The organism is Anaerocolumna sp. MB42-C2 (genome assembly GCF_030913705.1).
Taxonomy (GTDB): domain Bacteria; phylum Bacillota; class Clostridia; order Lachnospirales; family Lachnospiraceae; genus Anaerocolumna.
The window spans coordinates 1,787,815-1,845,485 of sequence record NZ_CP133190.1; the positions used below are offsets into that span (position 1 = coordinate 1,787,815).

Here is a 57,671-nt window from a genome sequence, read left to right on the forward strand (position 1 = left end):
AAGCTCAAATCAAACTCTTCCTCTTCTCCGTTTCCGGAAGTATTATCTCCCATATCCTGATTCGCTGCATTATTATTCCCCTCAGCCGCTGCTCTTTTCCGGCTGAAAGAATTTTCCGTTACTTTAAGATAACCTTCTTCTACTAATATTTTAAAGGAAGAAAAGAAACATTCGCTTTTCATTTTAGTGACCAGATTGATTTTCTGGTATACGGCCGGAGGATAAAAAATACTTAAGAATCTTCTGACAATCGTCTCATATACCTTAGAGCTGGTGGCAGAGAGTGAATTTAAGGCATTTAATCCCTGACCGGTGGGTATAATAGCATAATGGTCCGTTATCTGTTTATCATTGACATATCTGGTTTTTGCTATATTTTTATAAGTACCTTTACTTAAAATCTCGGATGCAAAATCCTTGCCATGAATGTAACCGCGCAGTCCCCCGATATTTTTATGTATTTCTTTACTGACTGCCGTAGATAAAACTCTGGCATCCGTTCTGGGGTACGTCACAAGTTTTTTTTCATATAATTCCTGAGTTATCTTAAGTGTTTCATCGGGACTGATTTTAAATAACTTGGAACATTCATTCTGAAGTTCCGCCAGGTTAAATAATAATGGCGGATTTTTATTTTCTTTTTTCTTTTCCATACTGACAATTTCCGCAGTGATCTGTTCCTCAGCAGAAATGGTATCAACATAACTATTTTTACCGTTTTCCTGTCGTTCGGTTAACCGCGGCTCCCGGTTCAGTAATCCTTCCACTAAGCTTTCTGCATCTTTTCTTTCTTTAAAACCATTTTCTTTATATAATAAAGGGGAAGCAAAATATTTAGAACCCTCTACCGCCCGGAATTCACCGTCGAAAGTTCTCCCCGAAGCTTCCAGCGTATTGAGTACACGATAAAACGGGGTCTTCACAAATTCTCTGATCTCCCGTTCTCTTCTTACCACCATACCCAATACACAGGTCATAACCCGGCCTACGGAAATTGCCGAACGTTTTCCGTTTCCCAAGTAGTTTGTTATATTCTGACCGTACTTTAAAGTAAGAATTCTTGAGAAATTAATCCCCATAAGATAATCTTCTTTCGCCCGCAGATAAGCCGCATCCGATAAATTATCATACTCTGTCAGAAGTTTTGCTTCTTTTATTCCTCTTAATATCTCTTCTTCTGTCTGGGAATCAATCCATACCCTGCGTTTTTCTTTTATTACCGGAACCTTTGCCATCTGGTCTACAAGACGGTAGATATATTCCCCTTCCCTTCCGGAGTCGGTGCAGACATAAATCCTGTCTACATCAGATCGGTTCAACAGGTTTTTTACGATGTTAAACTGCTTGCTTACTGCCGGTATTATCTCATATCGAAATTCCTGTGGCAGAAATGGCAGCGTCTCTACGGTCCACCTTTTCAGAGCCGGATCGTAGCTTTCCGGATAACTCATGGTAACCAGATGTCCCACACACCAGGTCACGATGGACTGATCCGATTCCATATAGCCATCCTGCTTCTTAAAGGCATCTTTTAAGGCTTTTGCAAACTCCTGAGCCACACTGGGTTTTTCCGAAATGTATAAACTTTTAGACATGTATCTATCCAACTTTCTTAAATGAAACTGATATTAATTTATTCAGACAGTTTCAATATGTATTTATTTTCATTTTTGATCACAGAACTTCAGTAAAATAAAGCTAATGTCTTACTTAACTGTTATTAGTATCTATATAATATACTTTTTGTTAGTAACAGTATTAATAATAACATAAGAAGTGTATCAGTGTCAAAAGTTCTTAATGTATGGATACCAGTTATCAGGTTCATTCTGTTAATATATTTAAAATAATAGCGGGAAATTAATTATCTTTATTTTTATCAAATCAAGAGCTATAAATTTAATACCTATCAAAAGCAGTTATATTCTTCATGATACTTCAGCTTTGGACACAGAAATTACGCTCTCGAAAAAACCGCAGCAATCAAACTAAACTTGATTGCTGCGGTTATGTTGATTTTCAAGAAAATTGAACACTTCATTTTCGAGAACTTTACACTATCTTACAACATATACTATTATCTATATATTCAGATTCTTAACTGTTATTTGCGAATATAATTGCATAATCAATCGCATTAACAAGGCTTAATTCACTTGCTGTTCCGGTTCCTGCCTGATCAAATGCAGTTCCATGATCTACGGAAACTCTGATAATAGGAAGGCCAAGAGTGATATTAACTCCTGCAACCGCATCCCACTTCTGTTCCTGCTGATTATATACAAATCCCAACACCTTAAGCGGTATATGTCCCTGATCATGATACATAGCTACAACGATATCATACCATCCACCTCGTGCTTTAGAAAAAACCGTATCCGGCGGAACAGGTCCATCTGCATTAATTCCTTCCGTCCTTGCTGCCTCGATGGCAGGTATTATCTCAACTATCTCTTCTCTTCCGAATAGCCCATTCTCCCCACTGTGCGGATTAAGACCGGCGACACCTATCTTAGGCGTGGCTATTCCAAGATCCTTACAAGCCTGATTCGCTATACGGATTACATCAAGCACTCTTTGTTTTTTGACTCTGTCGCACGCTTCGCGTAATGATACATGCGTTGATACATGCACAACTCGAACATTTTCATGTGCCAACATCATGGTATAATTCTTAGTTCCCGTGTAGTCGGCATATATTTCCGTATGTCCGGAATAATGATGTCCCGCAAGGTTAACAGCTTCTTTGTTAAATGCATTAGTGACAGTTGCATCAACCTCTTTATCCACAGCAAGCTCAATTACTTTCCTGACATATTGAAAGGCTGCCTCACCTGCCATGGCAGAGACTTCTCCTCGATTAAGCTTATCTATATCTACAAGCTTCATATCAAGCACATCAATAGTCCCATACTTATATTCAGCCTCAGATACATGTTCTATAATATGAATCTTCATCTCTTCGTGATCAACGATAGAAAGAGCCGCCTCCATAACAGAGGCATCTCCTACTATAAGCGGATTACACTTATCATATAATGCTTTATCGGCAAATGCTTTAATTGTTATCTCAGGGCCTATACTTGCAGGATCGCCCATAGTGATTGCTATTATCTTTTTACTCATGCTCTGACTCTCTTCTTATCTTCTACTTTATGCAGATATGATGTTAATATTGGACATAGGATTGCTGTAACTATAATAGCTGCGGTAATCTGTACTGTAGCTGCTTCTGCCACCACCAATAATGTTGCATCTGCTGCTGCAACTGCCGCAGGTGTAGCTGCTGCGTTACCGGCAGTTGTACCTATAGCTGCACCTACTTCAGGATGCTCCATCTTAAGTAATTTGTAGATAAGATAACCGCCAATACCTGTAAATAAAGTACAGAAAACACCAAGTAAAATTCCAGGTACTCCGGCTTTTATAAGGTTCATAAGGTTAAGTCCTGCTCCAAGCGGGAAAGCAAAGAAAGGAATCATGATGTTAGCACCCGGCGCACAGAACTTTCTTATATCTTCGTCTAAATTACCTAATATACATCCAATAACGATTGGAATAACGCATCCGATTAAAACTGTAATCGGGATTTTTGCAACACCTGCTGCACCAAGTGCAACCATGGTAAAGAATGGACCATCATTGATTGACAGAATTGATACAGCACCAACATCTGTGGCATCACCGTACTCACCTGCAAGTGCTGCATAGAGTCCGCCATTAGAGTTAGCGATGGCACCAACGATAGCTATAGGAGCAAGTCCCAATATACCATTAGGTCCTGCAAGCTTACCTATAATAAGACCTATTATAATACCAAGTCCAACTTTTGTCACGGTAAGAACACAACCTTTATACAACGGAACTCCCGCTTTCTTAAAATCTATGGTTGTTGCGTTACAGAACAAGAACACGGCCAAGATAGGCATAGCACCAGTCTTAAAAAGGTATGTTGTAAATGTTCCGTCGAACCAATCCCATACACCGGTACTTGTTAAACCGAAGATACTATTGCCCAAAAATGTGTTAATAACTGCTCCGAGTAAAAGCGGAACCACCATAAGTCCACCCGGAATCTTTTTTATTGAATTTAAAATTTGCATTTTTATTCCTCCCTTTTGTTCCTCATTTTGTCTTGATGAGTCTTAATATATTATCTACAGTATAGGAAAGATTCTCTTTACTGTAATTTTTACTGATTGAAAAGTCCTGAGGCAATCTGTTAATAGGGAATACAGCAGTAACCCCCATTTCATAAGCTTCATCTATCTCTGCATCGTCGGCACCACCTACGATTGCTATCACGTTCTTATTCTGCTTCTTCGCTCTGCCCGCTATACCTATTACGACTTTTCCACGTAAGCTCTGAGAATCTAACTTACCCTCTCCTGTCAAGATATAATCTGCGTCAGAGATGATATCATCAAGCCTAACAGTATCAAGCACGGTCTGGATACCCATCTGTAATCTTGAATCAAAGAAAGCTATCATACCTGCCCCCATGGCACCGGCCGCTCCCGTTCCCGGTATCTCGCTTATATCTTTGCCTGTAGTATCAGCAATAACCTTACTTAAGTTCTTAATTCCCTGATCCAGTTCTTCTATCATCTGAGGATCTGCACCTTTTTGCGGTCCAAAGATATAGGAAGCACCCGTCTTACCGAACATAGGATTATCTATATCACACATGGTAACTATCTCGACCTTCTTTAATGCTTCATCCTTCCCCGCAAGGTCAATCTTAGCAATATCAATCAGGGTTCCGCCGGTCGGGACGAAAGCTTTACCATCTTTATCATAGAACTTTACTCCAACTGCTGCCGCTGCACCGCATCCTCCATCATTAGTGGAAGAGCCGCCAAGTCCGACTATGATCTTCTTGACTCCGCTTTTAGCAGCTGCCAGTATAAGCTCTCCGGCTCCATAAGTTGTGGTAAGCTTAGGATTCTTTCTGTCTTCCACAAGCGGCAGACCTGAGCATGATGCCATCTCTACAACTGCCGTCTGCCCACCGTCAATCAATCCATAATACGACTTCATATCTTCAAAATATGGATTCTTAACTGTCTCGTATACTTTTTCTCCACCTATCGCCGTGATAAATGCATCTACGCTTCCTTCTCCACCATCAGCAACAGGTATACACATAACATCACTCTGTGGGAAATGAATATCAATTTTTTCCTTCATGATATCGCATATCTGTACTGAGCTAAGAGTACCCTTAAATGAGTCAGGAATAAGTATAAATTTTTTCATAACAACCTCCTTATTCTATTACAATCACTGAAACTCCATCAGGTATAACAGTTACTTTATAATCATCTTTCTTTACTATTGCCTTTGCTTTCTCCATAGCTTCTTCAACAGAATGAGCAGGTACCATATGAAGGTCTTCAACCATATCATCCGGCGCATCAGATACGAATATCACAGTTGCCTTTAATAACAGTCTTGCAAAGATCTGTGACTGTCACTGATCCGGTATAGTCTCTTCAGGTTTTCTGCCAAGGAAAGTCTGCATCATAACATTAAGATCTTTCTCATCTCTGAATGTCTCATAGAATACCTTACCACCATGTCCATCCACTGATTTAGAAAGCATAATGATAGCTCCGCCATTTTTAACGGTTGCTTCAGCCGCCGTCATCCCCTTAACTGACTGGTAGATATTCTGGTCAAGAGGATATCCCCCATTTGTTGATATAACTATATCTGCAGGAACTGCATCTACCTTACACATACTGTTTAAAAATTCACGTCCAACTCTATGTGCAAGATCACAATCACCTGCCACACACTTTATTACATCATGATTAGAATCAATAACGACATTTACTATGAAATCAAGTCTTGCCGCTCTTGCTGCATAGAGCATATCGTTATGAATAGGGTTGCCTTCGATAACTCCTGTTCTTGCATACTTGCTTGCTATAAATCCTGAATTGTGATTGTACATAACCGTCTCACGGCTTGCTATACCCGGGAGCACACTTTTACGTCCACCTGAGAAACCGGCAAAGAAGTGCGGCTCGATAAAGCCCTCGCCTACCAGCAGATCAGCTTCAACCGCAAGTCTGTTGATTAATAAGTTACCGCCTGAGGGCAGCTTACCAAGCGGGATCATATTAGGCGTATCATCACAATCATGTACTATGATTTTTTCATTATTAAATATCTCTGAACCAAACTTTCCCTCAAGTTCTTCTTTGGTTGTTGTTCTGTGAAGACCTGTAGAGATAAGTATGGTAATATCTGCCTTAGGATTTCCTTTTCTGATTTCCTTTAAAAGCAAAGGCATAATAACCTTACTTGGAACAGGTCTTGTGTGATCGGAAGAGATAACAACAATCTTATTCTTTCCTGCAGCCATATCACAAAGCCTGGGCGAACCAATTGGATTTTCCAAGGCTTCCTGTACTAATTCTTCCTGGCTCTTTGAAGCTTTATAACTATGCATATCTGATAATAGCACTCCTGCAAGATGCTCATCTTCTATCTGAACCACTACCTTTTCCTTTCCATATGGTAATTCAAATGTTTTCATACTTCTTTCCTCCTAGTTTTTTTCTTTTATCTTACGCATAGCAAAAGCAATGGTATCTTCCTTGCCAAATGCTCCTGCTTTAGTAACTACTTTAATGCCATCCATATATCCGCCAACCACTTTGATAAGTGGAACGCCCACTAATATCTCAGATAAAATCTTTGAACCTTCAGCCTCCATACAGGTAAGTAATCCAAGCGCTGTATCACCACCGGTAACAAAGATTCCCGAGATCTTGGCCTGACTTATGATTTCTTTCGTCATCTCCCCAAGCAGTTTTCTTATGTAATCACCAACCTGGGATATATTCATACCTATCTTTTCCCCGGCTTCAACAGATTTATATAGTTCCTCTCTATCATAAGAAGTATTTGCAAGAAGTATGGTATCCTGTCCCTTATGCAGGCTCTTAATAACCTCCTGCACATATTGACTGGTACCGGCTTCTTTTAGAAGCACATCATGCACCTGGATCTGTATCAATTTATAACCTGCGTTCTCACAATACTTAATCTGTTGATTCGTTGTTGAACTTACGCTTGCTACCACTCCAAGCACAGGCAGCGTCTTGACTTCCGTCTCCACAATTCTGTCTGCTATCCCTGCTGAACCAATCCATAAAATCTTCTTACCTGTTGCATTAGCTGCTTCAATAATCCGCTCAAGATCAACATTCGTAACTGCATCAAATGTGAACAGCCGTGCTCCATCCATATTAAAACTTCCATTCCGTAATTCATCCAAACTAACATGAATCACATACTCCTCATAAACCTTTTTTAGTATCCTTTCAAGGTTATCCTCCTTTACGGGACTCTTCGGATCCTTGGCAAGCTCCGTATTACATATATTAATTCCTTTTAATTTCTGAACTCCACTCTCTGTTGTTCTGTCAAGATCCGGCAATGCCGGTGCAAATATAATTAACTCAGGTTTATATTCTTCATCAACTGCTTTAACTTCCGCTGCGATATTACCCCTAATAGTAGAATCAACCTTTTTGATTACATATCTGTATTTTGCAAAATCTATATTACTTACCGATTGTTTAACAATACTATATGCCGTATCCGGATCCGTATTACGAGTCTCTGTATCAATAACTATCGATGAATTTGGATTCATCATGGACTTAACATTAGAAAAATAGACATTGGTAGATAATCCTCTTCTACGTAATTGAACACCTGTATCATTAGCTCCGGTAAAATCATCTGCGATGATTAGATATCTGTCTTTCATGTATCCCCCTTTGCTTCTGCTCATATTTGAAACAGTTAAAGTTGTTTTATTGTTTGCGTATTATATATTACACAATTATCGCTTTACTAATCAAGGATTTTAAAGTATTATATGTTTATAATTTGAACTATTTATATTTGTTTGTTTCATATTTGAAACATTTTTAATTGGAGGAATTAAAATGAATAGAAAAGCCAGAATTCTTGGGGTTGCTCCTTATGAGGGGCTTAGATTACTGATGAATCAGATTGCTGAAAGAAGAGATGATATAGAGATGACAGCCATCTATGGAAATCTCGAGCATGGTGCCGAACTTATTAAAAATATAGATAAAGAATATGACATCATAATCTCACGAGCCAGGACCGCGGACCTGATACTTGATAATACTTATATTCCTGTAATAGATATTGGTATTTCATACTACGATGTATTAAGGTGCATAAAACAAGCCGAGAATAGTGGTAATAAATTTGCCATTATTGGTTTCCATGCCTTAACAAGTATGGCAAAACCTATATGTGAACTGATGCAATATGATATAGAGATATTTCCGGTAAGTACGCAGGATAATGTGGAAACGATACTACAAGAAATCAAGGCCCAGGGGTATACAACTATCATATGTGATACCCAGCCATATGCTAAAGCTAAGCTGCTTGGTATAACCCCGATACTCCTTACTTCAGGAGAAGAGAGTGTAAATAGTGCTGTCGATAAAGCCATACGGCAATTTGAAATTCAGCAAAAGCAGTTAAACATCATAGATATGTTAAAGAACATGTCTGTTCTTGATAACTCTCTGTGTATTGCTTTGAGCAATGACAAGACTTTGCTATATTCATCAAAAGCGCCTCAGGAGATAGCATACATAATAGAAGCCTTAAAAAAAGAAATTAATGAGAGCGAGCAATCTCAACCCGATAATTACTTTATCAATATTGCAAATACCGTATACTCCATCACCAAAAGAAATTATTTTGGCATAGCTCAACCCTATACTCTTTTCAGGCTAAGTCCATCCTCTATTCCACTTTCTTATTCTAAAAACGGAGTGACCATATTAGACAAAAAGAAAGCGGAAGCCAGCTTTATAAATAGTTTTTATAGTTATACGAAGCTATCCAAACAATTATTAAATGATATTGACAATATCAACGAAACTAACGATACAGTTATGATAACAGGTGAAATTGGTACCGGAAAGGACCGGATCGCACAGATGATATATGCAAGAAGTAAATACTGCAGTAATCCACTTTATGTAGTAAACTGTTCTCTTATCAATGATAGAAACTGGACATTCCTTACTACTAATTATAATTCTCCCTTTACCGACAACAAGAATACTATATATATAAGCAGCATTAATGCTCTTGATATCACCAGACAGAAACAACTATTGTCCATCATCACGGACACTAATTTACATATAAGAAATCGTATCATACTTTCTTGTTCCAGAAAAAGTGGAGAACCCATACCTCATATGGCCATGAGATTTGTTAACATGATTAGCTGTAATGTAATAAACATACCCTCCATGAGAGAATCTCCTGATGACATAGCATCTTCAGCAAATCTTTATCTGGACTCGCTGAACCAGCAATTAGTCAAACAGGTAGTTGGATTTGACAAAAGTGCTATGGATCTTTTACAGCAATATTCATGGCCTTATAACAGAACACAATTTAAGAGAGTACTTAAAGAGATAATCACACTCACCCCAACTCCTTACGTCTCGGCAGATATTGTATATAAGATATTAAAGCAGGAAAATAATTTTAATGATCATCAAAACACCAACTCCGGTAACTGGTCATCTTCTCCGGCAAAACATGGGTCTAATGTTGTATTGGATCTAAGCAAGACATGGAATGAGATTAATAAAGATGTGGCGTTACTTGTCGTAGAAAGATGTAATGGCAATCAGACTGCTGCCGCAAAGCAGTTAGGAATCAGCAGAACAACTTTATGGAGACTACTCTCAAAATAATTACGTATGATTAATAACTGTCATTGCGTATTTTTAAGAATCCTGCCTTACTCCAAATTGAAGTCATTCTGCTGTTGGAAATTGCAGAAGCAGTACAGATTGCATATGTTTATCTATACCATAGCACCGATCGCTTCAAACTGGCTGTTATACAATTCTGCGTAAAATCCGTCTGCCCGTAATAATTCATCATGTCTCCCCTGCTCTACAATGTGTCCGTCCTTCATAACCAGTATCAAATCTGCTTCCATGATGGTCGATAACCTGTGTGCAACGATAAAACTGGTTCTTCCCTCCATCATGTTCCAAAACGCTTTTTGAATTCTGATTTCGGTTCTCGTATCAATGGAAGAGGTTGCTTCGTCTAAAATTAGCATTGGCGGTAAACATAACATTACTCTTGCAATACATAGCAGCTGCTTTTGTCCTTGAGACAAATTACCGCCTTCTTCACTAATGACCGTTTCATAACCTTCCGGCATTCTTTTAATAAAGCTGTGTGCGTGTGCCGCTTTTGCAGCCTCCACAATTTCCTTATCAGAGGCCTCCGGTTTTCCGAATGCAATATTCTCCCGGATTGTTCCCGATTTCAGCCATGTTTCCTGTAATACCATACCATAATTAGAACGCAGACTGTCTCTTGTGATATCTCTTACTTCGTTGTTGCTTACTATAATTTTTCCGGAATCCACATCATAAAATCGCATGAGTAGATTGATAATGGTAGTTTTGCCGCATCCGGTAGGGCCTACGATTGCAATTCTTTGTCCCGGTTTAACCGACAGATTTAAATTTTCAATTAATTTCACATCAGAACGATAGGAAAAGGATACTTTTTCCAGCTTCACACTTCCATCCACTTCCTTTAATTGAATTGCACCGGCAGCATCCGGTTCTTCTGCCCGTTCCTCCAATAACTCAAAAACACGCTCTGCAGATGCCAATGCATTTTGCAATTCTGTTATGACACTGGATATCTCATTAAATGGTTTTGTATATTGGTTCGCATAGGTTAAGAAACAGGACAGTTGGCCCACACTGATCTTTCCTTGAATGCATAAGAAGGCTCCGAAGATCCCAACTCCTGCATAAACCAACCCGTTTACAAATCTTGTTGCCGGATTCGAAATGGAAGAAAAAAATATTGCCTTAACGCTATATTTCTGCAGTTCTTTATTGATTGCACCAAATCGTTCTATAGCATCTTCTTCATAACCAAAAGTCTGTACGATTTTTTGATTTCCAACCAATTCGTCTACCAGGGAAGTCATCGCCCCTCTTGTCGCGGATTGTTTTTGAAACATGAGAAACGTATGTTTGGCAATATAATTGGCAACCAAAAACGATAGCGGTGTAATTAATACTACGATGAAAGTAATTTTAACATTAATTGACAGCATAAAAAGAAACGTTCCCAGTATTGTTATAATCCCCGTAAACAATTGCGAGAATCCCAATAAAAGTCCATCCGAAAACTGGTCGATATCGTTAACTACCCGGCTTATGATATCTCCGTACTGATGCGAATCAATGTATTTTAATGGCAACACTTCCAAATGACTGAATACCTTTGTCCGCATGTCTTTTACGATACGATACGTCATTTTATTGTTGCATAAATTCATGAGCCACTGTGCAATCGATGTTAGGAGAACCACGAAACCCAGCCGATATAAAATAGGCACGAGCCCCTTAAAATTTACCAACCCTTTCGCAACAATGAAATCGATTCCCTTTCCTGTCAATATCGGTGCATATAAAGTCAACGCCACGCTTATCACTGCAAATACCAGTGACAAGAGTAAATAATGACTGTAGGGTCTGATTAATCCCAGAATCTTTTTGATGATCACTCTGTTATTTCTCATCTTTCGCCACCTCTTTCCCGGAAAGCTGAGACTTGCATATTTCCGCATATACTTCACAATGTAAAAGCAATTCTTCATGTGTTCCGTAACCTGCCATATTACCATCCTCCAGAACTATGATTTTGTCTGCATGCCGAATGGAAGTAGCTCGTTGTGATACAAGAAAAACCGTCGTTTTCTGAGTATCCTTTGCCAATGCCTTTCTTAATTTTGCATCGGTAGCAAAATCAAGTGCCGAAGAGCTGTCATCTAAAATTAAAATTTCCGGCTTTCTAACCAGGGCACGTGCAATCGTTAAACGCTGTCTTTGCCCTCCGGACAAATTTTGCCCTCCTTGTAAAACCATTGTTTCGAGTCCTTCCTGCTTGGAATCGACAAACTCCCTTGCCTGTGCTATTTCCAAAGCTTTGTATATCTCTTCATCAGTAGCATCTTTTTTTCCCCATTTTATATTTTCCCGAATCGTTCCTTTAAAAAGTACTGCTTTTTGAGGAACAACTCCGCATTTTTCGCGGAGAATTTTTAACGGATAATCTTTCACATTTTTACCATCAAGTAAAATTTCTCCTGCTGACACATCCATAAAACGAGGGAGCAAATTGATAAGAGTCGATTTTCCGGAACCCGTACCACCGATAATTCCTATCGTTTCTCCTGCTTTTACTGAAAAGGAAAGATCCGTTATCGACTCTTCTTTCGCATCTTTATATGTAAAATGGACCCCTTTCATTTGTACCTTAAAAGCAGACGGACAAACGGTATTCTCTTCCTTTTTTTCTATCCTGCTATTTTCTGTTTCAATGATAGAAGGTGTTTCTCCTAATACCTCATTGATCCGGCTCGCAGATGCCATTGCTTTTGTGAAAGAAATGATTAAATTTGATAATGCAATCAGAGCCAGCAGTATCTGCGTCATATAATTTACCAGGGCAATTACCTCACCTTGTGTGATAGTTCCAGTGTCTACCTTAATTCCGCCGTACCAGACAATTGCTATAATGGCCGCATTTACAATCACATAGGTAACCGGATTTAACAGCGCCGAAACTTTTCCCACGAGTAACTGCATATTCATTAAGTCATCCGTTGCCGTGTCAAATTCCCGCATATTATCACGCTGCCTGCAAAATGCTTTAATAACGCGTACTCCCACTAAATTTTCTCTCGTAAGTTTTAATACCAGATCCAGTTTCTTTTGCACTTTTTTATACATCGGAATCGAAAAAAGCATAATTCCATATATAATAACAGCTAAAACCGGAACCGCAACTAAAAAAATTAATGCAATTTTTACATTGATGGTAAACGCCATAATTAAAGCTCCGGCCACAATGTAGGGAGCACGCAGAAACAAGCGCAATACTAAGTTAACACCTGCCTGTGCCTGATTGATATCACTGGTAATTCTCGTTATCAAGGTAGAAGTGCCTATGCTATCAAGCTCCGCAAAAGACAACTGATTAATATGCCGGAACATGTGATTTCGTAATTCTGTTCCAAAACCAACGCCTGCCTTAGCAGCATAATACTGCGCTGTAAGGGAACAGATAAGCCCGATTACGCCAAGCAGCAGTAAAATCCCTCCCATCCGAAAAATATAGGGCACATTGTTATTTCTAATCCCGGTATCTATGATACTAGCCATAACAAGCGGCACAAATAATTCAAAGGTTGCTTCTAACATTTTAAAAAGAGGTGCTATGATACTTTCTTTCTTATAGTCTTTTAGATATTTCAACAGCTTTCTCATTTTGACTCCTTTCCTGTTTTATCTTGCTTTCCAGAATTGTTTAGCGTATACTATAACATATCTTTTTGGAATATTACACCATAGCATTATATCATTAAAATATAGTTACGGCAATCCCATTGAACCACAAAACTTGTCACAGTTCAGCCTATGGCTGAGTTGTAACAAATTATAGTAGCAAATATTCACTGAAAAGAAAGGATATATCTAATATGAATACCAGACAACTCTATTATTTTGCTGTAATTGCCGAATCCGCAAGCATCACTTTTGCAGCTAAAAAATTAAATCTGTCTCAGCCTCCTCTCAGCAAGCAGATACTGCTTTTAGAACAGGAACTGGGCACCAAATTATTTGAAAGAAGTTCGAAAAAAATGCAGCTTACTGAGGCCGGTACACTTCTTTATTATCGTGCAAAAGATATATTATCCATGATGGACTTAACGATTCAGGAGTTAAAACAGCTTGAAAATGGACTTGAGGGTACATTAAAGCTTGGAACCATTTCTTCTTCGGGAAATATTCTGATAAATACAGTATTAACCGATTTTTGCAAAGAATATCCTATGGTTAAATTTGAAATACAGGAGGGAAACACTTACGAATTGCTGGATAAGCTGAAGAATGGAATGATTGAAGCGGCAGTTGTCCGAACTCCGTTTAATGCAGAAGGTTTTGAATGTATCTTTGGCAGGGAGGAACCTTTGGTTGCTGTTGGAAAGGCTTACTATTTTGATAACATTTCCAAAAAAAACATTACATTACCGGAACTTACTCAAAAGCCGCTGGTTTATTACCGCAGATTTGATTCCATGATTTCCTCCGCTTTTCAGGCATTAGGATTAAAACCAAATGCCTTCTGCAAAAATGATGACGCCAGAACTTCCTTGCTCTGGGCAAATGCAGGCTTGGGAATCGCCCTTGTACCGGAATCCATCAGTAACATAATTCCAGGTAACGATATGCTGGTCAAACCAATTCAATGTGAAAATACTACGACGAAAATTGCTGCTATTTACAAAAAGGAAGGTTATGTCTCTTCTCTTGCCAAAAGCTTCGTCCAATACTTCGGAACTAAAGTAAATCCATAACCGACCAATTTTTCCACTGTACATTTTTAACGGAATTCGCTATAATATTTACTAGAAAATACATTTACAAGGAGAGAAATATGCGTGATTATCATATATTCAGCGACTCATCTTGCGATACACCGGAAGAATTGCTTAGCATACATAATATAACCTTAGTCCCATTTTATGTTACTTTTGACCAGGAGAATTACTTTAAAGAAAACACAGAGATTACCAATCAAAAATTCTATGATGTCCTCATGAATCAGAGAGTGTTTCCCAAGACATCCCTGCCAAGTGTTCAGGATTATATCAATTTTTTTGAGCCGGTTATCCTGGAGAACAAAGATATATTATGTCTCTGCTTAACGCAAAAATTCAGCGGCTCTTATCAGTCAGCTGTAAATGCCAAGCTGATTCTTAATGAAAAATACCCGGATGCCAAGATAACCATAATTGATTCCATTCAGGCCACCGCCGGACAGGGAATTGTTTTAATGCAGGCTGCATATATGAGAGAGGCAGGTTATTCCCTGGAAGAAGCGGAAAACCGGATTAATGAGATTAAACCCACTGCAAGAATCATGTTTACTGTAGATACTTTAGAGTATTTAACAAAAGGAGGCAGAGTCGGTAAGGTTGCGTCACTTGCCGGAACCATGCTGAATTTAAAACCTATGATTCAATTAAAAGACGCCGAATTAATTCCATACTCTAATGTAAGGGGTCGTAAGAAAGCTCTTCAGAAGATATTAGATATGACAGAAGAATATTTTACAGAAACCGGTGAAAAATATGAGGATTACGACTTCTGTCTTGCTAATGCCACAACATTAGAAGACACCGGTTTCGTACAGTCACAATTAGAAGAATTAACCGGGTGTAAAATAACCTATCCCGTATTTCAGATCGGTGTTACCATCGGAACAAACACCGGTCCCGGGGCTTTAGGGGTATGTTTTGTCAAAAAATATAATGCAAAATAATCATGGCATACTTAAATATTTTATATACAAAACTTTAGGATTGGAGTGTCAAATCCTTATATAAAATTAATTAAGGAGGGTAACATGTCACCTAAAAAACAATATTATGAAAATTTAGCTGACAGCTTAATTGAGAAATTTAATTTAAGAGGAATTGAAGGGTACTACTGTGAGAATGCCGACGAGGCCCTAATTATGGCGAAACGATTTCTTACTCCAGGGTGCTCTATTTCCTGGGGTGGTTCCGAAACAATTGAAGAAATCGGATTAATTCCGGAACTGGAAGCCTCGGACTACATTCTATATGACAGATCATCCGTAAAAACTCCGGAAGAAAAATCTGCCATGTACAGTAAAATCGTAACTTCCGATTATTTTTTTATGAGCTCTAATGCCATTACCTTAGATGGTCAGTTAGTTAATATTGATGCCAGTGGCAACCGGGTTGCCTGCCTGATTACCGGTCCTAAAAATGTGATAATTATCGCAGGTATGAATAAAATCGTAACGGATGTTAACACTGGTATTGAGCGAATCCGTAATATGGCTGCCCCTCCTAATGTTACCAGGCTTGGATTACATACTCCCTGCGCAGAGCTAGGGAGATGTGCGAATTGTTTATCGGAAGATTGCATCTGCTGTGAGATCGTTATAACCAGAAAGTCCAAAATTCCCGGCCGCATCAAAGTCATTCTGGTGGGGGAAGAACTTGGATATTAATTGGAACTTATGATTATAAAGGAGGTAATAAATATGTGTAAAAACAGTATACCGGAATCCAGTGAGACCGGTGTATCCGTAAAAGTTGATGTTACCAAAATAGTTAAATATGTCTGCATTGCAGGAGTACTTATCGTTGCTATCATTTTTACAACTAAATGCATAAGTAAAATACTGAATAATAATTAGTAAATTCATTAACAAAAAAGGTCAGTCAAATAAGATCTTTCCATAGATCTTATTTGACTGACCTTTTTACTAATAGTTTAAGAGTTAAACATCAAAATTTATTGCATTACACGAATTGTATGATATCCTTCATGTACTGCAGTCAGGATTTTTCTTGGAGCTTCTGCATCTCCTACAACTGTTAAATCATCCACTATACCTTCCAGTACACTTTCTAATTGGTTATTCGGACGATAACCGGCTGCTATAATTACGGTATCGCAATCAACTGATAATTCCTGTCCGTCTTTCATATAGGTAACACGGTTAGGAGTTATTTTTGTTACTTTGGCACCACCTATTACACCGATATTTCTTTCTTTTATCAGTGCTCTTAATGCCTGGTCATTATTTAAGCAATGGTCTGCAATTGCTAAAATATCATTAAGCATTTCGATAATTGTCACTTCTTTTGCTGTTTCTTTCATATAAGCAGCTGTTTCACAGCCCACCAAACCTCCGCCGATAACAACTACTTTCTTTCCCGGTTTTTTATGACCCAATAAGTAATCACCGGATGGAGCTGCCGTTTCTATTCCCTCAACAGGAGGCATAAAAGGAGTGGAACCTGCTGCCAGTATCACTTTATCATATCTGCCTGCGGATACTGCTTCTGCGGTAGCCTCTTTATTCAGTTTAACATTAACACCAAGTTTTAAAACCTGGCGTTCCATATAAGTAATTAATCTAAGTACGTCATGTTTAAAGGTTGGAAGACCTGCTGCCCATAAGTTTCCGCCTAAACGGGATGTTTTCTCCCACAATTCCACATCAAAGCCACGTTTGGCCGCCGCGATTGCTGCAGACATTCCTCCAGGACCACCTCCGATTACTAACACAGATTTCTTTATGCCGTGTGCTTCGGGAAGAGGATAGTCATCCTCCGCATAACATAATGGATTAACAGCACAGTAATAATGTTTACCGGAAAATCCCGCCAGTAAACACTCATTGCATCCAATACAAGGAACGATATCCATAGTATTGCCGGATTTTACTTTACTTGCCCAATATGGATCTGCTAACATCTGATGTCCTAAAACGATATAGTCTGTCTTTCCTTCCGTTACCGCCCTTTCTGCTTTTTCCGGGTCAAACATTTTACCCTGACCGAGCACGGGAACGGAAACGGTTTTCTTAATCGCTTCTACCACATCCATTTGATGTTCTTCTTTTTCATATACAGTAGATATTGCTTTATGCCAAGCTTCATAACAGCCAACATCAACATGAAGTGCATCAATATTTGCTTCTTCCAGTATTTTAGCCATCTCCAAACCTTCCTCTAATTCACGTCCTCCCTCAACACGGTGAACCGGTGTAAACTTAACAAGAATTGGAAATTGGGGGCCGACATTTTTACGGATCGCTGCTATACACTCCAAAGTAAATCTCATGCGGTTTCTTAATTCTCCGCCATATTCGTCAGTACGGGTATTCCATTGTTTCGAATGGAACTGGTCTAAAAGATAACCACCATAAGCGTGCAATTCTACTGCATCAGCTCCGGCTAATTTGGCAAGGCTGGCGGAATAACCTAATTTTCCCACAATATCCTGTATCTCTTCTTTTGAAAATGGTTTACATTTCAAATTAGGGAACCAAAAAGCAGAACATTCACTTGCTGAATACGGCGGTGTAAATGGATCCGTAAATTGCTGGCGTCCAAGTCCCGGAGAAATCTGTACACAGACTTTGGCACCATGATGGTGACAGCGTTCAATTAACATATTCAACCGTTCCACATGGTGAAAATTACTAAGTTCCGTACAAGGCCGGGCTTCATATTTTGTTGTAACAACGTTCGCTCCGGTGATAATCAGACCTGTACCGCCTTTCGCACGTTCTTCAAAGTAGCGGATGCCTTCCGTACAATAAGATCCGTCCGATTCACCAGTTGTTCCCATAGGTCCCATAACGATACGGTTTTTAAGCTTCATGCTTCCGATTTGAGTTTTTTCAAATAGCTTTGACATGGTATTCTCCTTATTATGTATTTGCTGATCTTCCTGTTTCGTTTCACTCTGCGGTTGGCAAAATATAGTTTATGAGGACTTTAGTCAGTCGAATTGTGTTATATTACCTTAGTCATATATTATATTACCGCAGTAATATAATATCACTTTGTTATTTATTTGTCAATGTAGATTTTGAGTATTTATTATGTTATGATGTATCTATGATTACTGTTCACAGCCCGTATACGCGACGTGTTTTTTATAAGTGCGTTGTCACAGAAAACCTGAGAATTACCGCGTAGGAACGCCGTCTCTTCGTTTTGTGTGCATCGCGAAGTCTGTTATTGTAGACAACACTGCAGCTTTTCGCAGGGGTGTAAATAGTACCTATCTATGATTACATATATAAAATGGAAATTTAGCTGGAGGAAACCATGTCAAATATAACAACAAAAGATTTTATTATTGAAACTGCTAATCAGTTATTTTTGGAAAAAGGATATCAAAATGTAACTGTTATAGATATTTGTGAAGCCTGTAAGATTTCAAAAACAACTTTTTATTATCATCTTAAATCAAAAGAGGATATCATACTGCATTTCTATGATTCTGTGACACATAATATAAGTCAGTATCTATTGACAATTTTAACCAAGGACAATTATTGGGATCAGCTTTTGATATGTTTTGAATCCCTTGTAAAAGAGGCCAGTAAATTTGGTACCGATTTTTTAAGTCAAATGATGATCAGTAATTTGAAAGAAGATTATGGAAGTTATGATTTTAGAAGTGAATTAACAGATATAGCCGTAATGATCATAAAAAAAGGACAGGCATCCGGACAAATCCGAAATAAAAATGATGCTTTGGAGTTATACAAAGCATCTGCTTATATATTTTTAGGCCATGAAGTTACCTGGTGCATAAAAAAGGGGAAATTTGATTGGTCAAAAGAAATCCGGACAGCCTTGGAAAATATTTATGATGTTATACCGGAATTAAGAAAGCAATAATACAATGACTTAATGCTCCTTATAGAGTATCGACATAGGTTTTATTTGATTTCGCAGGAATTCCTGCATACTCATTCAGAATATCCATTGCTTCTCGTAAATTCTTTTTATTTGCTGATTCCATTTGCATTTGCTGCTTACATACAAAAGTTGTACGTGCGTTATTTAAATCATTATAATCGTAAGTTTTTGCTTTGTCAGACTCAATTGGCTTTGCTGAATCTTCTTGCTCTTTCATTTGGGGTACAGGAATTTTTTTTAATAAAATCTTCTTTCCGTCTTTACCTACGATATATGTACAGTAATAATTTCCATCCCGTTCTGTTATAATTTGTTGTTTCTGTTTTTCTTTGCTTTCATATGAATAATCTGACATTGTGAATGAATTATATGATTTTCCCAACCAAACACCATTTGAAAAAGAACTCATTTTTTCCTCCATTCCTGCGCATGTATTCTGCACATATGAAGTCTGTAACGAGGGCTTCCCAGGCACAAACTTCTGATAAAAGGCACTGTATTGTACCGTGCATCCGATATAGGAACATGTTTTATGTTCCTATACCATATGTATCGGATAAAATTATTATAACTTTAGTGACCAGCAGAAACCTTTAAAGTAAAAAGAACGTATTGCACCCTGACCTATTAAGTTGGTTTTGCAGCACGTCCTTTTTTAATTGAAAGCAAAGTTAAACATTTATACGCTTATTTGAATTTATATATTTTAATACAATGGATATTTATTGGTTAATGTCTTTACTAAATCCATAGCTTTCGTCTTATTTGCATTAACATCTTCAATCAGCAAAGCAATTGCTTCGGCAATCACATCCATATCAGCCGTATTCATACCCCTGGTTGTCACCGCAGGAGTTCCTAAACGGATACCACTGGTTACAAAAGGAGATGCAGGATCATTCGGTACTGTATTTTTATTACAGGTAATATTGGCAGCATCCAGTAATTTTTCCGTTTCTTTACCGGTTACTCCTTTATTCTGAAGGTCAACTAACATTAAGTGGTTGTCCGTTCCGCCGGATACAATATTAAATCCCCTTTTTAATAAACCGCTGCAAAGAGCCTGGGCATTATCCACAATCCTTCCGGCATATTTCTTAAATTCCGGATCCAGGGCTTCCTTAAAGCAAACTGCTTTCGCTGCAATTACATGCATTAAAGGGCCGCCCTGAATACCGGGGAAGATTGCTTTATTTAATTTATATTCATCAGCAAATTCAGCACTGGATAAAATCATACCGCCTCTTGGACCTCTTAAAGTCTTATGAGTTGTGGTCGTTGTTACATGGGCATAAGGAATGGGACTTTCATGATAACCGGCAGCAACAAGACCTGCAATATGAGCCATATCAACCATTAGAAAAGCTCCAACTTCATCCGCTATTTCCCTGAATTTCTTAAAATCTATCTTTCTTGCATAAGCACTTGCGCCTGCTACGATTAATTTTGGCTTACATTCCAATGCAATTTTTCTTACTTCGTCATAGTCAATAAAACCTTCTTCATTTACACCATAAGGTACGATTTTATAATAGCTTCCTGACATATTTACCGGACTTCCATGGGTTAAATGACCGCCGTGAGCCAGATTCATACCCATTACAGTTTCACCCGGTTTCACCAGTGCGAAAAAGACTGCCATATTAGCCTGAGCACCGGAATGAGGCTGAACATTAGCATAAGTACATCCAAACAGTTGTTTTGCACGTTCAATAGCCAGATTCTCAGCGATATCAACATATTCACAACCGCCGTAATATCTCTTGCCCGGATAACCTTCTGCATATTTATTCGTCAGCGGACTTCCCATTGCTGCCATAACAGCTTTACTTACAAAGTTTTCAGAAGCAATTAATTCAATATGATCATTCTGTCTTCCAATTTCTTTTTCCATTGCCTCTGCTAATTCAGGATCAAATACCTTAATTTCTTCAAATGAATACATTATTTTACCTCCATTGACATTTTAACAGTAGTATAACACAAAATATATAATAATAAAAGTTATAATCACATGACTCACTGATAAGTTATACTTATAAAACAAATAAATTTACATTATTAAAAATAATTATTCTTGAAGATTTCTCACTTATCTTTATGCAATAATCCAGAGCGATACTGAACATTTATAAGCTGCAACTGTATTACCCTGCTATATAATTATTGAAATTAATATTAGTCTATAAATTACTGGTTAAATACTTTATTTTAAAACAAAGATTTATCCTATCTTAGGTTTGGTTTTAGCCACCCCAGATATTTCTGAATCCATTCATCCCAGAACTCCCAGGTATGTGCTCCCGGTCCCTCCATATAAGTAAAATCATACTTACTCTGTTGAAACCAATCCGCAGTCACTCTGGCATTCTCTACTAAAAAATCCTCATTTCCGCAGGTTTGATATATCTTTGGGAGCGGTTTTTCTTCTTTGATATTTTTCTCAGCCAGATAAAATAAATCATGTTCCGTATTTTTTAACTCCAGCATGTCTTCTACACCAAAAATAAGCATGTTCTGTTTGATCCGGTCCGTACTTGACATAGACCCGGCCTCTTTCCTTACATCCCGGTAAGCAAAGTTACCGGCGGAAAAACATCCGATAGCTGAATAATGATCCGGTTTTGTTAAACCAATCTTCATAGCTCCATATCCGCCCATGGACAAACCGCATACAAAGTTATCCTCACGCCGGTCTGAAATCGGGAAAAAACTTCTCATAATTTCCGGTAGTTCTTCCGCTATATAATCGAAGTAAGACGGACCATACGCCATATTAGTGTAATAACTTAACCCTGCTCCCGGCATAACTACTGCCAGTCCAAGATCTGATACATATCTTTCAATAGAGGTCCTTCTCTGCCAGATTGTATGATCGTCACTTGCACCATGAAGCAGCCAAAGTACGGGATATTTAGATCTGGTATCACTGCCCTCCATACCGATTCCCTGTTTTTTCTGAGGAAGTATTACATCTGCTTCACAACAAAGCCCTAATATATTAGAGAAAAAATCAACATGCATCAATGCCATGATTACTTTACCTCCTTTTCATTGGCCTTTATAGGAAGCCAATCTATAATTCTCCTGATATTCCGATCCCAATAACCCCATTCATGAATTCCAGGCTCCTCATGATAAGTTAAATCAATCCTGTCTTTAAACCTGTCTCGAAACGTTACATTCATTGGATAGAGAAAATCCTCCGTACCACAAGTCATATAAAATTTGGGCATCTCTTTGCCGGAGGCTATTAACTGCTCCATTTGGTAAGGAAGATCATTAATACTTCCTGTTACTTCTTCTTTTGTCCCATAAATTAATTGGAACTGTTTATTTAAGTCTTTCTCATACCAGGATACCGGATCTACCATACCGGATAGACTGGCTGCTGCCGCAAAACGCTCCGGACACATAATACCTAATTTCAGAGTGCCAAATCCTCCCATGGACAGACCAGCAACAAAGGTATCTTTTCTTTCCGTGCTGATACTCGGAAAAAATTCATGAACCAATTCATAAATTTCTTTACTGAAAAACTGCCAGAAATCATACCCATATTTCATATCTGCATAAAAACCAAGATCCGTTGCAGGCATAACAACTGCCAGCCCTTTTTCTACCGCATACCGTTCTATAGAAGTTCTGCGCTGCCAGATAGTATGATCATCACTTGCTCCGTGTAAAAGATAAAGTACCGGAATTTTTTCTTCACCCGCTATTCCCTCCTGTCCTATGCCATTGGATTTCTGAGGCATTATAACATCCATGGAACGCTGCATTCCTAATGTCTGAGAATAAAAATTTACATGTATAAGTGCCATAGTTTTTTCCTCCTTTGCTTAATTATACCACCATATCCCGGCAGGGAGTATATAATATTATCAAAATAAATTATATAAAAAATTTGGACTAAGTGTGGGAAAAGTAATTAATATGTGGTAGAATTAAACAATAATTTACTTTTAATGGCGTTATACAAAATGGAAAGTAGCTGTTAAGTTTAAGAACAAAGATAAAAGGAGTGCATCATGGAGATTGTTAACAAAGCAAAAAAAATAACCGGATATCTTTTAACCGGATTATTAATTATAAATCTATTGGTGTTAATCGTACTGCCAAAATATAATCCCTATGAGAATATTCGAATTATAGACCTATATGTTATGTTTATAATCGTTTTTCTCGCAATTCCACTGTATGATTACATAAAAAGGGGCATTTTAAATAATTCTTTAATCATTTTAACACTTATTATCAGGTTCGGTATAGATATCATTTTTTCTGTAACCTCGTATCAAATCTTCCTTTCAAACAACTTTCACTTAAAATATACCTATTGGATATGGTTTATTTGTTTTATATTTGTAATGCTCATTATTTTCCTTGAATCTCTCATCAATGACTACAGAAAAAGGAAGGCATCGGGAAAACAATACAATAACTTATATATTATGGGAATAACGTTACTAATTGTATTATTGGTATCTTTTCCGATAACGGATGTCGGGACGAGATTGACACAACCTCAAACACAGTTATTCATAAAAGATATGAAAATGCCGGAAAGCATAGAAATACACAGAATGGATACTTCCAAGCACGATTTAAACTCATACTTAAACTCTTCGATTACTATTACCGATCCTAAAGATTTAAGAAACATTGCAAAAGAGCTTAAATCGGCAAGGATAGTAAATATTACCTCTACCGACCTTTTAAATTACGAAAGAATGAGAGATAAAAACCGCTATTCCTACATTATGATATTTAGTTATAAAAATATAAATGGTAATGCGGAAAATTCTAAAAATGGATATATAGAATGTATGGAAGTAATCGATAACGGAACTGTGGCTATTAAAAATACCAATAGCTTTAAAAGGTTATTTTGGGGTGATCAGTATTATCAGGAAATATATCCGGTTAATTTATCAGAAGAAGTAATCGATTTATTTTTGGGTTACATAAATAAATTTGATAATTAAAAGCAGCCAGCTTTTAATCATTTATGGTCCAGTGGGATAAACAAAAAAATCGAAGAGACTAGTAAATCATTTCGTCTGCTTTATATTAATTTTACCGTATTATCAAGATGTTGTTTTCTAGTTAAAGCGAATAATTCCGCGTTCACTACTCTACTTGTAAGGTTAAAAAAGCGCTACAGTAAATTAATTCTTTACGGCAGCGCCTTCAGTTTTATCTTATCTTTCAAAATAATATAACCTTGTTTTTATTATGGCTTACCCGATATATTCCATAGCATTCGCTATTCCCCAAACACTTCCACATATACTTTTCTGGTCTGAGGTCCGTCGAATTCAACAATATAGATATCCTGAGCACCGCCGCAGATTATCTTTCCGTCAACTACCGGAAATGCGCAGTGATTTCCACAGATAAGACTTTTTATATGTCCTGTGGAGTTATTTCCCGTAGCACCATAACTGGGAAGGAAATGGGCATGGGCATAATCCGCCTCTAAAGGTACGATACGGGTTAAGGTATCCGATATATCTGTTTCTACGCAGGGAAGTCCTTCATTTACCATGATCCCTGTGGTGGTATGGGCTGTTACAACCAGTACCAATCCATTTTTTACCGGACTTTTTTCTACAATATCATATACTTCTTTGGTAATCATATGAAATTGCTCCGGTTTTCTGCTCATCCAGGTAATTGTCTGCAGATCTACCATTCCACTCCCTCCTCTCCTAAAAATCTCAAAGCATTCTTATAATAGATACCCTCTCTTGCATATTCCTTCATAGGTACTTTGTCCAAGGCCCTAAGTAATTTAAACTGCCGGAACCGGGGACCGTTTGAACCGAACATGATCTGGCTGTGCAGTGCCCTTTCTGTCCACAAAGGTCCCATATCAACCGTAAACAGCCGCATCATGGATTCTTCCGGTGAATCCATATATAATACGGAAGTATCGGTATAAACATTCGGATATTTGATCATCAGCATGACCATCTCACGTACAAAAGGCCAGGCGAAATGGGCCAGACAGATACGAAGCTTCGGATATTTGACAGCAACCCCTTCAAACTTTAAGGGATGGGCATATTCCGTTATACAGTCAGGTTCCCAGCTAAGCCCTGCATGGAAGATAACTGGTTTATTATATTCCAGACATTTTTCATATATCGGCTGCATACAATCATCCATTGGGTAAAAATGCTGTTTTGCCGGATTTAGTTTCAATCCCTTCAGTTTAAGAGTGCCAAATACATAATCCAGCACTTCAAGTGCGTCCTCTCTGTGCGGATCAACACTTGCAAAGCCGATAAACCGTTCCGGATGCTCGGATACCAGTTGTGCTATCTGGTCATTGGTCACGATGCAGCCTCCTTCGGTTGTGGTTAAATCTAAGGGCAGCAATGCAGCTTTATCCACCCTGCCGTATTCCATTTCAACAAACATCTCCTCATAATCATAAGGAGACTGCTTGAATACACCAAATGCTTTGGAACGGAATTCCAATTCCTCCGGATCATTACAGATAGATTTGTAATAGATAGGGTGTATATGCATATCAATAATCATAGGTTTCCTTCCTTTCTAAACACGGAAATGAACTGTCATTTAAACTTTTCTTACAGGCGATGAACGGAATATTCCGGATAGCATGCTTTAGAATAAGGTATGGAGTACCAGATTATGACTGAAAAGTCTGTTTCTGGTACTCCTAAAACTTTGCAGGTCCCGGGAGGCAGGCCTTTTTCCGTATTAATACGGTTTAAATTTAGTTACTACCTCCGCACTGGTTTGTGCACCAAATTCCATACATGCAGGAATATCCCATCCCATTATGATACCGTAGGTAAACCCGGCTATATAGGAATCTCCTGCGCCAACGGTATTAACAACTTTTACCGGCACGATACCATGGCGGTAGAAATTTTCACCATCATAACTAATACTTCCATTTTCACCTAGGGTGGCGGTAACGATTTTTACACCATAGGAACTAATTTTCCTTAAGAGGTTCTTAATATATTCATCTTCTTTGTCATAGGATAAAAATGCATAATCCACATTTTTATAATTTTCTTCGGTGTTATATTGCTTATCATCGCAAAAAGTAGAAAAATCCATCACTACTTTTACACCTGCAGCCCGAATCTCCGCAAGGTCATTCAATACATTTCCAAAAAGGTCCGTATGCATAAACTGAAAGGTCTTGATATATTCCTTATCTTCCTCTGTAAGCTTAAAATCCAGCATAACACCGTCAATCGCTTCTAAATGAACGCGGTCTACGCCATTGATCAGGTCCATCATCATTTTACAGGTTTCTCCTTCTGCTGTATGCAGATGAGAAATATCAATTTCTTCTTTTTTTAATGCTTCCCGCATCTTTTCCCCATAGGTATCCGTTCCAACAACACTTAATATACTTACAGGAACACCCAGACGTTTTAAATGAATCCCCCAGTCTACACCATTTCCCGTAGGATAGAATTTATTCAATTTTTCATAAACATCAACACAGGAGAAACCTACTCCGATCGCTTTTATATTTTGAATTCTTTCCTTATTCATATCTTTTTCCATAACCGAACGCTCCATCAATACAACATATTTTTGCAGCAAACTTGGCAGCCTCTGCTAAGCTTTCCCTGATTGCCAAATCACGGTTACAGCCTTTTTTCAGGCGGTCAAGGTATCCTACCAGAAATGAAGTGATTAAGGAATCACCTGCTCCCATAGTATCCACTACCTTTTCGATCGGTTCCGCCGGCTGTTGATAGAACTGCTTCCCGTCAAATAATATACAACCCTCCGCACCTCTGGAGGCACAGGCAAGCTTCGGTCCAAGGGACACGATCCATCTTAACCGTTCTCTGGTTTCCTCTTCGGTTCCGTCAAAGGAGCAAAAAGCAAAATCAACATCCGGAGCAACTTCCTGATAATACTCATCCGTAGAATCATCAGAAAAATCATAAGAAATGGAAATACCTGCTTTCTTAATTTTATACAGCTCTTTTTCCATAAAACAATAATTACCGGAATGTACCAGGTCAAATTGTCTGATATACTCTAAGTCAAACTGATCCAGAACAAAAGGTGTCTCTCCGCGGATACCGCCTTCATTGGACCCTAAGAATACCCTGTCCCCATCAATTAAAGTTGCTCTCGCACATCCGTTTTCTCCATCCAGCTGCTGACATTTTATCATTTCGATGCCAATTTCCTGAAGCGTTTTAATTACATGTTCTGCTTCCTTATCATTGCCAAAGTACCCCATATAAGCACTTCTGGCCGCTCCGAACATATTTGCATAAACAGCAAAATTAACACAATTTCCGCCAGGATACATGGTATTTAAATGTTCGTATTTATCTACGACATTATCACCGAAACCTAAAACATTTACATCATATCTACCCATAACCATACCTCTTTCTATTAATATTCCACTACACCCATATAACGTCTCATATCCAAAGGATGGCGGCGTTTATCCTGCAGGCCGGTACGATAAGCAACACTCATTGCATAAAAAAGGATAGGATTAAAATATTCCACGCAGGAATCATCAATCGCACCGATACCCAATTCTTCCGCATCTATGACTTCATATTTTTTTGCATATTTCTTTAAGAATGTAAGTGCTCTTTCATCCATTACTCGGTTCGGGCCTTTACTCATCAGGAGGATATACAAATGATTCTCATCCGTTACTTCAAAGGGGCCATGGAAGTACTCTCCGGAATGCAGGTAACAGCAATCCATCCACTGCATTTCCTGGAGGGAACAGATAGAAAAACCGTAAGCTTGTGAATAAGAAGCTCCGGAACCCATAATGTAAAGGAAAGGTTCATCCGAATATTTTTCCGCGAATACCCAGGTTCGGTTTTTTACCTTATTTACTGCTGCACGTACGATTCCGTCAATTTTTTCAATGCCGTCCTCAATTACATCATATAATTTGTAATTCGATTCTTGTGCTTTCATAACTTCATTCAGGAGACGAAGTACGATTCCCTGAGGTTTATCCTTTTCATTCACCGTATCCGCCCAATCATATACTACAGGTATCATAGAATCATCATTGCAGGCTGAATCCGGATTGTGTGTCATGGTAATGACGGCTGCTCCCCTGTCTTTTCCCACGTGAGCCGCTTCCACAGTTTCTTTCGTATTACCGCCGTGGGAACAAATAAATACAAGACTGTTCTTACCCAGATGTTTTGGCGGAGCAATCACAAATTCTTTACTGGTGTACCAAGCTCCATGCATAGTTTCTGATTCTGCCTGTATAAAATAGAACCCCGGGTATAAATCTACCAAAGAACCGCCGCAGGCAACAAAGTAAACATCCTTGATCTCCCCATGTTCTTTTAAAATTTTTTGTACTAATTCTTTTGCATTCATTTTTTATCCTCCATAAAGATTTCATTGTTTATGTTAAAGCTGTGCGGAAATAGCACAGAATACCATAGCTAATATTGTGATAAAGATAAAGAATTTCCAGATTGTTTTCCACCATTGTCCAAAGGTAATCTTACAAACTGCAAGTCCGGCTACGGTCATACCGGCGGTGGGACTGATCATATTGGTCAGCTGGTTTGCAAATTGCATAACAGTAACACTCGCTTCCGGATTAACGCCCTGTAAGTCGCATAATGGAGCCATAATAGGCATGGTAAGGGAAGCTAAGGCGGAGGAAGAAGGTACAAGAATGGTAAGAAGAGACTGTACCAGATACATAACCGTTGTAAATGCTACGCTGCCGATATTAGCAAGACTGTTGGATAAACTGTTTAATATGGTATCAATAATCATTCCGCTTTCTGCAACGACTAAGATACCACGGCAGACACCAACTACTACTGCAGCAAATGCCAGATCCTTGACTCCGGTTACAAATTCTTCTGCTATTTCTTTTTCCTTCAGACCGCCGGCGATACCCATTAAGATACCCATAACCAGGAATATGGCAGATATTTCATCCATATACCAGTGATATTTTAAGATACCAAATACAATCGTACCCATGCCAAGAGCAAAAACACCAAGTACTAATTTATGGCGAAAGGAAAATTCTGTATTCTCTTCATCCATTGCAAATTCATGTCTCTTTAGCTGATCATCCTGGTAGGTGATGGAACCGGCCGGATTCTTATGGACTTTTGATGCATAGCGCATAACAAAAATAATGGAGATAGTCATCATGATAATCCACCAGATAAAACGGTAGATCAACTGAGGATTTCCATGAATACCTGCAACTCCCTGTGCAATAAGTACGTTAAAGGGATTGGTGGTGGAAGCTGCATAACCAATCTGTGGTCCAAGGAATACGACCATAAAAGTTGTCATGGAATCATACCCCATTGCAAAAAATATGGGAATGAGCATAATATAAAATGGAATAACTTCTTCCGACATGCCAAATGTGGTTCCTCCGATACCAAACAAAAGCATCAAAATCGGGATGAGTAATACTTCTTTTCCCTGAAGCCTTCTGATCACTCTACGTATTCCCATATTCATGGCATTGGTTTTTGTCAGGATCTGAAACGTTCCGCCAATCAAAAGAATAAAAGCAACAACATCGGCAGCTGCCTGAATTCCCCTGGTAGGTGCCATTAGAATTTCTAACAGTCCCTGACGCAGATCTGTCCCGTCATTACTAACTTTTTCAATTACTTTATAAGTTCCGGAAATTGCTACTTCCCTTTCACCAGCCGGTGTATTGATTAATTCTCTTTGGAACTGTCCGCTTGGTAAAATCCAAGTCATTACAGCAAATACAATGATTAGCACAAATGCTAATGTATACACGTGGGGCAAAGCGAATTTAATTTTTTTCTTTTCAGTCATATTAATACCTCTCTCCAATACAGTATTTTATCTAATAAATGGTTTATAAGCTGCCATATTCCGTTTGTCGTGTAAATCCGGTTTTTCAAAATAATTAAAATCCGTAATCTCCTGCCCTAAGTAACCTTTATACCCTCTCCGATCAAGTATTTTTAACCAGCTCCCTAAATCATGATTTCCGTCTCCCCAGATAAGATGTCCATATGGATTTCCATCAATAAAATGCATATGTATAATGTCTTCTCCAAAAACATCAAACCATTCCTCTAAGGTTTCTCCTGCAACCCCCATTGCAGTAGTATCAATCATGACTTTTAAATGGGAATGATTAATTTCATCGAACATCCTTTTTGTATTTCCAAGAGTCGTCACCAATTGAGACTCTTGTGGTCTTAAGGATTCCATCGCAAGACAGATACCTTCTTTTTTAGCTTCTTCTGCCAGCCTTGTAAGCATATCAACAGAACGTTTCCATGCTTCCTCTCTGTCTTCGTTCCAATATCCCCAACCGGAATTGATCGCCATGATTTTACATCCAAGCTCTGCACCTGCTTTTATGCCATTGGTAAAATACTGAAAACTTTTCCTAAAGATTTCAGGTACCGGTGCTGCAAATTGATATTGATAAGTACAATTTTCCGGGGTGATGATTTTTGCAGTAAGACCACGGGATTCAATTTTATGTCTTATTTCCCTGCAATCTGAATATGTCATGGAATCCAGAAAGAAGTGAGGAGCCCCAGGCCATAACTCAATGGTTTTTACTCCTAATGCCGCTTGGGTATCTAAAAAATATTCCAGAGAATAATATAGATAATGAATATTCATGGCTGCGATTTGTTCCCGATTGATTAGTTTCATTTCTTTTCCTCCTTGTAATATAATAAATTTTCAAAGATCCATTTTGCTGCAGTATTTTTTTTGGAATTATTTTTTATAAACGATAGACCCATCGACTATAGTCATTGCTACCTTGACATCACGCATTTGTTCCATTGGAACTTGAAATACATTATTGTCCAGTACGGTAATATCTGCGATTTTTCCAGCTTCAATAGTTCCATATTTTTCCTCCATTCCGAGATTTTTCTGACCGCCTAAAGTCCAGGCTTTCAATATTTCAGAAATAGTTATGGTATTTTGTTTATTAAATGGTTCCCCTCCTTCCGGAAAATATCCGCCGCATCCATGATAGATGGATTCCGGAATATCTGTTATCATAAGGGGGAGGTCAGTGGCTCCGGAAAGTACGACTCCACTGTCAATCATCTTTCTCCTGTTCCAGTAGTACTGTCCCCGTTCCTTGCCGATGGTTTCCAGGATTGCCGCCTTGACCTCATCACCGGGATCCAACGACATAATCTGAAAATAAATTTCTCCTATTACTCCTAATTCTCCCATACGCTTTAAATCTTCCGGAGCCGTAAACTCCATGTCTGTAATCGCATGCCTGTTCACTATCTTTCCATTTTCTTTTTTACACTTATCAAAAATATCCAGTACTTTATGAACTGCACCGTCCCCCTGGGCATGAAGTGAATAACGAAAGTCATTTTGATCTGCCAGTAAAACTTCCTTTTCGATACCCTCATAATCAATATGGATTGAGCAGCAGGAATCAGTTCCTTCATAGGGTTTTAACAGATCTCCCTTTTTACTTGCCACGGTACCGTCTGTCATCCGGTTATAGCCTGAAAACCGGACAAAATCACCGGTAAACTTTTCTCTCATTCGTTTTCCATGCTCAATATTAATTCTTTCTCCAACAGGTTGGGACATAAAATATATTCGTAAGGTTAATTCTTTACTTTCTTCCTTTTCTTTTAAGAATGTATCAAAACCATAGAAATCATCAAATCCCATTTCCTTTACAGCAGTAACACCTCTGCTGTTTAATAAGTTCATATAATCCCTGAACTCTTTTTCAATAAAAGATCTGTGATTTAAATACTCCCGCATAATTCTGTAATAAGCCTCAGGGTAACAAGCAGAAGGTGTAAAACCATAGGTATTCTTTGCCGCTTGGTTCATGATGCAGGTGCTTCTGTTTGCTGAAAATAATATGACGGGTTTTTCGGGATATTTCTTATTTAAAACCTTCTCCATTCCTTTTGCCGGAAACTGGTTTACATCCCATCCATGACCATAAATTGTCTGTCCTTGTGTAAGCGTTCTTTCGTATTCCTCGATTTTACCAAGGCACATCTCTTCCGAATCGACCTCCGACAGATCCATTCCAATATGGTAGATTGCATAACCGGTAAAAAAGGTATGTACATCTACAAACCCCGGTGTAACAAGCTGGTCTTTCAAATCCAAAACCGTAGTATTTTCTCCTATTAATTCTTTGTAAGAATCATCTTTTCCTACTTTGATGATTGTATTACCGGAAACAGCTATGTAGCCTTTTTCCGGTTTTTCATTTAGACCGGTAAAAATATAGTTGGAGCATAAGATTAAATCAATAATTATGCACATTTATTAACACCTTCCCATCTCTTATTTTGCATGTTTTTACTATATCATAATATAACGTTATATACAATATCAAATTTTGAAATTGTTTTATTTTGTCATTTATTATAATTATTGATTATTTTTTTGTACACTTTGTACATGTTTTGTCTGTGATAGTACAAATTTTCTGCCGCTAAGAATAAGCTTGTTATTCCACGTCAACTATAGTATAGTGGAATTTAGATAAATCTTTACAAAGGAGTTACAAATATGAAATTAAATCCTGATAACGCGATTCCTTTATACCTACAGTTAAAGGAAGAAATTAAAAATGCTATTAAAACAGGTGAATTGCATTATGGAGAGAAAATTCCAACCGAGACAGAAATCAGCGAACAGTATAACATAAGCCGTATTACAGTGCGCCGTGCAATAGAAGAACTTTCAAGAGAAGGATTTTTATCAAAGAAACAAGGTAAAGGTACTTATGTGCAGGAGCACAAAATACAACGTAAAATTGAACACTTACTCAGCTTTAGTGAAGCTTGTGAAGCAAATGGGATGAAACCAACCAGTATGGTTACAAAAAAAGAAATCATTCACCTGACTCAGGAAGATGCGAAAACTATGAATGAAGAACCGGGCAGCCCTGCCATTTTTCTACAGCGTATCCGCCTGGCAGATGGTTCTCCAATTATGTGTGAGAATAATCTATTTCCCTATCCGCGTTTTTCATTTCTTTTAAACGAATCCTTAGACGGTTCCTTGTATCGCTTACTGGAAGAAAAACATGGAATACGAGTCTCCATCTCCACCAATTCTTATATCGATGTGGTCAGAGCAAATGGAGATATAGCCAAGAAGTTACAGGTATCAGGCGGAGAGCCGCTTTTTTATTTGTATTGCCAAATGTATGATTCCAGAAAGGAACTTGTACATATCGGTAAGCAATATATTATCAGCGATCGATACCGGTTTTATTTGGAGGATTATACGAAGGCATAATCGCATTCTGAAAGTTTATCTGAAAATTAGAGCTAAACTTAGAATGAAGATGCTTAAGTAGCGTAGATTTTTTATTCCATTTAAAAATGTGTTTAACTCAATTATTTTAAGAAAAAGTTAAACTAGGTTTCCACTTAGAAGCAAGGTTTTTTAACTACCTTAGGGGATGAGTTCTACTTTAATAATTCCAATAAAATTCTATACTGCAAAAATGGGCAAGAACCACTGTAAAATGGCCTTGCCCATAAATAATTTTTAAATATTTAGTTTATAAGTTTTTTCAGACTACACCTTTTAGTATTTTGAGAAAGCATTATTAAATCTGTATTGACACAACCACCGTTCACATAGCTCATATCATATGTAGTTCCATTAGAAAAAAACCTATAAATGCTTATTACGGTAGTAATATAATAATATACTGGTTTATAAGGGTAATGTCAAAATCGGAGCATGGTCAATGAGCCATACTCCAATTTTATATATTTATCCGTATTTTACTCCAGATTCGTATATCCCATAAGATGTTCATCCACAGCTTTAGCCACTTCACGGCCCTCTCTGATTGCCCAGACTACCAATGACTGACCTCTATGCATATCTCCGGTTACAAAGATGTTCTCTGCACTGGTCTGATATTTACCTTCTTCGGTCTGTACATTTGTTCTTGCATTTAGATCAACGCCGAATGCTTTGGCAACATAATTCTCCGTTCCTAAGAAACCGGCTGCAATAAATACTAAATCTGCATCTATATCATATTCACTGCCGGCAACTTCATCCATCTGATATCTTTTTGTATCTTCATGATATTTACTTTCCAGTTTAACGATTTTAGCCTTTATCAGATTGCCGTCTTTGTCTGCAATAAATTCCTTTACTGTTGACTGATATACTCTTGGGTCATGGCCGAATACTTCAATTGCCTCTTCCTGGCCATAATCCGTCTTGCAGATTTTCGGCCATTCCGGCCATGGATTATCTTCACTTCTATTATCCGGAAGTTTTGGCATCATTTCTAATTGAACAACAGATTTAGCTCCCTGTCTTACGGAGGTACCAACACAGTCATTACCGGTGTCACCGCCTCCGATTACAAGTACATTCTTGTCTTTTGCATTGACGCACGATTTGTCTTCAAAATTAGAATCGAGTAAGCTCTTGGTAACTCCCTTAAGGAAATCCACTGCGAAATAGATTCCTTTGGAATCTCTTCCCGGAGCTTTTATATCCCTTGGATTGGATGCACCGCAGGCTAAGATAATGCGGTCAAATTCTTTTTTGATTTTAGCGGCATTATAATTTTTACCAACATCGGCGTTGGTCACGAAAGTCACACCTTCCTGCTTCATAATGTCTATCTTACGGTCAATAATGTGTTTCTCTAATTTCATATTAGGTATACCATACATTAATAACCCGCCGATACGATCGGAACGTTCAAATACGGTTACGGAGTGACCGCGCTTGTTTAACTGATCCGCTGCTGCAAGTCCGGAGGGTCCGGAACCGATTACGGCAACTTTCTTACCAGTTCTGACTTTTGGCGGCTCCGGTTTAATGAAACCAGCTTCATAACCATTTTCAATGATGCCTAATTCATTTTCCTTTATAGCCACCGGATTGGTAGCTATATTACAGGTACATGCAGGCTCACAGGGAGCCGGACACACCCGTCCTGTAAATTCTGGAAAATTATTTGTTTTAAACAGACGGTTTAATGCCATCTGCATATTACCGTTATAGATTAAATCATTCCATTCCGGAATTAAATTATTTAAAGGACATCCTGAAGTCATACCACCTATCATAATACCTGACTGACAGAACGGTACACCGCAATCCATACATCTGGCTCCCTGAATTTTACGTTCATCTTTTGGTAAAGGTATATGAAATTCATTAAAGTTTTTAATTCTATCCTTCGGCTTTACAGCACGACTCGTCTTTCTTTCATAATCCATAAATCCTGTTGGTTTTCCCATCTCGTACCTCCTTAGCCTCTGGTGTTAGCAAAGAATGCTTCAATCTGTGCCTGTTCACTGCTTAACCCTTTTTCTTCCATTTGAACAATGGTTAACAGCATTCGCCTGTAATCATGTGGAATAATCTTCTTAAACTTAGGCAGGTAATCACCAAAATGTTCCAGAATTGCCTTACCCTTAGCTGAATCGGTATGTTTCACATGCTCTTCTATCATGCTCTTTAGTTCAAGAACATCATATTTTTCTGTAACTGCTTCCATAGATACTAATTCTTTATTTAATTTCTTATATAAATCCGTATCCTGGTCGAGTACGTAAGCAATACCACCGCTCATACCTGCAGCAAAGTTCTTGCCGGTTCTGCCAAGAACTACAACACGCCCGCCTGTCATATATTCACAACCATGATCTCCAACACCTTCTACTACCGCTGTTGCACCGGAATTACGCACGCAGAAACGTTCACCGGCAACCCCGTTTATAAATACCTTACCGCTGGTTGCACCATATAGAGCAACGTTTCCGATAATAATATTATCTTCTGCCGCAAACTTACTTTCTTTTGGAGGATATACTAATAACTTACCGCCTGAAAGTCCTTTTCCAAAATAGTCATTACTGTCACCGCTTAATGCTAAGGTAAGTCCTTTTGGAATAAATGCTCCAAAACTTTGTCCGCCGCTTCCGGTACATTTGATTACATAAGTATCTTCTTCTAAAGATGTTCCGTGTGCTTTGGTTATTTCTGAACCTAAAATTGTACCAAATGTTCTATCTATATTAGTGACTTCCACCTCTATTGTTTTTGACTGCTTACTTGCTATGGCTTGCTTTAATTTCTTTAAGAGGACACGTTCATCAATGGTTTTCTCTAATTCAAAATCATAAACCTGTTTCGGGTCAAAACGGGACTCTGGTGAATTTCCAACATAAGGATTGTTTAATATCTTGGATAAATCGATTCTGCTTGTTTTATCATCCATTACTCCTGCTTTCACCTTTAATAAGTCCGAACGGCCTACTAATTCATCCAGAGACTTAATTCCAAGTTTAGCCATATATTCACGAAGCTCTTGCGCAATAAAATGCATGAAGTTAACGACATACTCCGGTTTTCCTTTGAAGTTCTTACGAAGTTCCGGGTTCTGGGTTGCTACACCGGCAGGACAGGTATCCAGATTACATACTCTCATCATAACACAACCTAAGGTTACCAGCGGAGCTGTTGCAAAACCAAATTCCTCTGCACCTAAAAGTGCTGCAATTAATACATCACGTCCGGTCATAAGCTTACCGTCTGTTTCAATTACTACTTTATTACGGAGTCCATTCATGATCAAGGTCTGATGGGTCTCCGCAAGTCCTAATTCCCATGGAAGACCGGCATTATGGATGGAGTTACGGGGAGCCGCTCCGGTTCCGCCGTCAAATCCTGAGATTAAGATAACTCCCGCACCGGCTTTTGCTACACCGGCTGCAACAGTTCCAACTCCTGCCTCTGAAACTAATTTAACTGAAATTCTTGCATTCTTGTTCGAGTTCTTTAAATCATATATTAATTGTGCCAAATCTTCAATGGAATAGATATCATGATGAGGCGGCGGGGAAATTAAACCTACACCAGGGGTTGAATGTCTTGTTTTGGCAACCCATGGATATACTTTTCCTGCCGGCAATTGTCCGCCCTCACCGGGTTTTGCACCCTGTGCCATCTTAATCTGTATTTCTCTCGCACTTACCAGGTATTGTGATGTAACACCAAATCTGCCGGAGGCTACCTGCTTAATAGCAGAACAACGATTTAAACCATCCTTACCGATGGACAGACGTTCTAAACTTTCACCGCCCTCACCACTGTTGGACTTACCGCCTAACATATTCATGGCAATGGCTAAGGTTTCATGCGCTTCCTGGGAAATAGATCCATAAGACATAGCACCGGTTTTGAACCTCTTAACAATGGAGTCAACAGTTTCTACTTCATCAATGGAAATTCCCTTTTCCGGATATTTTATATCTAAAAGACCTCTTAAATTAATACCCTCTTCTTCCGCTTCAATAAAGCTGGTATATTGCTTAAAGGCGCTGTAATCGCCGGTACGGGCAGCTTTTTGTAGCATGTGGATCGTTTTCGGATTATATAAATGTTCATCCTTACCGCTTCTTAACTTATGAGTACCACTGTTATCCAAAGTTAAGTCTACATTAAGTCCCAAAGGATCAAAGGCTTTCGTATGAAGTTCATCCACCTGTTTTTCAATATCTTTAATAGTAATTCCACCGATACGGCTTACAGTATCCGTAAAATACTTATCAACAACTTCCCCTCCGATACCGATGGCTTCAAATATTTTAGATCCCTGATAGGACTGGATTGTTGATATACCCATCTTGGAAGCAATCTTAACAATACCTTTAAGGATCGCTTTATTATAATCATTAACTGCCGCATAATAATCTTTATCCAGCATATTACTGTTAATTAATTGTTTGATGGTTTCCTGGGCTAAATATGGGTTAACCGCACAGGCACCATAACCTAAAAGGGTTGCGAAATGATGCACTTCTCTCGGTTCAGCACTTTCTAAAATCATAGCAACTGCAGTTCTTTTCTTAGTTCTTACCAGATGCTGCTGCATAGCGGATACTGCTAAGAGAGATGGAATTGCAACATGATTCTCATCCACACCCCGGTCTGAAAGGATTAGTATATTGGCTCCTTCCTTATAAGCACGGTCAGCTTCTACGAAAATATGGTCAATAGCACGTTCTAAAGATGTATTCTTATAATAGATAATCGGTATGGTTTCTACCTTAAACCCAGCGATTTTCATAGATTTAATCTTTAAAAGGTCCGTACTTGTTAAAATAGGATTATGAATTTTCAGTACCTTGCAGTTTTCCGCATTTTCTTCCAAGAGATTACCATCCTCACCGATATACACATCGGTGGAAGTAACGATTTCTTCACGAATTGCATCAATCGGGGGATTGGTTACCTGTGCAAATAACTGTTTGAAATATCCGAACAACGGCGGATTATTCTTAGACAAAATAGGCAGCGGGCTGTCTACACCCATAGCTTCAACCGGTTCTGCTCCTGTTTTAGCCATCGGTAAGATACAGGTCTTATAATCCTCATAAGTATAACCGAATGCCTTCTGTAATTTTGCTCTTTCTTCATCGTCGTATTCCAGGACCTTTTTATTCGGAATATGAAGATCTTTTAATTTTACCAGATTGCTGTCCAGCCATTCGCCGTACGGACTGCGTTTCGCATAGCTGTTCTTTAAATCTTCATCATCGATTAAGCAGCCTTTAACCGTATCAACCAATAACATTTTACCCGGACGAAGTCTTTCCTTTTTCACGATCTTTTCAGCAGGAATTTCAAGCACTCCAACTTCAGAGGATAAGATTACATGATCATCATCCGTTATATAATAACGGGAAGGTCTTAGACCGTTACGGTCAAGAACAGCACCCATAATATCTCCATCACTGAAGAGAATGGATGCGGGGCCGTCCCATGGTTCCATCATGGTTGCATAATATTGATAAAAATCTCTCTTTTCGGAACTTATATTCTGATCATTACTCCATGGTTCCGGAATTGTAATCATGACAGCAAGGGGCAGTTCCATGCCGCTCATTACTAAAAATTCCAAAGCATTATCAAGCATTGCAGAGTCGGAACCCTCCGTATTAATTACAGGGAGAACTTTATGTAATTCACCTTGTAAATACTTGGATTCCATTGTCTCTTCCCTGGCAAGCATCTTATCTACATTGCCACGGATTGTATTGATTTCTCCGTTATGAACAATGATACGGTTTGGATGTGCTCTATGCCAGCTTGGATTTGTATTGGTACTGAAACGGGAATGCACAATTGCAATCGCAGATTCGTAATTCTCATCCTGCAAATCTACAAAAAACATACGAAGCTGATTAACCAGAAACATACCTTTATATACAATGGTACGGCTTGATAAAGAAACTACATAAGTATTATCGTTACTTTGTTCAAAAGTTCTTCTGGCTATATATAATTTACGGTCGAATTCCAGTCCTTTTTTAACGCCTGATGGTCTTTTTACAAACCCCTGCATAATATAAGGCATGCATTCAACTGCTTTATGTCCTAAGATATCCGGGCTGATAGGTACCTTTCTCCAGCCAAGGAATTCCATACCTTCTTTTTCAACGATAATCTCAAACATTTTCTTTGCCTGATTTCTCATTAATTCATCCTGAGGAAAGAAGAACATGCCAATACCATAATCTCTTTCACCGCCAAGTGAAATACCTAAAGACTGCACTTCTTTTGAAAAGAATTTGTGAGATATCTGTAATAAAATACCAACACCGTCACCGGTTTTACCCTCAGCATCTTTACCTGCGCGATGCTCAAGATTTTCCACAATCTTCAATGCGTTTGCTACTGTCTCATGTGTTTTGATACCTTTGATGTTAACAACAGCACCAATACCACAGTTATCATGTTCAAATCTTGGATCATACAATCCCTGACTGACACGTTTCGTTTCTTCTAAACTATGTTTGTTCATTAGCACGCCTCTTTTCTTTATTTTTGACTATATCAAATTGAATAATAATTCAAATAATTTGATAATTTTTAACTTATTTTACAAAATTTGGGTGTTAAAAAGACGTTCTTGCGCATTTTTAGAGTACACAAGAACGCCTTTGTTCACTGGATATTATAATACAGAATATTTATAATGGCAATCCTTTTTTAGCTTGAATTTTTTTCTTTTTCGATAATGTATAAATTTCAAAACAATTTATCCCTTTAATTAGGTAAATTGCTAAATTCCTAACAATACTGTCCTCTTTTTTACAATAAAGTATACCTGTTTTTTACCGATATATATAGTATAATAAGAGTAACTTTTCAAAGAAGTTTATCGTACTTTGGTTCAAAAAGCTCAGTAACTGCTTTTACCCGCACAATTCTATTAATAATGCAAATGATAGATACATAATACATAATCCAAATAACATAAATATTCAAATCACCACAAATATATGAATTAATATTATTTTATTAATTCATATTAATATACAAATTAACCACTAGAATACAACTGGGAGTAAAACTATGATAAGTAATAAAATTTCGCAATCTAATACAGGAATCAACGGGTCCGTGAATCAGACCGTGACATCAACTGTCGGCTCAAACTCTTCCTCTTCCGTAAATTCTACTGCCGGTTTAGAAAAAGGACAGCTTATTAAAGGTGAAGTAACAGATCTTAGAAGTAATGAGGTTACAGTAAAATTAGAAGACGGAAGGGTATTAAACGGCAAACTGGAGGATTCAGGAAATCTTGCAATCGGTGATAAAGTTGTTTTTCGCGTGGAGGATGTTTCACTAAAAAGTCTTTCTTTAAAGATTATAGCAAAAACCGATTTTACTACTGAAGAAAATACAATTGAAAAGGCATTAAGCGCGGCAGGCTTTGGAAAAACCGGCCGTAACCTAAGTATTGTGAAAGAACTGTTAGAGCAGCAGATGTCTATTGATAAAAGTACCATTTCCATGCTGATGAGACAGTCTGCCTTATATAAAGAAGCCGATATACAAACTCTGGTTCTTTTGAATAAATTTCATCTTCCGGTAAATGAAGCCAATATTCGTCAGTTCAGTGCTTATCAAAACTCGGAACAAAATATATTGGGTGAAATAAAATCTTTAGCAGAGTCCATCACCGATTTATTTCAGTTATCAGGTGACAAATCGGATTTCAATTATATGGAACGCAGTTCTAATCTGTTAAATCTATTGCTTAATCCAGGCGGAGTTTCAGAGGGAATTATGCCAAATAATACCATGGCTTCTACTGCTATTTTTGATTCTGAGATTATGTATGGCAATGGATTAAATTCGATTAACAATGCTATTACTGCGGATGGACATCCAGACTTTACGAACAATAATACAACCGGTAATCTTTTATCCGGAGCGGATATTATGGAGCTGATTAATATCTTGAATTCCGATTCTAAAACCAGAAACTTATTCGGAGACAGATTAATAAATGCTCTTCTAGAGGGAACGGCCGATTTAAAGGAGACAACTCAGAAAATATATGCTATTTTAAATGGTCCTGCAGGTCAATTAATAGCATCGCGCATAAAGTCAGAACTTATGAATTCTACGGCAGTCCAAACAATCTTAAGTGGGAATGCAGAAATAGCAGATCCTAATCCTCAGTTAGGAACATTACTAAATTCCGCTGATCGTTTGAATCTATTAAGCTCCATTGATATATTCATTCAGAGTATGGATAAAAAACAGCCTCTGACAGACGAGGGACTCTCCTTATTTAAGGAATCTATTTTAAAAGGAACCATAACCTCTAAAGATATATTAAGTTTTGTAAACGCTAATCTTAAAAACAGTTCCGAAGATTCCGTCAAAGCATTATTATCTTCAAAAGAGCTGCGTCTTCTGGTTAAAAATGAACTTTTGAACCAATGGACTCTGGAACCTGCCGAGATTAAAAAAAATGAAGATATTAACAGACATTTTGAAAGTATATTCAATCAGATGAATCAACTGAAAGAATATATGGAACAATCTGCCCAGACCGGAAATAACCAGGTTTTAAACCAATCAAATCATCTTCAGGAGAATCTGAATTTTATAAATAATCTAAATTCATTTTTAACCTATGTTCCCCTGCCTTTAAAACTAAAAAGTCAGCTAACAAACAGTGAATTATATGTTTATTCCAAAAAGAAAGCCGGACGGACAGCCGCTGACGGTATCAGCGTATTACTCCACCTAAATATGGAACATCTTGGACCGCTGGATATTTATCTGGATTTACATGATAAGTATTTAAACAGTAAATTTTATATTGATAATACGGAGGTTGGTAAATTAATCAATTCCCATAAATACCTATTAGAAAAAGCCCTGAACTCCAAGGGTTATACCCTCCATACTGAAATTTTAAAACGGGAGAAAGAAGTAAATATTGTTCAGGATTTTCTGAAAGCCGAAACCCAGTCAGCCGGCTCAAATACCCGGTTTAATTTTGATTTACGTGCTTAATTTATAAACGGTATTGTAATAATCGAAATATAATTAATATATTAAATTTTATTTCATAAATTTAGGACTGCCGCAAACAGCATTTATCTTTCACCAAAGTGTAAATCTGTTTACAGCAGCCCTTTTCTTATCTAATTATAATAATATTATTACATTGATCTGGCTTCCCGTTCTTCATATTCATCAAAAATATATTGTAGAACGGATGGCATTCCTACAAATTCTGCACCGTAACTATAAGTACCATCACTTTCTGCCTCCTGCCTGATAATTTTTACCACACTATACAGACTGGAACTCTCATCACCTAATTCAATTTTGGCATTAAAATAATAACCTGCCGGTAAAACACTTTTTGATTTAAAACCAATCCCGTCTGTTGATATATTCGTTACCTCTATAGGAGCATCAATATGATCAACACGTACATTATCCTGCTTAAAAAGGCTGAAAACATCCAAGTTCAGATTAACCTTAAGCCTCTTACTGCGTCTTTTATCTTCCATTTTACTTCCTCCCTGTTACATACCCTCTGATTTATATTGATTTTATTATATTATGATTAAACATAGAAATCAACAATAACAGGTATATTTTTACAGGAGTTCTTTCAATATACGATTAATCATACCCGGGTCTGCTTTGCCTTTCATTTCTTTCATTGTCTGACCAACTAAGAAACCAAGCGCTTTTTCTTTTCCATTGTGATAATCATCCACAGATGCCTGATTTGATGCTATTATTTTTTCAATTGTAGAACGTAATAGACCCTCATCGCTTACCATGGATAAGCCGCGTTCTTCCACGTATTGCACAGGATTCATGTTGGTCTTAAAGACTTCTTCGAATACTTCTTTGGCTACGGTTCTATTAATTTTACCCTCCCCGATTAAGCCGATTAGTTTTGCTAAATTCTCCGCTGTGAAAGCTATATTCTCCGGTTCCGTTTCACTTTCTTTTAAGAGGCGCATGGTTTCAACCATTAACCAGTTTGAAACTTCTTTTGGCTTACCACAGATAGCGACCGTTTCTTCAAACAGATCAGCCAGTTTCTTGGAACCGGTTATGATTCCGGCATCATACGCGGGAATATCATATTCTGTTTCATAACGCTGCATTTTCTCATCTCGCAGCTCCGGCTGACGGCTTTTTATTTCAGCTAACCATTCATCACTGATTTCAATGGGAACTAAGTCCGGCTCAGGGAAATAGCGGTAATCCTGTGCATCTTCTTTGGAACGCATAGCAAAACTGGTATCCTTATTATCATCCCAGCGTCTGGTCTCCTGGGTAACTGACTTACCATATTCCAATAATTCTATCTGTCTTTTTCTTTCTCCCTCAATTGCCCTGGCTATCGCTTTAAAGGAGTTCATATTCTTCATCTCCGTACGGGTACCAAATTCCTTTGCACCAACTTCTCTTACGGAAAGGTTAATGTCTGCACGAAGAGAACCCTCCTGCATCTTACAGTCGGAAACACCAAGATACTGAAGTATTAATTTTAATTTTTCAAGATAAGCTATAACCTCCTCTGCAGATCTCATATCCGGATCACTTACAATTTCAATAAGCGGAACGCCGCAGCGGTTATAATCTACCAAGGTACAATCTTCCCAGGGATCATGAACTAATTTACCTGCATCTTCTTCCATATGAATCTCATGGATACCAATAACTTTCTTAATACCTCCGGTTTCAATCTCAATACCGCCGTCTCTGCAAATCGGAAGATAAAGCTGGGAAACCTGATAAGCCTTAGGAAGGTCAGGATAAAAATAATTTTTACGATCAAATTTACAATTCTGGGTAATGGTGCAATTGGTTGCCAACCCTGCAGCCATTGCAAATTCTACTACTTTTTTATTTAAAACAGGCAGTGTACCCGGCATACCGGTACAGACCGGGCAACAATGTGTATTCGGTTCACCACCGAACTGGGTAGTACATCCACAAAATATCTTTGTTTCCGTGGCTAGTTCCACATGTACTTCCAGTCCAATGACAGTCTCATATGATTTCATATTTTCCTCGCATTCCGCCGCCATCGGCAGCATAAAATCTAATGAAAGAAGACGCTTTTCCGGTTCTTTCAACTTTAATACAGGATGCCAAGCTATTCATTACCGTTTTGGGTTTGTTCATAGCTGTATGCAACACGGATAATGTCTTTTTCACCAAAATGTTTGCCGATTAACTGCATACCGATGGGCAATCCTTTGGAATCCGTTCCGCATGGTAAACTGATCGCGGGTAAACCTGTCAGATTTACAGATACGGTATAGATATCGCCCAGATACATCTTTAATGGATCGGATAAACTTTCACCTAATTTTGGTGCAGTGGAAGGAGCCGTCGGCCCCAGCAGAATATCATATTTTTGAAATGCCTTATCAAAACCTTCTTTAATGATTGCCTTTACTTTTAAAGCTTTATTATAATAGGCATCATAATATCCGGAGCTTAATACGAAAGCACCAATCATCATTCTGCGTTTTACTTCATTGCCGAAACCTTCACTTCTGCTCTTCTTATATACATCCTGAAGACCTTCGAAGCTTTCAGTACGGAATCCATATTTCACACCGTCATATCTGGATAAGTTTGAACTTGCTTCCGCAGAAGCGATAACATAATAAGCAGGTATTGCATAATCTACCGCATCTAAATCAAACTCCTCTACAATCGCGCCTCTATTCTTTAATACTTCAGCTGCTGCTAAGATGCTATTCTTAACTTCATCATCCAGACCTTTACCTAAATAACCTCTCGGAATACCTATTTTCATACCTTTAACATCATCTATCAGCGCCTTACTATACTGGTAATTATCCTGTTCAACGGAAGTAGAATCCTTCTTATCATGTCCTGATATTATGTCCAATGCTACGGCACAATCCGATACGGTTCTTGCAATTGGCCCAATCTGATCCAGAGAGGACGCATAAGCCACTAAACCATAACGGGATACAGTACCATAAGTAGGTTTAATTCCGGTCACACCGCAGAATGAACTGGGCTGACGGATGGAACCGCCTGTATCGGAACCTAATGCATAAAAAACTTCATTCGCTGCAACCGCCGCTGCTGAACCACCGCTGGAGCCTCCAGGTACATGATCTGTATTTCTAGGATTATTGGTAACTCCAAAATAAGATGTCTCGGTGGTACTACCCATAGCAAACTCATCCATGTTGGTTTTACCAATAATAACGGCTCCCGCATTTTCCAATTTTTCTATTACCGTTGCATTATAAGGCGGGTTAAAATTATACAGAATTTTTGAACCGCAGGTTGTCTTTATCCCTTTGGTGCAGATATTATCTTTTACGGCTACCGGAACTCCTGCAAGGGGAGAATCCTTAAATTCCCCTGCATCGATTCGTGTCTGTACTTCCTCAGCTCTTAACAATGCTTCCTTTTCCATAACGGTAATATAACAATGATAGGAAGTGTCCTCTAATTTTATTTTATCCAGCTGAGCCTTTGTCGCTTCAACTACTGATATTTCTTTTTCTTTGATTTTTCTGCCCAGCTCCAGGGCGGATAATGCTGTTATATCCATTTCAACCTCTTTTCTGGATATTCATATTAATCTAATACCCAATATTAAGTTATCTAAAACTTGTTTTACCAATAGTTCAGTCTATAAGGATCAAATATAAGTTTGTTCTGTTGCAAAGCTAGTAGTAAAAAGTTATTTTCTTAAATCTTACTAATATTTATTCAACCGTCTTTGGAACCATAAAGCAGCCGTCTTTACTTGCCGGTGCATTGCTAAGCAGCATCTCCCTGTTTGGTTCATTAACTACTACATCTTCACGAAATACATTACGAATAGGAAACACATGGGACATAGGTTCAATATGATCCGTATCCAGTTCATTCATGGTATCCATATACGCCAATATACTGCCTAAATCCTTTTTAGCTTTCTCTTTCTCTTCCCCGTTTAAATCTAGTTTAGCCAGAGCAGCTACATATTCTATTGTTTCATCAGTTATCGCCATAATAATCTCCTTTTATCATTTAAATTTTTAGATGATTGCTTACAATATAGTTGTTAAAATATTCCATAAAATACATATGAATTTTATAGCTTCAGTAACCTTAAGGGGCAAGATTCAACTCTAGAATTGTATGAATTGCATGTGATATTAATACAACTTTTGAGTTCCGCAATTATCAAATTTAACTTTTACATACAATTTCAGGATAAATTGTATGCCTTTATTTATGGTTCCAGTCTTGATACATCCCTTGGAAAGAGGGTTGTTTCCCTAACGTTCTGTTCATCAAGCAGTCTCATGGTAAGACGTTCCAAACCGATTCCAAGTCCACCATGAGGCGGCATTCCGTGTTTATGGATCATTAGGAAATTGGTGAAATCATTGGGGTCCATACCTCTGGCAGCCATTTTGGCAACCTGATCTTCATAGGAGTGAATTCTCTGTCCACCGGTTGTTATCTCCATACCTTTAAATAACAAATCAAAGCTTAGGGTAAACTTAGTGTCCGATGGATCATCCATTGCATAAAATGGTCTCTTCTTAGACGGATAATGTGTTACAAACACGAAATCACTGTTATATTCCTCTTTGAAGTATCTTCCGATCAGTATTTCTTCCTCAGGCTCTAAGTCATAGGGATTGCGAATCTTACGTTCATATTTTTCAGATACTAATCTCTTCGCTTCATCAAAACGAACCGCCGGGATGTTAGTCACATCAGGAAGCGTAATTCCTAACAGTTTGATTTCTTTCGCGTATTCTTCCGTCAAAAACTGAAATGTATGTTTTAACATGGCAGCTTCCATATCCATAATATCTTCAAATCCATCTATATATCCCATTTCAAAGTCAAGGCTGGTATATTCATTTAAATGTCTTGTTGTATTATGTTTTTCTGCACGGAATACGGGAGACGCTTCAAAGACCCTGTCATAAACCCCAACCATGGTTTGTTTATAAAACTGCGGACTTTGTGCCAAAAAAGCTTTTTTCCCGAAGTATTCAAGTTTAAATACATTCGCTCCGCCCTCTGCATTACCTGCAACGATTTTAGGTGTTCTGATTTCGGTAAAATGTTGTGAAAACATAAAATCACGAAATCCTCTTACAAGCCCTTCCTGAATTTTAAAAATTGCCCTCTCTCGTACATTTCTAAGAGAAATCGGTCTTAAGGATAATTTAGTTTCCAAGGAAGTCTTTAATTTCCACTTGCTGATGGGAATCGGCATTGTTGAATCTTTCGCAGGTTCCGATAATAAACGGATTGCTAAGATGCGGATTTCAAAACCTCCCGGTGCCCGTTCTTCCCTGTTTACCAATCCGGTCACTTCTACCGTAGCACCTTCTCTTAAATCCTTGCTGTTAAATTCAGATATTTTTCCTTCTTCATAAACACATTGTACTAAACCATCGTATCTTCTTAATACAACAAACGAGAATTCACTCATATCCCTGACGGTATGAACAGCCCCTTTTATTTTAATTTCTTTTCCTTTAAAATCACCGGTAAGAATATCTATTATCTCTACCGTATCTTTTTGTTTTAAACCATTTACAAAATCCATGTATATGCCTCCTTGTACTTCTTAAATTTTCTTTATTAACAAACCCTGATTTAAATGTATGGAATGCTTCTTTTACACTTTATTTCATAGGAAAGTTCGGAGAACATTCTTATGAAATAAAAAAAGTCCCGAGCATATACGATTTAAAAATCATATATGCTCGGGACGGGATATTAAGTTTTACCCGCGGTACCACCCGCATTGAAAGTTGATAGCTTTCCTCTCTTACACTTAACGCGTGTTACGCATAAACCTACTACAGAGTACCTTAGTTTAAGGTATTATCCATTCAATTTATGAGCTCCGGAGTGTTCCTTCCCGTATCTATCATCCAAGGCATGCTCTCAGTCGGTGACACGCCATTCCTGTTTATCAATGTCTTCCATACAGGTTAGTCTCTTTCATAGCTTTATTCCTATTATATTAATACATTACATTGTGTATTTTTTCATTATTGACTTATATTAACACAGAATTTTTAATATAGCAAGGGTAATTTTTTAAATTACCGTAATTCCATTCTTAAGGAGGCTTTCCCATCCTTACAGGAAATAAACCCAAGTGCTCCGTTAATCATAGTCATGGCAGGGGCTTTATGTCCAATATCGGCTTCTAATATTACAGGGACCTCTAATTCTCCAAGAACGGATAATACCGCTTCTTTGTAGGATATTTCGCCTTGCTCATCATAAAATGCCGGTCTCCCGAACACGAAACCTTTTGCATTTTGAAACCATCCGGCTTCCCTTAACTGCCACAACCCCCTGGTCAGGGCTTCACTGTTTAGCGAAAAACTTTCCAGATACCATACTACACCATGTTCCTTACATTTTTCAACAAAGCAGGCAGTTTTATCATATTTCGTTCCGACAAGATTAAGCAATACATCCAGGCATCCACCTAAAAGCCTGCCGTTCAAATTAATTTCTTCCTGTCCGGTTATATTCTTCCAATAAACTTCTTTGTCCGTATGATAACTTTCCAATCCGGTGATTCTGTCATAAAACCCATCCTCGTAAAAATCAAAACTTGTCTGTACTATATTATTTCCCTCTAATATAGTAAGGTTATTTTCTATTGCCTTATGCCAGGGTTCCATTCCGAAATCATTAAAATTACAACCATAAACCGTTGCCATATTACAGTTCGTTGTCACCGTGAAAGTGATACCGGTATTATCTGAATAACCCTGTATCCAGGTTGGATTTAATGAAATCTGATTAAAATCCACAAAGGGAAGCATCTCCATAAGATAATCTCCACCTTTTGCAGAAATTATCCACCTGACCTCTTCCTCTTTTATGAGTTTCATAAATTCTTCCGCCCGGGTTTTTCCATCCGAGCTTCTGCCTTTAATGCTGGAGCGTACATGGGCTGTTTCCAGAAGTTTATAACCTTTCAAAGACAACTGCCTCTTGCCGGAATCCAGCCGGATGATATCTGTATCTCTTTTATTTCCGTCTGAAAGTGCGGTAATACCGATGGTACCTCCCTTTTGTATAAACGCCGGATAAATCATAATCATAAGTTCCTTTCTTTTATTCCTTGCATCTTTTAATCAGCATTAGTTCCCGGTACCAACGGTATAATAAAGTTCTGATTCGCCGTCCGTTGAAATATAACATTCTATCTGTCCTTTCGAATACTTGGTCGTGAGAAGTGAACCCTTTCCGAAGATTGGTTCCATTTCATAAATACGCATTTCCTCCCAGTCTTTTAACTGATTTGCTCCCATATCTTCCTGTCCGCCTTTTATAAAAGGCGCATAATCAGAATCATTAAAATAGGATTTAGTTGTCTTAGTATAAACCTTTGATTTTATAGTTTTAGCCGTACCGTTATTTTTAACCAGCACATAAAAAATATCACAGTAGTTGTCATTATAACGGTATACAATCGCAACTCCCGGTTTTACCCCTGTTAACTTACCATTCTCAGCGGTTACCACCAAAGGATCGGAGGAGAATATATTGTTATTTAAATCACTTGCCGGTAACTGTACCGTCTTTCCCACAGATACAACCTGCCGCTTTGTATCCTGGCCAATTAACCATGCCGGCAAATGTGTTTTACGGTAAGGGGATTGTGGATCCTCACTCTTAAAATCATACTCGGTTTCTAATTTTTTTACCGCACTGAAATTTACATAGTTTAAGTTTCCTGTAACCGTTTCTGTTCTGTATCCATCATTCTCTGCATATTCGTGGAACATTAATACACTGTTGGAATCGTCATATTCTATACACTCATATCCAAGATTACTTAATACAGCATGGTGAACGGTACCAAACCCCTGGTACAACGCCTTTTTCTCAATCAGTGCTGAAAAAGCCGTTCTATATTTTCCAGATAAAGTGATCCCTTTTTTCCAGGCATCATACTCAAATTGATTATATTGTTTCTCTGTTATTTCAGAACCACCGTTATTTATTACAGCATTAATTGCTGCAAGAATACGTTGATTCGTTGTTGTATTCTTAGAATCCGCAGCCGTTTTAGCAAATTTCTTAATCAGATCATTTTCTTTTTTGTGTTGCGCCTTCGTAATATGGATTCCTTTTTTATCTGAATAAGAAATACTATCCCCCTCTTTATCTCTGGTCAAATCAACATAACTGCTGGGTGAAATCGCAGTATCGGCTTTTACGGTAATATTAAATTTATCAATTAGTTTACTTCCGTCGTATACGTATAAAGTAGCTTTGCCAGGTGCCAGTGCATATACGACCATATTATATGGCTCGGCCAGTATGACATTTCCTTTAGCATCAGCCACAAATATTCCAACTGCTTTTAAATCCGTATTTGCTTTCAGTCCGACCACACTGTCATCTGATATCTTATAAGTATATTTCATGAATTTTTTATAGTCGACACGGCCGTCTCTCGGGTAAATAGTTTCAAAATAACTGTTTACCAATCCACTGGTTCGATATGCAAATTCCGCATCCGAATGATATTGAGTTAAAGTTATATCACAGGTTTCTGCCTGTACAGTCTTTGCTGATATTAATGTAAATGCAAAAAGTATTAATATCATTATCCCAAAATCTTTGCATCTGAAATTTTTGACTGTTTTTATGGTTTTAATCATAATATGTTCCCCTTTACTGTTCTCCTATTTATTTTATATGCGGAATATCAACCTCTACCGGTTTTTTAGGGGGATACACTTTACTGTAAGCCCTTACCGTTATTTTATAACTTACCACTCCGTATTCTTGATCCGGTACGTATGCCGTAATTTTACTTTCTTCCTTCGGATTAATATAACCGGGATTAATATTTTCCACCTTAACCGTATTCCCGTTTGCATCATACCATGCAATCGTGTAATATGTATTCGCTGCAACTTTTGTATTATTGTTTTTAATACTAAAAGTAAAATTAGTGTCACCGGGAGCCACTTTTCCACCCTTAGCATCCGTAACTATCATTTTTTTAGTGCAATCTGTAAATTTTATTCCCAAACCGGTATCTATCTCAAATTCATTTAATTCTAAGGTACTCTTTGATAAATCAACATTATAATCCTCATCTGGTTCATATGTTTCATAGACTGTAGCTCCAGGGTTAAGTGCTGCTGCCGTAACATCATCAAACTTAAGAAAGCCCCCGTCGGAAGACCTAAGAACCGTTGCAAACGAAACATATTCCACATAACCGTCTTTGGTTTTGTTCGTTATTTTCACAAGATAGGTTCCGTCCTGAAGTTTCTTTACAAAAGAGGCAGTGATATCGGTTTTCTTTACAGTCAGTTTGATCGTATAGGTATAAGCTTTTCCTTTTACGGTTATTGTAGTCGCCCCTGCCTTATTGGCCTTAAAATACAGTGTAGTATCTTCTATCTTAACAGTGGAGGCTGCCTTTTTATTGCTGTATGTAACTTTTTCAATCTTTCCCATCCCTAAAAAATTATAATTATAATCCTGTCCTTCATACATAACGGCACTTAATGTATTAAAGGCTGCTTTTGCAGAAGTTGCCGGATAGCCGGATAATAACAATATCAGTACCATCGTAACCAGCAGCAATCCTTTTGATTTTTTCATATTGATACTCTCCCATAACACATCTGCTCACAGATGCGTTAATGCCACAAATAAGAAAGGTGAAAGATTCGCTATGTGGCATTTCCTTTCCTTAAATGTATTTTGTCAGATTATTTATAGTAACCCCTTTCCCTGATTGGATCATTTTACATGTATGTTACATTCCTTTCTCTACATAATTTTATCTATTTTATCCATTTCTGTCAATATTTATCATATTTTTACATAATTCAATGTTAATTGCCGTTCTTGTTCAAAGGAACAAACGCGACGCTTATTTGTGAGGGTATTGTCACAGAAAACCGGAGAACTGCAGCGTAGGAACGCTGTCTTCTCGTTTTGTGTGTTTCGCGAAGTCTGTTATTGTTCGCAGAACTGCTGCTTTTTGCAGGGGAGTGAACAATAAATAAAAAACCTCCAAACCTGGATATGTGTTAGTCCAGTTTGAAGGTTAATCGAATTTATAATTTTTTTATTCTCTCAATCGCTTCCAGTGTATTTTCATAAGTACCAAAAGCGGTGAGACGGAAATATCCTTCCCCATGAGGACCGAAACCTGATCCGGGGGTACCTACTACATTGGCCTCTTTTAACAGATAATCAAAGAATTCCCAGGAGGTCATCTTACCAGGTGTCTTTAACCAGATATAAGGTGCATTCACGCCCCCTGAAACCTGGTAACCGGCAGCCGCCAGACCTTCTCTTATTACTTTGGCATTATTCATGTAGTAAGCAATCTGACTCTTAGTCTGTTTTTTACCCTCTTCTGTGTAAACTGCAACGCCGGCAGCTTGAATAATATAAGGAGTACCATTAAATTTTGTACCGTGACGTCTTGCCCACAAGCTGTTTAACATTACATCATGGCACTTTAACTCTTTCGGTATAACCGTAAAAGCTAATCTGGTACCTGTAAAACCGGCATTTTTAGAGAAACTCCTAAGTTCGATGGCACAGGTCTTAGCACCCTCACATTCATAAATACTATGAGGTACATTTTCTTCCGATATATACGCCTCATATGCAGCATCATATATAATTACAGCACCTACTTTATTGGCATAATTCACCCACTTCTGAAGCTCTGCTTTATTAATGGTAGAGCCGGTAGGGTTATTTGGAAAACACAGATAAATAATATCCGGTTCCTCCTTTGGTAATTCGGGAGCAAAATTACTTTCTTCGGTACATGGCATATAAATTACTTCACTCCATCTTCCAAGTTCAGGCAAATATTCCCCCGTTCTTCCTGCCATGGCATTACTGTCTACATAAACAGGATATACCGGATCACATACTGCTATTTTATTGTTTATATCAAAAATTTCCTGGATATTGCCGGAATCACTTTTTGCACCGTCACTAATAAAGATTTCATCAATTGCTATATCCACACCTCTGGTTTTATAATCGTTCTCTACTATGGCAGTTCTTAAAAATTCATAACCAAGATCGGGTGCATAACCTTTAAAAGTCTCCTTAACAGCCATTTCATCAGTTGCTTTATGCAAGGCTTCAATTACAGCGGGAGCTAATGGCAGCGTAACATCTCCGATTCCCAAGCGGATTATTTTTTTATCCGGATTGGCTTCCGTAAATGCCCTAACTTTCTTTCCAATATCCGAAAACAAATAACTTCCGGGTAATTTCAAGTAATTTTCATTAATTTTAAACATAGATTCTGCTCCTTTATACAATCAAATATTTAAGTTTATTTCTCCATCAAAAACCGTTACTGCCGGGCCTGTCATAAAGATTGTGTTCTTCTCTCTGTCATACTTAATTTTCAATTCACCGCCTAAGAGCCTCACGGTAACATTATCTTCAGTGAATCCGTTCCATATGCAGGCGTATACACTGGCACAAGCTCCTGTTCCGCAAGCTAAGGTTTCACCGGAACCGCGTTCCCATACTCTCATATCAATAGTGCTTTTATCCACTACATGAATAAATTCCGTATTGGTCCTCTCAGGAAACATGCTGTGATGCTCAAATAACGGACCGACCTTTTCTATATCAATGTTCTTAGTATCATCAACAAATATAATAGCATGAGGATTTCCCATGGATACGCAGGTTACTAAATATTCTGCACCCGCTGCATTAACAGGTTTGGCGATAACTTCCTGACTGTCAGAGATAACCGGTATCATACTGGCTTTCGTGATTGGACTTCCCATATCAACCGTTACTTCTGACACTTTGTTCTCCTTAACTTTTAAATCCAGGTATTTAATACCTGCTCCGGTTTCTATAGAAATATTAAGCTTATCCGTCAGTCCGTAATCATATACATATTTAGCTACACAACGTATTCCATTGCCGCACATTTGGGATTTTGACCCGTCAGAGTTATACATATCCATATAGAAATCTGCTTTATCTGTAGGTTTAATTAAAATTAAGCCATCTGATCCGATGCCAAAATGCCTGTCACTGACTATCTTAGCTATCTCCTCAGGGTTATCAACTTTTTCTATAAAGCAGTTAACGTAAACGTAATCATTACCGCAGCCTTGCATTTTTGTAAACTTCATACTATCAACCTTAATACCTTTCCCCTTTTAAACCAAATCATATTACATTAAACTTAATATCATCTCCGCCATCTCAACCATATTGGTTCCCGTATCCATACTGTTTTTCTGTATGTACCGGTGAGCTTCCTCTTCCGTCATGTTATTGCGTTCCATTAAAACAAGTTTTGCTTTGGCGATAATAGCTTTATCTCCTTCTGATCTTGGTTTAGGTTTATCTTTTAGCTTTTTTTTCTTCTTCAAGTAATTATAACTCATCATCTGCAGAGTATTCAATAGGTCTTGCATTTTTATTGGCATACTAAGACAAACAATATTATTATCAGTACATTCTTCCAGTTTCGTAGCAGAAGCAATCAAAAGCATTTCAAACCCTTTCGGAAGATAATTATTTAACTCCCTATAATGCATATCCGAGAAACGGTACCCACATATTACTATCCCATCATCTAATTCATTTGTTATTCCTACAACCTGAGCGCCGGTGGTACAGGTGGCGTTCACTTCAAAACCATTTCTGACTAATGCATTCTTTATACTCGTTGCATCTTCTATCTTAGGAAAAGCTATAATAATACCAGGCACATCTGATCACCTCCATCGCTTTAGATATTTCACTTAGTGGTATATGTCCACTATACCGATTTATTACATGCGATGTAAGTATTGATCTAATTCCCACTGAGATACCTGTATGGTATATTGATTCCACTCTGTATTTTTGGCTTCTAAATATTTACCGGTCGTATGTTCTCCCAATACATTTTTAACTAATTCATTTTTTTCAAACGCAACTAACGCTTCTTTCAAATTAGTTGGGAGATTTTTAATTCCTTTTTCCGCTTTTTCTTCATCCGTCATAGCAAAGATATTCATATCAACGCTGTCCGGAGGAGTTAATTTATTTTTAATTCCATCCAGGCCTGCTGCAAGACATACGGCTAAAGCGAGATATGGATTTGCTGCCGGATCAGGGCATCTTAATTCAACCCTGGCACTTGCTCCTCGGGCTGCTGGAATTCGGATTAACGGACTTCTGTTTGTAGCTGACCATGCAATGTAAACAGGTGCTTCATAACCGGGAACTAATCTTTTATAGGAATTAACCAGTGGGTTGGTTACAGCTGCCATGCCCTCCATTTGCTTCATTAAACCGGCTATAAAGTGATATGCGTCTTCACTTAGCCCTAATTTACCACTAGGATCATCAAATATATTCTTTCCGTCTTTGCTAAGTGACATATTAATATGCATACCGGAACCATTTACTCCAAATTTCGGTTTTGGCATAAAAGTAGCATGCAGTCCATGTCTTTTCGCTATGGTTCTGACTACCAGTTTAAAGGTCATAATATTGTCCGCAGTAGTAAGGGCGTTATCATATTGAAAGTCAATTTCGTGCTGTGCCGGAGCCACCTCATGATGAGAAGCTTCAATTATAAATCCCATATCTTCCAAGGTTAATACCATCTCACGTCTGGCATTTTCACCTGCATCCAAAGGTCCGACATCAAAATATCCGCCGCGTTCTAAGGAAGTATTGGTTGGTTCACCGTTATCTTCTGCATTAAACAGGAAGAATTCACATTCGGGGCCAACATTAAATGTGTAACCCATCTCTTTTGCCTCATTAATTACCTTTTTAAGTATATATCTTGGATCTCCCTCAAAAGGTGTGCCATCCGGTCTGTAAACATCACATATAAATCTTGCAACCTTACCCTGCTGAGGTCTCCAAGGGAAGATTTCAAAAGTATCTAAATCCGGATATAAATACATGTCTGATTCTTCAATACGTACAAAACCTTCGATAGAAGAACCGTCAAACATACATTTATTATTTAACACTTTATCCAATTGGCTGGTTGTTACAGCAACATTCTTCAGATAACCGAAAATATCAGTAAACTGAAGTCTTATAAATTCTACATCCTCTTCTTCAACTATTCTGATAATATCTTGTTTTGTGTAATGATTCATATCATTTCTCTCCCTTTTATAATTATTTTATAATTATTCGAAAAAGGGCGAAAGCATTCCATAAGAACACCTTCGCCTCGCTGATAACATGATAACAGCCTGAATATTATTTGTCAATATACTAAATGTACATAGTATACAATATTAATTCAAGCTAAATCATGATAATACATGCTGTATTGATCCGTTCCATAGATCTAAAAAAAAATAACCATATATACATTTATCGTTACTGTTCACTCCCCTGCAAAAAGCAGCAGTTCCGCAAACAATAACACGCTTCGCGATGCACACAAAACGCGAAAACAGCGTTTTGGCGTTGCAATTCTCCGGTTTTCTGTGACAATACACTCACAAAAAACACATCGCGTTTATTGTCTGTGAACAGTAACCATTTATCAACACAGTTTATTATATATAAATCTTATATCCTTATACCATTTTAATAAAAATCCAATAATTATGATTATATGAATCATTTTATTTATTAAACTATTATTTTAGAGATACATAAGTTATAAAATCGGGGATCATTTTTTAAATCAATTAATTCTTTCGTTTCAATATTGCGAACTAAAGGTCTTAAGACACAATCCGAATAATTCTGCATAACGATTCCTTTCGTACCGTCACTTAATTCCACACTGGTACCCACCGGATATACGGTTACACATCTTAAAAAAACATCAATCACTTCGGAATCATATAACTGATCTCCAGTCCCCATTAAATATTCCACTGTCTCAGACGGA

General features: G+C 37.9%; 44 protein-coding genes and 1 pseudogene (2 of these 45 only partly in view). 9 read left to right on the plus strand and 36 right to left on the minus strand.

What is annotated here, in order from left to right; genetic code table 11:
* The 6 genes and pseudogenes from RBU59_RS08075 to RBU59_RS08100 form a co-directional block, all read right to left on the minus strand.
* Positions 1 to 1,595, minus strand: the 5' portion of a protein-coding gene (locus RBU59_RS08075; protein ID WP_308147368.1) for a DNA topoisomerase. The gene continues 520 nt to the left of window position 1, outside the view; the window shows 1,595 of its 2,115 coding nt (coding positions 1–1,595); its start codon is at positions 1,593 to 1,595; its stop codon lies off the left edge, out of view.
* A 502-nt stretch (positions 1,596 to 2,097) separates the two neighbouring features.
* Positions 2,098 to 3,099, minus strand: a complete 1,002-nt coding sequence (gene pdxA / locus RBU59_RS08080; protein ID WP_308148561.1) for a 4-hydroxythreonine-4-phosphate dehydrogenase PdxA — start codon at positions 3,097 to 3,099, stop codon at positions 2,098 to 2,100.
* Between the two features lie 23 nt (positions 3,100 to 3,122).
* Positions 3,123 to 4,103, minus strand: a complete 981-nt coding sequence (locus tag RBU59_RS08085) for a 2-keto-3-deoxygluconate permease (RefSeq protein ID WP_308147369.1) — start codon at positions 4,101 to 4,103, stop codon at positions 3,123 to 3,125.
* Positions 4,104 to 4,125: 22 nt separating this feature from the next.
* Positions 4,126 to 5,259 (minus strand): glycerate kinase family protein, encoded by a 1,134-nt coding sequence (locus RBU59_RS08090; protein WP_308147370.1) that lies wholly within the window; start codon positions 5,257 to 5,259, stop codon positions 4,126 to 4,128.
* 10 nt (positions 5,260 to 5,269) lie between these two features.
* A pseudogene (gene larA / locus RBU59_RS08095) lies at positions 5,270 to 6,547 on the minus strand (nickel-dependent lactate racemase).
* 12 nt (positions 6,548 to 6,559) lie between these two features.
* Positions 6,560 to 7,789, minus strand: a complete 1,230-nt coding sequence (locus RBU59_RS08100; RefSeq protein ID WP_308147371.1) for a four-carbon acid sugar kinase family protein — start codon at positions 7,787 to 7,789, stop codon at positions 6,560 to 6,562.
* 181 nt (positions 7,790 to 7,970) lie between these two features.
* On the opposite strand from RBU59_RS08100, the gene RBU59_RS08105 reads away from it, so the two are divergent.
* Positions 7,971 to 9,785, plus strand: coding sequence for a sigma-54-dependent transcriptional regulator (locus RBU59_RS08105; protein WP_308147372.1), 1,815 nt, complete (start codon positions 7,971 to 7,973; stop codon positions 9,783 to 9,785).
* Between the two features lie 113 nt (positions 9,786 to 9,898).
* Here the strand turns inward: RBU59_RS08105 and RBU59_RS08110 are convergent, their stop codons facing one another.
* Together RBU59_RS08110 and RBU59_RS08115 are read right to left on the minus strand one after the other, a co-directional pair.
* Positions 9,899 to 11,653, minus strand: coding sequence for an ABC transporter ATP-binding protein (locus RBU59_RS08110; RefSeq protein WP_308147373.1), 1,755 nt, complete (start codon positions 11,651 to 11,653; stop codon positions 9,899 to 9,901).
* Positions 11,643 to 13,403 carry an ABC transporter ATP-binding protein gene (locus RBU59_RS08115; protein ID WP_308147374.1) on the minus strand — a complete coding sequence of 587 codons (1,761 nt, stop codon included), beginning with the start codon at positions 13,401 to 13,403 and terminating at the stop codon, positions 11,643 to 11,645. The genes RBU59_RS08110 and RBU59_RS08115 overlap by 11 nt, the downstream gene beginning before the upstream one ends.
* Positions 13,404 to 13,615: 212 nt before the next feature.
* Between RBU59_RS08115 and RBU59_RS08120 the strand changes: the two genes are divergently transcribed.
* The 4 genes from RBU59_RS08120 to RBU59_RS08135 all read left to right on the plus strand — a co-directional run bounded on the left by RBU59_RS08120 (position 13,616) and on the right by RBU59_RS08135 (position 16,371).
* Positions 13,616 to 14,494 (plus strand): LysR family transcriptional regulator, encoded by an 879-nt coding sequence (locus RBU59_RS08120; protein WP_308147375.1) that lies wholly within the window; start codon positions 13,616 to 13,618, stop codon positions 14,492 to 14,494.
* 80 nt (positions 14,495 to 14,574) lie between these two features.
* Positions 14,575 to 15,462 (plus strand): DegV family protein, encoded by an 888-nt coding sequence (locus tag RBU59_RS08125; protein WP_308147376.1) that lies wholly within the window; start codon positions 14,575 to 14,577, stop codon positions 15,460 to 15,462.
* An 84-nt stretch (positions 15,463 to 15,546) separates the two neighbouring features.
* Entirely contained in the window at positions 15,547 to 16,182 is a 636-nt protein-coding gene (locus RBU59_RS08130; RefSeq protein WP_308147377.1) for a lactate utilization protein, read from the plus strand.
* 33 nt (positions 16,183 to 16,215) lie between these two features.
* A complete protein-coding gene (locus RBU59_RS08135) occupies positions 16,216 to 16,371 on the plus strand; it encodes a hypothetical protein (RefSeq protein ID WP_308147378.1) in 156 nt (51 codons plus the stop codon).
* Positions 16,372 to 16,469: 98 nt separating this feature from the next.
* Here the strand turns inward: RBU59_RS08135 and RBU59_RS08140 are convergent, their stop codons facing one another.
* The gene (locus RBU59_RS08140; RefSeq protein WP_308147379.1) at positions 16,470 to 18,386 is read right to left on the minus strand and encodes an NAD(P)/FAD-dependent oxidoreductase; all 1,917 of its coding nucleotides are present in this window, start codon (positions 18,384 to 18,386) and stop codon (positions 16,470 to 16,472) included.
* Positions 18,387 to 18,802: 416 nt separating this feature from the next.
* Here RBU59_RS08140 and RBU59_RS08145 point away from each other — a divergent pair, with 416 nt between their 5' ends.
* The gene (locus RBU59_RS08145; RefSeq protein WP_308147380.1) at positions 18,803 to 19,381 is read left to right on the plus strand and encodes a TetR/AcrR family transcriptional regulator; all 579 of its coding nucleotides are present in this window, start codon (positions 18,803 to 18,805) and stop codon (positions 19,379 to 19,381) included.
* A 19-nt stretch (positions 19,382 to 19,400) separates the two neighbouring features.
* Here the strand turns inward: RBU59_RS08145 and RBU59_RS08150 are convergent, their stop codons facing one another.
* The 4 genes from RBU59_RS08150 to RBU59_RS08165 all read right to left on the minus strand — a co-directional run bounded on the left by RBU59_RS08150 (position 19,401) and on the right by RBU59_RS08165 (position 23,226).
* Positions 19,401 to 19,811, minus strand: a complete 411-nt coding sequence (locus RBU59_RS08150) for a hypothetical protein (protein ID WP_308147381.1) — start codon at positions 19,809 to 19,811, stop codon at positions 19,401 to 19,403.
* Between the two features lie 297 nt (positions 19,812 to 20,108).
* On the minus strand, positions 20,109 to 21,347 hold the full coding sequence (glyA, locus tag RBU59_RS08155; RefSeq protein WP_308147382.1) for a serine hydroxymethyltransferase: 1,239 nt from the start codon (positions 21,345 to 21,347) through the stop codon (positions 20,109 to 20,111).
* 284 nt (positions 21,348 to 21,631) lie between these two features.
* Positions 21,632 to 22,435 (minus strand): alpha/beta hydrolase, encoded by an 804-nt coding sequence (locus tag RBU59_RS08160; protein ID WP_308147383.1) that lies wholly within the window; start codon positions 22,433 to 22,435, stop codon positions 21,632 to 21,634.
* 2 nt (positions 22,436 to 22,437) lie between these two features.
* Positions 22,438 to 23,226 carry an alpha/beta hydrolase gene (locus RBU59_RS08165; protein WP_308147384.1) on the minus strand — a complete coding sequence of 263 codons (789 nt, stop codon included), beginning with the start codon at positions 23,224 to 23,226 and terminating at the stop codon, positions 22,438 to 22,440.
* Between the two features lie 207 nt (positions 23,227 to 23,433).
* On the opposite strand from RBU59_RS08165, the gene RBU59_RS08170 reads away from it, so the two are divergent.
* Positions 23,434 to 24,390, plus strand: coding sequence for a hypothetical protein (locus RBU59_RS08170; protein WP_308147385.1), 957 nt, complete (start codon positions 23,434 to 23,436; stop codon positions 24,388 to 24,390).
* A gap of 281 nt (positions 24,391 to 24,671) precedes the next feature.
* On the opposite strand, the gene RBU59_RS08175 is transcribed toward RBU59_RS08170, so the two are convergent.
* The 8 genes from RBU59_RS08175 to RBU59_RS08210 form a co-directional block, all read right to left on the minus strand.
* Complete coding sequence (locus RBU59_RS08175; RefSeq protein WP_308147386.1) at positions 24,672 to 25,100, minus strand: secondary thiamine-phosphate synthase enzyme YjbQ; 429 nt, start codon at positions 25,098 to 25,100, stop codon at positions 24,672 to 24,674.
* A complete protein-coding gene (locus tag RBU59_RS08180) occupies positions 25,094 to 25,954 on the minus strand; it encodes an amidohydrolase family protein (protein ID WP_308147387.1) in 861 nt (286 codons plus the stop codon). The genes RBU59_RS08175 and RBU59_RS08180 overlap by 7 nt, the downstream gene beginning before the upstream one ends.
* Before the next feature lie 183 nt (positions 25,955 to 26,137).
* Entirely contained in the window at positions 26,138 to 26,965 is an 828-nt protein-coding gene (frlD, locus tag RBU59_RS08185) for a fructoselysine 6-kinase (protein ID WP_308147388.1), read from the minus strand.
* Positions 26,946 to 27,803, minus strand: a complete 858-nt coding sequence (locus RBU59_RS08190; RefSeq protein WP_308147389.1) for a PfkB family carbohydrate kinase — start codon at positions 27,801 to 27,803, stop codon at positions 26,946 to 26,948. The genes frlD and RBU59_RS08190 overlap by 20 nt, the downstream gene beginning before the upstream one ends.
* Positions 27,804 to 27,820: 17 nt before the next feature.
* Positions 27,821 to 28,789, minus strand: coding sequence for an SIS domain-containing protein (locus RBU59_RS08195; RefSeq protein WP_308147390.1), 969 nt, complete (start codon positions 28,787 to 28,789; stop codon positions 27,821 to 27,823).
* Between the two features lie 33 nt (positions 28,790 to 28,822).
* Positions 28,823 to 30,241, minus strand: coding sequence for a YfcC family protein (locus RBU59_RS08200; protein ID WP_308147391.1), 1,419 nt, complete (start codon positions 30,239 to 30,241; stop codon positions 28,823 to 28,825).
* 27 nt (positions 30,242 to 30,268) lie between these two features.
* Positions 30,269 to 31,102 (minus strand): sugar phosphate isomerase/epimerase family protein, encoded by an 834-nt coding sequence (locus RBU59_RS08205; protein ID WP_308147392.1) that lies wholly within the window; start codon positions 31,100 to 31,102, stop codon positions 30,269 to 30,271.
* A gap of 66 nt (positions 31,103 to 31,168) precedes the next feature.
* Positions 31,169 to 32,719 (minus strand): amidohydrolase, encoded by a 1,551-nt coding sequence (locus tag RBU59_RS08210; protein WP_308147393.1) that lies wholly within the window; start codon positions 32,717 to 32,719, stop codon positions 31,169 to 31,171.
* Positions 32,720 to 32,968: 249 nt separating this feature from the next.
* On the opposite strand from RBU59_RS08210, the gene RBU59_RS08215 reads away from it, so the two are divergent.
* Positions 32,969 to 33,703, plus strand: coding sequence for a GntR family transcriptional regulator (locus tag RBU59_RS08215; protein ID WP_308147394.1), 735 nt, complete (start codon positions 32,969 to 32,971; stop codon positions 33,701 to 33,703).
* Positions 33,704 to 34,200: 497 nt separating this feature from the next.
* Here RBU59_RS08215 and RBU59_RS08220 read toward each other — a convergent pair whose 3' ends face one another.
* Both RBU59_RS08220 and gltB read right to left on the minus strand, forming a co-directional pair.
* The gene (locus RBU59_RS08220; protein ID WP_308147395.1) at positions 34,201 to 35,688 is read right to left on the minus strand and encodes a glutamate synthase subunit beta; all 1,488 of its coding nucleotides are present in this window, start codon (positions 35,686 to 35,688) and stop codon (positions 34,201 to 34,203) included.
* 11 nt (positions 35,689 to 35,699) lie between these two features.
* Complete coding sequence (gene gltB / locus RBU59_RS08225; RefSeq protein ID WP_308147396.1) at positions 35,700 to 40,259, minus strand: glutamate synthase large subunit; 4,560 nt, start codon at positions 40,257 to 40,259, stop codon at positions 35,700 to 35,702.
* 554 nt (positions 40,260 to 40,813) lie between these two features.
* On the opposite strand from gltB, the gene fliK reads away from it, so the two are divergent.
* On the plus strand, positions 40,814 to 42,775 hold the full coding sequence (gene fliK, locus RBU59_RS08230; RefSeq protein WP_308147397.1) for a flagellar hook-length control protein FliK: 1,962 nt from the start codon (positions 40,814 to 40,816) through the stop codon (positions 42,773 to 42,775).
* Between the two features lie 149 nt (positions 42,776 to 42,924).
* On the opposite strand, the gene RBU59_RS08235 is transcribed toward fliK, so the two are convergent.
* The 13 genes from RBU59_RS08235 to RBU59_RS08295 all read right to left on the minus strand — a co-directional run.
* The gene (locus tag RBU59_RS08235; protein WP_308147398.1) at positions 42,925 to 43,281 is read right to left on the minus strand and encodes a PilZ domain-containing protein; all 357 of its coding nucleotides are present in this window, start codon (positions 43,279 to 43,281) and stop codon (positions 42,925 to 42,927) included.
* A 90-nt stretch (positions 43,282 to 43,371) separates the two neighbouring features.
* Complete coding sequence (gene gatB, locus RBU59_RS08240; RefSeq protein ID WP_308147399.1) at positions 43,372 to 44,799, minus strand: Asp-tRNA(Asn)/Glu-tRNA(Gln) amidotransferase subunit GatB; 1,428 nt, start codon at positions 44,797 to 44,799, stop codon at positions 43,372 to 43,374.
* A gap of 92 nt (positions 44,800 to 44,891) precedes the next feature.
* Positions 44,892 to 46,340, minus strand: coding sequence for an Asp-tRNA(Asn)/Glu-tRNA(Gln) amidotransferase subunit GatA (gatA, locus tag RBU59_RS08245; RefSeq protein WP_308147400.1), 1,449 nt, complete (start codon positions 46,338 to 46,340; stop codon positions 44,892 to 44,894).
* 157 nt (positions 46,341 to 46,497) lie between these two features.
* Positions 46,498 to 46,785: an Asp-tRNA(Asn)/Glu-tRNA(Gln) amidotransferase subunit GatC gene (gene gatC, locus RBU59_RS08250; protein WP_330698504.1), complete on the minus strand. Its 288-nt coding sequence runs from the start codon at positions 46,783 to 46,785 to the stop codon at positions 46,498 to 46,500.
* 224 nt (positions 46,786 to 47,009) lie between these two features.
* A complete protein-coding gene (gene aspS / locus RBU59_RS08255) occupies positions 47,010 to 48,350 on the minus strand; it encodes an aspartate--tRNA(Asn) ligase (RefSeq protein WP_308147401.1) in 1,341 nt (446 codons plus the stop codon).
* 505 nt (positions 48,351 to 48,855) lie between these two features.
* Positions 48,856 to 49,875 (minus strand): S66 family peptidase, encoded by a 1,020-nt coding sequence (locus RBU59_RS08260; RefSeq protein ID WP_308147402.1) that lies wholly within the window; start codon positions 49,873 to 49,875, stop codon positions 48,856 to 48,858.
* A 39-nt stretch (positions 49,876 to 49,914) separates the two neighbouring features.
* Complete coding sequence (locus RBU59_RS08265; RefSeq protein ID WP_308147403.1) at positions 49,915 to 51,444, minus strand: hypothetical protein; 1,530 nt, start codon at positions 51,442 to 51,444, stop codon at positions 49,915 to 49,917.
* Positions 51,445 to 51,472: 28 nt separating this feature from the next.
* Positions 51,473 to 52,402, minus strand: coding sequence for a hypothetical protein (locus tag RBU59_RS08270; RefSeq protein WP_308147404.1), 930 nt, complete (start codon positions 52,400 to 52,402; stop codon positions 51,473 to 51,475).
* Between the two features lie 461 nt (positions 52,403 to 52,863).
* On the minus strand, positions 52,864 to 54,078 hold the full coding sequence (locus RBU59_RS08275; RefSeq protein WP_308147405.1) for an LL-diaminopimelate aminotransferase: 1,215 nt from the start codon (positions 54,076 to 54,078) through the stop codon (positions 52,864 to 52,866).
* Between the two features lie 21 nt (positions 54,079 to 54,099).
* Positions 54,100 to 54,939, minus strand: a complete 840-nt coding sequence (gene dapF, locus RBU59_RS08280) for a diaminopimelate epimerase (RefSeq protein ID WP_308147406.1) — start codon at positions 54,937 to 54,939, stop codon at positions 54,100 to 54,102.
* Between the two features lie 42 nt (positions 54,940 to 54,981).
* Positions 54,982 to 55,524, minus strand: coding sequence for an ANTAR domain-containing response regulator (locus tag RBU59_RS08285; protein WP_308147407.1), 543 nt, complete (start codon positions 55,522 to 55,524; stop codon positions 54,982 to 54,984).
* 63 nt (positions 55,525 to 55,587) lie between these two features.
* Complete coding sequence (glnA, locus tag RBU59_RS08290) at positions 55,588 to 56,919, minus strand: type I glutamate--ammonia ligase (RefSeq protein WP_308147408.1); 1,332 nt, start codon at positions 56,917 to 56,919, stop codon at positions 55,588 to 55,590.
* Between the two features lie 487 nt (positions 56,920 to 57,406).
* Positions 57,407 to 57,671, minus strand: the 3' end of a protein-coding gene (locus RBU59_RS08295) for an HD-GYP domain-containing protein (protein WP_308147409.1). The gene runs 767 nt beyond the window's last position; the window shows 265 of its 1,032 coding nt (coding positions 768–1,032); its start codon lies beyond the right edge, outside the window; the stop codon is at positions 57,407 to 57,409.

Bases quoted from the DNA above. Each gene is read 5' to 3' on its own strand.
- frlD (WP_308147388.1), bottom strand. From the start codon at position 26,965: ATGGAAAAAGATATGAATAAGGAAAGAATTCAAAATATAAAAGCGATC.
- glyA (WP_308147382.1), bottom strand. From the start codon at position 21,347: ATGTATTCATTTGAAGAAATTAAGGTATTTGATCCTGAATTAGCAGAG.
- RBU59_RS08275 (WP_308147405.1), bottom strand. From the start codon at position 54,078: ATGTTTAAAATTAATGAAAATTACTTGAAATTACCCGGAAGTTATTTG.
- RBU59_RS08200 (WP_308147391.1), bottom strand. From the start codon at position 30,241: ATGACTGAAAAGAAAAAAATTAAATTCGCTTTGCCCCACGTGTATACA.
- dapF (WP_308147406.1), bottom strand. From the start codon at position 54,939: ATGAAGTTTACAAAAATGCAAGGCTGCGGTAATGATTACGTTTACGTT.
- gltB (WP_308147396.1), bottom strand. From the start codon at position 40,259: ATGAACAAACATAGTTTAGAAGAAACGAAACGTGTCAGTCAGGGATTG.
- RBU59_RS08265 (WP_308147403.1), bottom strand. From the start codon at position 51,444: ATGATTAAAACCATAAAAACAGTCAAAAATTTCAGATGCAAAGATTTT.
- RBU59_RS08110 (WP_308147373.1), bottom strand. From the start codon at position 11,653: ATGAGAAATAACAGAGTGATCATCAAAAAGATTCTGGGATTAATCAGA.
- RBU59_RS08130 (WP_308147377.1), top strand. From the start codon at position 15,547: ATGTCACCTAAAAAACAATATTATGAAAATTTAGCTGACAGCTTAATT.
- gatA (WP_308147400.1), bottom strand. From the start codon at position 46,340: ATGGATATAACAGCATTATCCGCCCTGGAGCTGGGCAGAAAAATCAAA.
- RBU59_RS08220 (WP_308147395.1), bottom strand. From the start codon at position 35,688: ATGGGAAAACCAACAGGATTTATGGATTATGAAAGAAAGACGAGTCGT.
- RBU59_RS08235 (WP_308147398.1), bottom strand. From the start codon at position 43,281: ATGGAAGATAAAAGACGCAGTAAGAGGCTTAAGGTTAATCTGAACTTG.
- RBU59_RS08150 (WP_308147381.1), bottom strand. From the start codon at position 19,811: ATGAGTTCTTTTTCAAATGGTGTTTGGTTGGGAAAATCATATAATTCA.
- RBU59_RS08125 (WP_308147376.1), top strand. From the start codon at position 14,575: ATGCGTGATTATCATATATTCAGCGACTCATCTTGCGATACACCGGAA.
- fliK (WP_308147397.1), top strand. From the start codon at position 40,814: ATGATAAGTAATAAAATTTCGCAATCTAATACAGGAATCAACGGGTCC.
- RBU59_RS08205 (WP_308147392.1), bottom strand. From the start codon at position 31,102: ATGAAACTAATCAATCGGGAACAAATCGCAGCCATGAATATTCATTAT.
- RBU59_RS08165 (WP_308147384.1), bottom strand. From the start codon at position 23,226: ATGGCACTTATACATGTAAATTTTTATTCTCAGACATTAGGAATGCAG.
- RBU59_RS08195 (WP_308147390.1), bottom strand. From the start codon at position 28,789: ATGAATGCAAAAGAATTAGTACAAAAAATTTTAAAAGAACATGGGGAG.
- gatB (WP_308147399.1), bottom strand. From the start codon at position 44,799: ATGAAATCATATGAGACTGTCATTGGACTGGAAGTACATGTGGAACTA.
- RBU59_RS08140 (WP_308147379.1), bottom strand. From the start codon at position 18,386: ATGTCAAAGCTATTTGAAAAAACTCAAATCGGAAGCATGAAGCTTAAA.
- RBU59_RS08085 (WP_308147369.1), bottom strand. From the start codon at position 4,103: ATGCAAATTTTAAATTCAATAAAAAAGATTCCGGGTGGACTTATGGTG.
- RBU59_RS08170 (WP_308147385.1), top strand. From the start codon at position 23,434: ATGGAGATTGTTAACAAAGCAAAAAAAATAACCGGATATCTTTTAACC.
- pdxA (WP_308148561.1), bottom strand. From the start codon at position 3,099: ATGGGCGATCCTGCAAGTATAGGCCCTGAGATAACAATTAAAGCATTT.
- RBU59_RS08090 (WP_308147370.1), bottom strand. From the start codon at position 5,259: ATGAAAAAATTTATACTTATTCCTGACTCATTTAAGGGTACTCTTAGC.
- RBU59_RS08260 (WP_308147402.1), bottom strand. From the start codon at position 49,875: ATGATTATGATTTATCCGGCGTTTATACAAAAGGGAGGTACCATCGGT.
- RBU59_RS08160 (WP_308147383.1), bottom strand. From the start codon at position 22,435: ATGGCATTGATGCATGTTGATTTTTTCTCTAATATATTAGGGCTTTGT.
- RBU59_RS08210 (WP_308147393.1), bottom strand. From the start codon at position 32,719: ATGTGCATAATTATTGATTTAATCTTATGCTCCAACTATATTTTTACC.
- RBU59_RS08180 (WP_308147387.1), bottom strand. From the start codon at position 25,954: ATGATTATTGATATGCATATACACCCTATCTATTACAAATCTATCTGT.
- RBU59_RS08190 (WP_308147389.1), bottom strand. From the start codon at position 27,803: ATGGGTAGATATGATGTAAATGTTTTAGGTTTCGGTGATAATGTCGTA.
- RBU59_RS08115 (WP_308147374.1), bottom strand. From the start codon at position 13,403: ATGAGAAAGCTGTTGAAATATCTAAAAGACTATAAGAAAGAAAGTATC.
- RBU59_RS08105 (WP_308147372.1), top strand. From the start codon at position 7,971: ATGAATAGAAAAGCCAGAATTCTTGGGGTTGCTCCTTATGAGGGGCTT.
- aspS (WP_308147401.1), bottom strand. From the start codon at position 48,350: ATGGATTTTGTAAATGGTTTAAAACAAAAAGATACGGTAGAGATAATA.
- glnA (WP_308147408.1), bottom strand. From the start codon at position 56,919: ATGAATCATTACACAAAACAAGATATTATCAGAATAGTTGAAGAAGAG.
- RBU59_RS08135 (WP_308147378.1), top strand. From the start codon at position 16,216: ATGTGTAAAAACAGTATACCGGAATCCAGTGAGACCGGTGTATCCGTA.
- gatC (WP_330698504.1), bottom strand. From the start codon at position 46,785: ATGGCGATAACTGATGAAACAATAGAATATGTAGCTGCTCTGGCTAAA.
- RBU59_RS08215 (WP_308147394.1), top strand. From the start codon at position 32,969: ATGAAATTAAATCCTGATAACGCGATTCCTTTATACCTACAGTTAAAG.
- RBU59_RS08100 (WP_308147371.1), bottom strand. From the start codon at position 7,789: ATGAAAGACAGATATCTAATCATCGCAGATGATTTTACCGGAGCTAAT.
- RBU59_RS08120 (WP_308147375.1), top strand. From the start codon at position 13,616: ATGAATACCAGACAACTCTATTATTTTGCTGTAATTGCCGAATCCGCA.
- RBU59_RS08145 (WP_308147380.1), top strand. From the start codon at position 18,803: ATGTCAAATATAACAACAAAAGATTTTATTATTGAAACTGCTAATCAG.
- RBU59_RS08175 (WP_308147386.1), bottom strand. From the start codon at position 25,100: ATGGTAGATCTGCAGACAATTACCTGGATGAGCAGAAAACCGGAGCAA.
- RBU59_RS08270 (WP_308147404.1), bottom strand. From the start codon at position 52,402: ATGAAAAAATCAAAAGGATTGCTGCTGGTTACGATGGTACTGATATTG.